This is a genomic window from Flavobacterium alvei (assembly GCF_002920895.1).
Lineage (GTDB): Bacteria > Bacteroidota > Bacteroidia > Flavobacteriales > Flavobacteriaceae > Flavobacterium > Flavobacterium alvei.
Map to the genome: position 1 here is coordinate 346,029 of NZ_PQVG01000004.1, position 57,671 is coordinate 403,699.

At 34.5% G+C, this 57,671-nt stretch carries 52 protein-coding genes (2 of these 52 cut by a window edge); 33 read left to right on the forward strand and 19 right to left on the reverse strand.

Annotated features, from left to right (window positions below; translation table 11 throughout):
* The 21 genes from C3L50_RS08960 to C3L50_RS09065 form a co-directional block, all read left to right on the forward strand.
* Position 1, forward strand: partial view of a GIY-YIG nuclease family protein gene (locus C3L50_RS08960; RefSeq protein ID WP_103805837.1) — a 1-nt sliver only. Its footprint begins 311 nt before the window's first position; a 1-nt sliver of its 312-nt coding sequence is all that appears in the window; its start codon lies beyond the left edge, outside the window; its stop codon straddles the left edge of the window (only 1 of its three bases is visible, at position 1).
* 149 nt (positions 2-150) lie between these two features.
* Positions 151-1,620 carry a DUF5687 family protein gene (locus C3L50_RS08965; protein ID WP_103805838.1) on the forward strand — a complete coding sequence of 490 codons (1,470 nt, stop codon included), beginning with the start codon at positions 151-153 and terminating at the stop codon, positions 1,618-1,620.
* 73 nt (positions 1,621-1,693) lie between these two features.
* On the forward strand, positions 1,694-2,389 hold the full coding sequence (locus C3L50_RS08970; protein ID WP_103805839.1) for an ABC transporter ATP-binding protein: 696 nt from the start codon (positions 1,694-1,696) through the stop codon (positions 2,387-2,389).
* Positions 2,390-2,457: 68 nt separating this feature from the next.
* Positions 2,458-5,286 (forward strand): type IX secretion system periplasmic lipoprotein PorW/SprE, encoded by a 2,829-nt coding sequence (gene porW, locus C3L50_RS08975; RefSeq protein ID WP_108723449.1) that lies wholly within the window; start codon positions 2,458-2,460, stop codon positions 5,284-5,286.
* 3 nt (positions 5,287-5,289) lie between these two features.
* Positions 5,290-5,700, forward strand: coding sequence for a bactofilin family protein (locus C3L50_RS08980; RefSeq protein WP_103805840.1), 411 nt, complete (start codon positions 5,290-5,292; stop codon positions 5,698-5,700).
* Positions 5,663-5,896: an AtpZ/AtpI family protein gene (locus C3L50_RS08985; RefSeq protein WP_103805841.1), complete on the forward strand. Its 234-nt coding sequence runs from the start codon at positions 5,663-5,665 to the stop codon at positions 5,894-5,896. Before C3L50_RS08980 ends, C3L50_RS08985 begins: the two co-directional genes overlap by 38 nt.
* A 522-nt stretch (positions 5,897-6,418) precedes the next feature.
* The gene (atpB, locus tag C3L50_RS08995) at positions 6,419-7,564 is read left to right on the forward strand and encodes a F0F1 ATP synthase subunit A (RefSeq protein WP_103805843.1); all 1,146 of its coding nucleotides are present in this window, start codon (positions 6,419-6,421) and stop codon (positions 7,562-7,564) included.
* Between the two features lie 100 nt (positions 7,565-7,664).
* Positions 7,665-7,859 (forward strand): ATP synthase F0 subunit C, encoded by a 195-nt coding sequence (gene atpE, locus C3L50_RS09000; RefSeq protein WP_103805844.1) that lies wholly within the window; start codon positions 7,665-7,667, stop codon positions 7,857-7,859.
* A gap of 90 nt (positions 7,860-7,949) precedes the next feature.
* Positions 7,950-8,450 carry a F0F1 ATP synthase subunit B gene (locus C3L50_RS09005; protein WP_103805845.1) on the forward strand — a complete coding sequence of 167 codons (501 nt, stop codon included), beginning with the start codon at positions 7,950-7,952 and terminating at the stop codon, positions 8,448-8,450.
* A 1-nt stretch (position 8,451) separates the two neighbouring features.
* Complete coding sequence (atpH, locus tag C3L50_RS09010; RefSeq protein WP_103805846.1) at positions 8,452-8,988, forward strand: ATP synthase F1 subunit delta; 537 nt, start codon at positions 8,452-8,454, stop codon at positions 8,986-8,988.
* A gap of 16 nt (positions 8,989-9,004) precedes the next feature.
* Positions 9,005-10,582: a F0F1 ATP synthase subunit alpha gene (gene atpA, locus C3L50_RS09015; RefSeq protein ID WP_103805847.1), complete on the forward strand. Its 1,578-nt coding sequence runs from the start codon at positions 9,005-9,007 to the stop codon at positions 10,580-10,582.
* A gap of 85 nt (positions 10,583-10,667) precedes the next feature.
* Complete coding sequence (atpG, locus tag C3L50_RS09020) at positions 10,668-11,528, forward strand: ATP synthase F1 subunit gamma (protein WP_103805848.1); 861 nt, start codon at positions 10,668-10,670, stop codon at positions 11,526-11,528.
* Positions 11,529-11,772: 244 nt separating this feature from the next.
* Positions 11,773-14,778, forward strand: coding sequence for a TonB-dependent receptor (locus C3L50_RS09025; protein WP_103805849.1), 3,006 nt, complete (start codon positions 11,773-11,775; stop codon positions 14,776-14,778).
* A gap of 152 nt (positions 14,779-14,930) precedes the next feature.
* Positions 14,931-16,559: a T9SS type A sorting domain-containing protein gene (locus C3L50_RS09030; protein WP_103805850.1), complete on the forward strand. Its 1,629-nt coding sequence runs from the start codon at positions 14,931-14,933 to the stop codon at positions 16,557-16,559.
* Between the two features lie 191 nt (positions 16,560-16,750).
* Positions 16,751-18,214: a lipopolysaccharide biosynthesis protein gene (locus C3L50_RS09035; protein WP_103805851.1), complete on the forward strand. Its 1,464-nt coding sequence runs from the start codon at positions 16,751-16,753 to the stop codon at positions 18,212-18,214.
* Positions 18,215-18,222: 8 nt separating this feature from the next.
* Complete coding sequence (dut, locus tag C3L50_RS09040) at positions 18,223-18,657, forward strand: dUTP diphosphatase (protein ID WP_103805852.1); 435 nt, start codon at positions 18,223-18,225, stop codon at positions 18,655-18,657.
* A gap of 107 nt (positions 18,658-18,764) precedes the next feature.
* Positions 18,765-19,775 (forward strand): sugar nucleotidyltransferase, encoded by a 1,011-nt coding sequence (locus C3L50_RS09045; protein ID WP_103805853.1) that lies wholly within the window; start codon positions 18,765-18,767, stop codon positions 19,773-19,775.
* Between the two features lie 60 nt (positions 19,776-19,835).
* The gene (locus tag C3L50_RS09050) at positions 19,836-20,339 is read left to right on the forward strand and encodes an SseB family protein (protein ID WP_103805854.1); all 504 of its coding nucleotides are present in this window, start codon (positions 19,836-19,838) and stop codon (positions 20,337-20,339) included.
* A gap of 36 nt (positions 20,340-20,375) precedes the next feature.
* Positions 20,376-21,725 carry a tetratricopeptide repeat protein gene (locus C3L50_RS09055; protein ID WP_103805855.1) on the forward strand — a complete coding sequence of 450 codons (1,350 nt, stop codon included), beginning with the start codon at positions 20,376-20,378 and terminating at the stop codon, positions 21,723-21,725.
* An 8-nt stretch (positions 21,726-21,733) separates the two neighbouring features.
* Positions 21,734-22,531 carry a DUF4292 domain-containing protein gene (locus C3L50_RS09060; RefSeq protein ID WP_103805856.1) on the forward strand — a complete coding sequence of 266 codons (798 nt, stop codon included), beginning with the start codon at positions 21,734-21,736 and terminating at the stop codon, positions 22,529-22,531.
* A 23-nt stretch (positions 22,532-22,554) separates the two neighbouring features.
* Complete coding sequence (locus C3L50_RS09065; protein ID WP_103805857.1) at positions 22,555-23,886, forward strand: murein hydrolase activator EnvC family protein; 1,332 nt, start codon at positions 22,555-22,557, stop codon at positions 23,884-23,886.
* Positions 23,887-23,956: 70 nt separating this feature from the next.
* Here C3L50_RS09065 and C3L50_RS09070 read toward each other — a convergent pair whose 3' ends face one another.
* The 3 genes from C3L50_RS09070 to C3L50_RS09080 all read right to left on the reverse strand — a co-directional run bounded on the left by C3L50_RS09070 (position 23,957) and on the right by C3L50_RS09080 (position 27,432).
* Positions 23,957-24,925 carry a transglutaminase family protein gene (locus tag C3L50_RS09070; RefSeq protein WP_103805858.1) on the reverse strand — a complete coding sequence of 323 codons (969 nt, stop codon included), beginning with the start codon at positions 24,923-24,925 and terminating at the stop codon, positions 23,957-23,959.
* A 5-nt stretch (positions 24,926-24,930) separates the two neighbouring features.
* Positions 24,931-25,884, reverse strand: coding sequence for an alpha-E domain-containing protein (locus C3L50_RS09075; protein WP_103805859.1), 954 nt, complete (start codon positions 25,882-25,884; stop codon positions 24,931-24,933).
* A gap of 111 nt (positions 25,885-25,995) precedes the next feature.
* Entirely contained in the window at positions 25,996-27,432 is a 1,437-nt protein-coding gene (locus tag C3L50_RS09080) for a circularly permuted type 2 ATP-grasp protein (RefSeq protein WP_103805860.1), read from the reverse strand.
* A 598-nt stretch (positions 27,433-28,030) separates the two neighbouring features.
* Between C3L50_RS09080 and C3L50_RS09085 the strand changes: the two genes are divergently transcribed.
* Positions 28,031-28,747 (forward strand): (Fe-S)-binding protein, encoded by a 717-nt coding sequence (locus C3L50_RS09085; RefSeq protein WP_108723450.1) that lies wholly within the window; start codon positions 28,031-28,033, stop codon positions 28,745-28,747.
* A gap of 106 nt (positions 28,748-28,853) precedes the next feature.
* Complete coding sequence (locus tag C3L50_RS09090) at positions 28,854-29,912, forward strand: hypothetical protein (protein ID WP_103805862.1); 1,059 nt, start codon at positions 28,854-28,856, stop codon at positions 29,910-29,912.
* Here C3L50_RS09090 and C3L50_RS09095 read toward each other — a convergent pair.
* The 6 genes from C3L50_RS09095 to C3L50_RS09120 all read right to left on the reverse strand — a co-directional run bounded on the left by C3L50_RS09095 (position 29,896) and on the right by C3L50_RS09120 (position 34,024).
* On the reverse strand, positions 29,896-30,828 hold the full coding sequence (locus tag C3L50_RS09095; protein WP_103805946.1) for a DUF3078 domain-containing protein: 933 nt from the start codon (positions 30,826-30,828) through the stop codon (positions 29,896-29,898). The genes C3L50_RS09090 and C3L50_RS09095 overlap by 17 nt on opposite strands.
* A gap of 74 nt (positions 30,829-30,902) precedes the next feature.
* Positions 30,903-31,412, reverse strand: a complete 510-nt coding sequence (locus tag C3L50_RS09100; protein WP_103805863.1) for a DUF2480 family protein — start codon at positions 31,410-31,412, stop codon at positions 30,903-30,905.
* A 93-nt stretch (positions 31,413-31,505) separates the two neighbouring features.
* Entirely contained in the window at positions 31,506-31,829 is a 324-nt protein-coding gene (locus C3L50_RS09105; protein WP_103805864.1) for a DUF59 domain-containing protein, read from the reverse strand.
* 115 nt (positions 31,830-31,944) lie between these two features.
* Entirely contained in the window at positions 31,945-32,364 is a 420-nt protein-coding gene (locus C3L50_RS09110) for a SufE family protein (protein ID WP_103805865.1), read from the reverse strand.
* Positions 32,364-32,798: a hypothetical protein gene (locus tag C3L50_RS09115; RefSeq protein ID WP_103805866.1), complete on the reverse strand. Its 435-nt coding sequence runs from the start codon at positions 32,796-32,798 to the stop codon at positions 32,364-32,366. Before C3L50_RS09115 ends, C3L50_RS09110 begins: the two co-directional genes overlap by 1 nt.
* A gap of 11 nt (positions 32,799-32,809) precedes the next feature.
* The gene (locus C3L50_RS09120; RefSeq protein ID WP_103805867.1) at positions 32,810-34,024 is read right to left on the reverse strand and encodes an aminotransferase class V-fold PLP-dependent enzyme; all 1,215 of its coding nucleotides are present in this window, start codon (positions 34,022-34,024) and stop codon (positions 32,810-32,812) included.
* A 150-nt stretch (positions 34,025-34,174) separates the two neighbouring features.
* Here C3L50_RS09120 and C3L50_RS09125 point away from each other — a divergent pair, with 150 nt between their 5' ends.
* On the forward strand, positions 34,175-35,521 hold the full coding sequence (locus C3L50_RS09125) for a serine hydrolase domain-containing protein (RefSeq protein ID WP_103805947.1): 1,347 nt from the start codon (positions 34,175-34,177) through the stop codon (positions 35,519-35,521).
* A 102-nt stretch (positions 35,522-35,623) separates the two neighbouring features.
* Here C3L50_RS09125 and sufD read toward each other — a convergent pair whose 3' ends face one another.
* The 6 genes from sufD to C3L50_RS09155 form a co-directional block, all read right to left on the reverse strand.
* Positions 35,624-36,940 carry a Fe-S cluster assembly protein SufD gene (gene sufD, locus C3L50_RS09130; RefSeq protein WP_103805868.1) on the reverse strand — a complete coding sequence of 439 codons (1,317 nt, stop codon included), beginning with the start codon at positions 36,938-36,940 and terminating at the stop codon, positions 35,624-35,626.
* A 69-nt stretch (positions 36,941-37,009) separates the two neighbouring features.
* On the reverse strand, positions 37,010-37,762 hold the full coding sequence (gene sufC / locus C3L50_RS09135) for a Fe-S cluster assembly ATPase SufC (RefSeq protein WP_103805869.1): 753 nt from the start codon (positions 37,760-37,762) through the stop codon (positions 37,010-37,012).
* A 12-nt stretch (positions 37,763-37,774) separates the two neighbouring features.
* Positions 37,775-38,047, reverse strand: a complete 273-nt coding sequence (locus tag C3L50_RS09140) for a Txe/YoeB family addiction module toxin (RefSeq protein WP_103805870.1) — start codon at positions 38,045-38,047, stop codon at positions 37,775-37,777.
* Positions 38,038-38,241 (reverse strand): DUF2683 family protein, encoded by a 204-nt coding sequence (locus tag C3L50_RS09145; RefSeq protein ID WP_103805871.1) that lies wholly within the window; start codon positions 38,239-38,241, stop codon positions 38,038-38,040. Before C3L50_RS09145 ends, C3L50_RS09140 begins: the two co-directional genes overlap by 10 nt.
* A gap of 42 nt (positions 38,242-38,283) precedes the next feature.
* Entirely contained in the window at positions 38,284-39,732 is a 1,449-nt protein-coding gene (gene sufB, locus C3L50_RS09150) for a Fe-S cluster assembly protein SufB (RefSeq protein WP_103805872.1), read from the reverse strand.
* A gap of 18 nt (positions 39,733-39,750) precedes the next feature.
* Entirely contained in the window at positions 39,751-40,080 is a 330-nt protein-coding gene (locus C3L50_RS09155) for a HesB/IscA family protein (RefSeq protein WP_103805873.1), read from the reverse strand.
* 169 nt (positions 40,081-40,249) lie between these two features.
* Here C3L50_RS09155 and C3L50_RS09160 point away from each other — a divergent pair, with 169 nt between their 5' ends.
* The 4 genes from C3L50_RS09160 to C3L50_RS09175 all read left to right on the forward strand — a co-directional run bounded on the left by C3L50_RS09160 (position 40,250) and on the right by C3L50_RS09175 (position 45,982).
* The gene (locus tag C3L50_RS09160) at positions 40,250-41,110 is read left to right on the forward strand and encodes an MBL fold metallo-hydrolase (protein WP_103805874.1); all 861 of its coding nucleotides are present in this window, start codon (positions 40,250-40,252) and stop codon (positions 41,108-41,110) included.
* A gap of 75 nt (positions 41,111-41,185) precedes the next feature.
* Positions 41,186-42,805: a S8 family peptidase gene (locus C3L50_RS09165; protein ID WP_103805875.1), complete on the forward strand. Its 1,620-nt coding sequence runs from the start codon at positions 41,186-41,188 to the stop codon at positions 42,803-42,805.
* Positions 42,806-42,869: 64 nt separating this feature from the next.
* Positions 42,870-44,756 (forward strand): M1 family metallopeptidase, encoded by a 1,887-nt coding sequence (locus C3L50_RS09170; RefSeq protein ID WP_103805876.1) that lies wholly within the window; start codon positions 42,870-42,872, stop codon positions 44,754-44,756.
* 83 nt (positions 44,757-44,839) lie between these two features.
* On the forward strand, positions 44,840-45,982 hold the full coding sequence (locus C3L50_RS09175; RefSeq protein WP_103805948.1) for a geranylgeranyl reductase family protein: 1,143 nt from the start codon (positions 44,840-44,842) through the stop codon (positions 45,980-45,982).
* Here C3L50_RS09175 and C3L50_RS09180 read toward each other — a convergent pair.
* Complete coding sequence (locus C3L50_RS09180) at positions 45,979-46,932, reverse strand: L-threonine 3-dehydrogenase (protein ID WP_103805877.1); 954 nt, start codon at positions 46,930-46,932, stop codon at positions 45,979-45,981. The genes C3L50_RS09175 and C3L50_RS09180 overlap by 4 nt on opposite strands.
* A gap of 223 nt (positions 46,933-47,155) precedes the next feature.
* Here C3L50_RS09180 and C3L50_RS09185 point away from each other — a divergent pair, with 223 nt between their 5' ends.
* The 3 genes from C3L50_RS09185 (at position 47,156) to C3L50_RS09195 (ending at position 51,521) form a co-directional block, all read left to right on the forward strand.
* The gene (locus C3L50_RS09185) at positions 47,156-47,764 is read left to right on the forward strand and encodes a hypothetical protein (protein ID WP_103805878.1); all 609 of its coding nucleotides are present in this window, start codon (positions 47,156-47,158) and stop codon (positions 47,762-47,764) included.
* The gene (gene mfd, locus C3L50_RS09190; RefSeq protein WP_103805879.1) at positions 47,757-51,122 is read left to right on the forward strand and encodes a transcription-repair coupling factor; all 3,366 of its coding nucleotides are present in this window, start codon (positions 47,757-47,759) and stop codon (positions 51,120-51,122) included. The genes C3L50_RS09185 and mfd overlap by 8 nt, the downstream gene beginning before the upstream one ends.
* Before the next feature lie 153 nt (positions 51,123-51,275).
* Complete coding sequence (locus C3L50_RS09195; protein WP_103805880.1) at positions 51,276-51,521, forward strand: hypothetical protein; 246 nt, start codon at positions 51,276-51,278, stop codon at positions 51,519-51,521.
* A gap of 197 nt (positions 51,522-51,718) precedes the next feature.
* Here C3L50_RS09195 and hflX read toward each other — a convergent pair whose 3' ends face one another.
* Positions 51,719-52,945, reverse strand: a complete 1,227-nt coding sequence (hflX, locus tag C3L50_RS09200; RefSeq protein WP_103805881.1) for a GTPase HflX — start codon at positions 52,943-52,945, stop codon at positions 51,719-51,721.
* 196 nt (positions 52,946-53,141) lie between these two features.
* Here hflX and C3L50_RS09205 point away from each other — a divergent pair, with 196 nt between their 5' ends.
* Positions 53,142-54,590: an MBOAT family O-acyltransferase gene (locus C3L50_RS09205; RefSeq protein ID WP_103805882.1), complete on the forward strand. Its 1,449-nt coding sequence runs from the start codon at positions 53,142-53,144 to the stop codon at positions 54,588-54,590.
* A 3-nt stretch (positions 54,591-54,593) separates the two neighbouring features.
* Complete coding sequence (locus C3L50_RS09210) at positions 54,594-55,586, forward strand: hypothetical protein (RefSeq protein ID WP_103805883.1); 993 nt, start codon at positions 54,594-54,596, stop codon at positions 55,584-55,586.
* A 52-nt stretch (positions 55,587-55,638) separates the two neighbouring features.
* Here C3L50_RS09210 and C3L50_RS09215 read toward each other — a convergent pair whose 3' ends face one another.
* Positions 55,639-56,850: an MFS transporter gene (locus C3L50_RS09215; RefSeq protein ID WP_207764314.1), complete on the reverse strand. Its 1,212-nt coding sequence runs from the start codon at positions 56,848-56,850 to the stop codon at positions 55,639-55,641.
* Positions 56,851-56,946: 96 nt separating this feature from the next.
* Positions 56,947-57,671 carry the 3' portion of a Gfo/Idh/MocA family oxidoreductase gene (locus C3L50_RS09220; RefSeq protein ID WP_103805884.1) on the reverse strand. It continues 319 nt past the right edge of the window, so the window shows 725 of its 1,044 coding nt (coding positions 320-1,044); its start codon lies beyond the right edge, outside the window; its stop codon occupies positions 56,947-56,949.

Consider the following 57,671-nt stretch of genomic DNA (forward strand, 5'->3'; position numbering starts at 1 on the left):
ATAAAATGGAGATGCTTCGTTCCTCAGCAGGACAAATAAATGAGTGAACTTAAAGCTTGTTTATTTGGAGTCATTTTTTATAAATGTCAAATGTTATTTTGTAACAATTATTTACATTTATCTACTCATACAAAATCAAACGATACAATTATGATTCGAAAATTCCTTTATCTCGAATGGAAGGCTTTTACGAGGTCGGCTTCCTTTGGAACCAATTTGGCTGTAAAAATACTGGTGGGTTTTTTAGCGGTCTATTTCACTTTAGTCTTTTTAGCAATAGGTATTGGTGCGTTTTACATTCTCAAGGAATTAAAACTCGACCCGATAGTCACCATCAATAAATTTATGATTTATTATTTGTTGGTTGATTTAATCATTCGATTGTTGTTGCAGAAAATTCCGGTGATGAACATTCGTCCACTTCTGGTTTTACCCATCAAAAAACCGATCATCGTTCATTTTTCATTGGGGAAAACGGTTTTGTCTTTCTTCAATTTTGTTCATGCTTTTTTCTTTCTTCCTTTTAGCATTGTTTTGATATACAACGGATATGATGTTTTGTCCGTGATTCTTTGGCATACGGCAATGGTTTCCTTGATTTACATCAACAATTTTGTCAATATTCTATTGAGCAATAAGGACAATTTGTTGGCTGTTTTTATTGGAATTGTCGCTACTTTGGGTGGTTTGCAATACTATGGGTTTTTTGACATCACGAGTTATACGAGTCCTTTTTTTGATGCACTTTTCAACACCTATTGGGCTTTTGCTATTCCTGAGATTGGTTTGATAGGGTTGTATTATGTTACATTCCATTATTTCAAAAGTAATTTGTATTTGGATGCGGGACTTTCGAGCAAACACGACATTGCCAAAACAGAAGATTTGACTTGGTTGAATCAATTTGGCACCATTGGAACATTCCTGAAAAACGACATCAAATTGATTAAAAGAAACAAACGATCCAAAACTACTGTAGGAATGAGTGTGATGTTCCTTTTTTATGGTTTGCTTTTTTTTACGAACGGAATTGAAGCTTACAACAATCCGACGATGCATATTTTTGCCGGAATATTTGTTTCTGGAGGATTTTTAATCACTTTCGGACAATTTGTACCGAGTTGGGACAGCGCTTATTACCAATTAATGATGACCCAAAACATTCCTTACAAAGGCTATTTGAGTTCTAAATGGTGGTTGATGGTGATTGCTACGATTGTAACAACCATTATTGCCTCGTTCTATCTTTATTTCGGATGGCAGGTTTATATGACCATTGTTGTGGGAGCGATTTACAACATTGGAGTTAATTCTCATTTGGTTTTGCTTGGTGGCGCATTCACCAAAACGCCCATAGATTTAGATTCTGGAAAAGGAGCTTTTGGCGATAAAAAAGCGTTCAATATAAAAACGATGTTGATATCGATTCCGCAATTGGCTTTGCCTGTTTTAGTGTATTGGATAGGTGCTAAATTAGCGAACGCCAATGTTGGATTAGCATTGATAGCTTTGTTAGGAATTATTGGCTTTGCCTTTAAAAACAAAGCTTTCTCTATGATTGAAAAAATATACAAAACAGAAAAATACGCCACCATAGCTTCATACAAACAAAAATCGTAATTCCGTACAGACGTTGCATGGCAACGTCTGTACACATTGCAATGTTTTTACGGACAAAAAAACAAAACAAAAAATGATAAACGTACAAAACCTTTCAAAAACCTACAACGGAACAACCGTATTAAAAATAGACAGTTTAACAATTCCAAAAGGACAAAGTTTTGGTCTTGTGGGCAATAACGGAGCCGGAAAAACGACTTTTTTCAGTCTAATATTGGATTTAATCCAACCGTCAACGGGACATATTATAAACAATGATGTTCAAGTAAATACTAGTGAAAACTGGAAACCCTTCACCGCTTCTTTTCTTGACGAAAGCTTCTTGATTGGCTATCTCACGCCCGAAGAATATTTCTATTTTATTGGCGATTTACGAGGTCAAAACAAAGCCGATGTGGATGCTTTATTAACTAAACACGAAGAATTTTTTAATGGTGAAATCTTGAAAAACAAAAAATATTTAAGAGATTTATCTAAAGGAAATCAGAAGAAAGTGGGAATTATTGCTACACTAATTGGCAATCCCGAAGTTGTGATTCTCGATGAACCTTTCGCCAATTTAGATCCTACAACGGTTATCCGATTGAAAAAAATAATCAAAGAATTGGCTGAAAATCCAGATGTTACCGTATTGGTTTCGAGTCACGATTTGCTTCACACGGTTGAGGTTTGCGACAGAATTGTTGCACTAAACAAAGGCGAAGTAGTAAAAGACATTCAAACATCGGCAGAAACCTTGCAAGAATTGGAAACGTTTTTTGCGGTTTAAATTTCCATATTTCAAAAAGAAACGTATTTTTACCAGTCATTATACTAAAATGCGCTTTTAAAAGTTAAATGATAAACTGTTTCCCATTGAAAACCAAGATATTTAAACCCATTTTCTTTCTATTATTTCTAATTTTTCTGGTAGCTTGTTCTACCAAGAAAGACACTTTTTTAGCCAGAAACTCCCACGCTTTAAGTACCAGAGACAACATTTTGTATAACGGTCAAATAGCTTTGAATAAAGGAGTTGAAGGTATAAAAAGTAGTAATCAAGATAATTTTTGGAAGCGATTGCCCATCGAAAGAATGCAATTAAAGGATGAAGGTGCTCCACAAGGAAGTTCCAAAAACGCCGATTTCGAAGCTGCAGAAGCCAAAGCTACAAAAGCCATTCAAAAACATTCGATGGTCATTGATGGTCAAGAAAAAAACTACCAAATAGATGAAGCTTATTTGCTTTTAGGAAAAGCACGTTATTATGACCAACGTTTTTTTCCTGCATTGGAAGCCTTCAATTTTATACTTTATAAATATCCTACAAGTAGTAATATCAATCAGGCCAAAATCTGGCGTGAAAAAACCAATATGCGTTTAGGAAACGATGCTCAGGTTATAAAAAATATCTCAAAACTTTTAAAAGAGAAGAAGCTAAAATCACAAGTTGTAGCCGATGCTAATGCGCTTTTGTCTGAATCGTTTTTGAATTTAGAAGAGAAAGACAGTGCCATCGCTAAACTAAAAATTGCCGAAAAAAACACCAAAATTAACGCCGAAAAAGCACGCTATCGCTTTATTCTTGGACAATTGTATCAAGAATTGGGAGTTCGCGACACAGCCTTGATTTATTATCAAGCTGTTATCGATATGAATAGAAAAGTAGATAGAGAATATCTTATTCAGGCTTATGCCAAAAGAGCACAGTTATTCGATTTTGAAAATGGTGACAAAGAATCTTTTGTAAAAACCTATAACAAACTCGTTGCCGACAGAGAGAATCGTCCGTTTTTAGGAACTATTTATTATGAAATGGGCGTTTTTTATGACAAAAAAAACGATCAGGATTTGGCCAAAGAATTTTATAATGCATCCTTAAAAACAAAGTCGCCAGACAATTATTTATTGGCTTCCAATTATAGGAATATCGGGGATATGCACTTTAAAAACACCGATTATTACACAGCAGCTAAGTATTATGACAGTACTTTAGTAAAATTGGATGTTAAAACAAGAGAATACATTCACATCAAAAAAGTGCGAAAAGATTTAGATGAAGTTATTGAATTTGAATCGATTGCAAAAACAAACGACAGCATTTTGAATGTGGTTGCGATGACCGATGCCAATAGAATTTCATACTATGAAGAGTATATTGGTAAATTAAAAAAAGCAGATGAAGCTAAAAAACTTTTAGAAGAAAAGGAAAAAGAAAGGCAAAAAAATATTGATAGAAATAATATTTCTTCTGAAGATGATCCTGCTACAGGAGTTCTACAAGGCGGAAAAGCGCCTCAAAAAAAATCACTTGTACCACCAACAATGGCTGGTGTTTCATCGAATGATGCTTCCAATGTTTTCTATTTTTATAATCCGTCAACGGTAGCTTTTGGAAAGATAGAATTCAAGAAAAAATGGGGAAATAGACCTCTATCAGGAAATTGGAGAATGCCAACTACTAAAACTGATGCCACTACAGACGATAGTAATAACGGCGGAACAACAACCCCAGAAACCCAAGTTGCCGAAACCGAAATGCCTCAATACGCAACCGCATTTTATATCGGAATGCTTCCTAATTCGCAAAAAGAAATTGACAGCATTGCTAAAGAAAGAAACTTTGCATACTATCAACTGGGTGTGATTTACAAAGAAAAATTCAAGGAATATAAATTGGCTAGCAATAAATTGGAGCAATTGTTAAAGCAAAATCCCGAAGAAAAGTTAGTATTGCCTACAATGTATAATTTATATAAAATATATCAAATTACCGATGCTGCCAAGGCTGAGGATATGAAAAATAGAATTTCTAGCCAATATCCAGATTCTCGATATGCACAAATTATTAATAACAAAAATCCTAATACAGTAACCGAATCAGAAACTGCAGAAGCTGAATATGGAAAATGGTATCAATTATATCAGGAAGAACAATTTGTAGTAATACTCGAAAAAATAGATGGTATTATTATACAATATTATGGCAGTGAAATTGTACCAAAATTTGAATTATTAAAAGCAAACACCATCGGGAAACTTAGAGGTTTAGATGCTTATAAAAAAGCAATGCAGTTCGTAGCTGATAATTATTCAACTAGCGAAGAAGGCAAGAACGCTAAAGAAATTCTAACGACTCAAATTCCGTTGTTAGAAAAAATGAATTTTACTAAAACCGAATCTAAAAACTGGAAAGTGCTTTACAAAGTGGGCAAAATAGAGGATAAAGCAACAAAAGCACTTGAAGACAAAATTAAAAAATTCATAGCAAGCGAAAATTTGACAAGACTTAACTATACGTTTGATATTTATACCGAAAAAGAAAATTTCATAACCCTTCAAGGAATAAAATCAGAAGCATATGCTCATAATATTGCCGATATTATGAAGGTTGACAAAAAATATAAAATTACAGAACCAGCTATAGTAATTTCAAGCGACAATTATCAAGTAGTTCAAATCAAGAAAAATTTAGACGAATATTTGTCTCCACCAAAAACGACTGTTGTTCCTACTCAGTCAGTTGCTCCAACACCAGCAGCTCAACAACCACCAGTAAATAATTCTAAAACACCTGATCAAGCAGCGCCACCTGCAAGCAAATCTGCTAGAACAAGACCTCCAGGAGGCGTGCCAAATAGTAGTGGCAATGACAAACCCAATGCAACATCATCGCCTAAACAGTAAATTATGTTTGAAAAAAAATCAAAATCATACACCGAATTTCTGGGGAAAACGAATCGAATTGTTGAAGGAACAATTCTAAAAGGAGATATTATTTCTAATGCCGATTTTAGATTAGATGGAGAACTTACAGGGAATTTTCAAACCAAAGGAAAAATTGTGATAGGCCCAGCAGGAAGTGTAACCGGTGATATTATTTGCAAAAACGCTGATATTGAGGGCAAATTTAAAGGCAAAATTCAAGTGGTAGAAATATTGAACGTGAAAAATAAAGCTAGTATTTACGGCGAAGTAATTTGCGGAAAATTATCAGTAGAACCAGGCGCCGATTTTAGTGCTTCTTGTATCATGAAAACCAATTCCAAAAACACGATTGCAAATGACGGACAACCCCAACCCGAAGAAGCAAACCAATAATAAATGGTTGGCACTCATTAACATTCCTATTCAAATGGGAGCAATCATTTTTTTGTTCGCCTATTTTGGAAATTGGTTGGACGAGAAATACCCCAATTCACATACTATATTTGTCAAAATCCTAACACTAGTTGGGGTTGCCATAGCTTTTTACAACATCAATAGGCAACTGAAAGACATTAATAAATCTTCATAAAATAGTGATGAATTTAAAAAAATACCGCCCCCTAATTGAAGTAGTTTTCCTTTCAATTCTGGTTTATTCAATACACAAATTGGTTTTTTTCTTAAACGAAAACCATCCTAAACTTCAGGGATTTCACTTTCCAATAGAGGTTGTTTATGGGTTTTTCTTTATTTCTTCACTATTAATTATCTTCATACTTATTAAGGTTTATGAAAAAAGTATTGATAACGTAGGATTTACATTTCTTTTGCTAACTTGCTTGAAAATCGGTATTTCATATGTTGTTTTATTACCCATCCTGAATTCGGGAAATCCAAATTTAAGAACCGAAAAAATTGACTTTTTTATCATTTTCGCTCTGTTTTTGACTATAGAAACCATTGTAACTGTCAGAATGTTAAATAATAAGCAATGAATTGACTTTTAAAAGATAAAATTGTTATTTTTTTTATTTAATGTTTTTAACATATTAATTTAAAATGTACCTTTGCACCCAATTTCAGAAAGTACAAATTAAGATAATTAACAGTTATGGTGATTTCAAACAAACCACTTCAATTTATAATAGCGATTTTAATAGCCTGTCTTCCAATAGTTGGTTTAGCCAATAATCCAACGGAACATACGCCAGCACATACTGAAACAACAGCAGTTGCTCACGAAGCTTCGGGTGAACCAAAAGATGAAAAATCAGAAATAAAAGAAAAAATAGACGAGAAAAAAGCACACCACGTTCTTGATGCTCATGAATTTTCTTTATTTGAAGACGAAGAAACTGGAGTTCATTATGGTTTTCCACTACCTATTATATTGTGGGATAATGGAGTTCAAATCTTTTCATCATCAAAATTCAATCACGGAGAATCGGTTGCTGAATCTAACGGAAACTATTATAAATTAGGTCATAACGAAAAAATTTATAAAACCGATGCAGCGGGAACAATGACCGGAGACGAGCATCATCCAACAAATCCACAGGTTTTAGATTTTTCTATAACAAAAAGTGTTTTTTCCATGATGGTTGTTGCACTTTTAATGTTTTTATTGTTTTCAGGATTGGCAAAATCATATGCTAAAAATGGAAGTATTGCTGCTGGAGCAGGTCGTTTCTTCGAGCCAATTGTATTGTATGTTCGTGACGAAATAGCCATTCCAAACATTGGTGAAAAGCACTATAAAAGATATATGAGTTTCTTATTGACTGTGTTTTTCTTTATTTGGTTCCTAAACATTTTTGGATTAACACCACTAGGAATCAATGTTACAGGAAATATTGCCATTACAGCAGGTTTAGCCATTATCACCTTTCTTATTACAACATTTACAGCAAATAAAAATTATTGGGGACACATTTTCTGGATGCCAGGGGTGCCAACACCAATGAAAATAATATTAGCACCAATAGAATTATTGGGGATATTTATTAAACCTTTTGCATTAATGATTCGTTTGTATGCCAATATGATTGCAGGACACATCGTAGTGATGAGTTTGCTTGCTTTGATTTTTATTTTCAATAATATCGGAATGAGTATTTTCTCATTACTGTTAACGTTTATCATTTCAGTAATCGAAATATTAGTTGCCGCATTGCAAGCTTATATTTTCACAATGTTGGCCGCTTTATATTTTGGTTCAGCAGTAGAGGAGCATCATCACGAAGAAGCTCATCATTAAAAAGTGGGAAGTTAGAAGTGGGAAGTTAGAAGTCAATTCTAACCTCAAATTTCTGACCTCTAACCTCAAATTGAATGTTTAATTTTTAATACATATTTTTATGGAAATTCCTAAAATCATTGGAGCAGGATTAGTAGTTATTGGAGCAGGTATTGGTATTGGTAGAATCGGTGGTTCTGCAATGGATGCTATCGCTCGTCAACCAGAAGCTACTGGAAAAATTCAAACAGCTATGCTTATTGCAGCTGCGCTTATTGAAGGTATTGGTTTCGCAGCTTTGTTTGCAGTAAACTAAAAAAGACCAAAAGCTGTAACGGTTGGTTGCAGCTTTTGTTTTAATTTTAAAAACACACATTGTTACAATATAAATTATACTTAAATTAAGATGGAAAAATTGTGGGAAGATTTCGGGTTTGGATTGTTTTTTTGGAACGCCATTATTTTCGTAGGATTAATTTTCTTATTGAAAAAATTTGCTTGGAAACCAATTTTGGATGCTGTTAACGAAAGAGAAGAAGGAATAAAAAATGCCTTGCTTTCTGCCGACAACGCTAGAAAAGAAATGCAAAATCTTCAATCAGACAATCAACGTATTTTGCAAGAAGCAAGATTAGAGCGTGATGCCTTATTGAAAGATGCTCGCGATATGAAAGAAAAAATGGTTGCCGATGCTAAAAATGAAGCTCAAGCTCAAGGTCAAAAAATGATCGAACAAGCAAAAGCTGCTATCGAAAGCGAGAAAAATGCTGCTGTGGCCGAATTGAAACTTCAAGTTTCTACTTTGTCACTTCAAATAGCCGAAAAATTATTAAAAGACGAATTATCTAACAAAGAAGCTCAAGTAAAATTAGTGGAAAAAATGTTAGGCGATGCTAAATTAAACTAATATGGCAAGTACAAGAGCAGCAATTCGTTATGCAAAAGCCATTTTAGAAATAGCAAATTCAAAAAATGCTACTTCTGAGGTAAGCGCCGATATGGCATTGATTGCATCAACAATACAATCGAATTCAGAATTGAATTCTTTTATCCAAAATCCGCTTGTAAGAACGGAGAATAAAAAGGATGTTGTTTCAGAAGTTTTTGCTTCTGTTAATCCAGTTACCCAAAGTATTTTTCAATTGTTATTGGAAAACAAAAGATTCGGAATTTTGGATAGCATTGCAGTAGAATACAACAAATTGTTTGATATTATTAATGGTGTTGAAACAGCAAAAGTTACTACAGCCGTTCCGATGGATGCCGCATTAGAAGCTAAAGTTTTGGCTAAAATTGCAACCATTTCATCAAGCAAAAAAATTACAATTGAAAACATAGTAGATCCTGCTATTATTGGAGGATTTATTTTAAGAATAGGCGATAAGCAATACAATGCTTCTATTGCCGACAGATTACAAGTATTAAAAAGAGAATTAAGTAACTAGTTATTTATAAATAATTATGGCGGAAATTAAACCTGCTGAGATTTCAGCAATATTAAGAAAGCAAGTAGAAGGTTTTGAATCTGGTGCTACATTAGAAGAAGTAGGTTCTGTACTTCAAGTTGGAGATGGTATTGCTCTTGTTTATGGGCTATCAAACGTTCAATACGGTGAATTAGTTGAATTCGAAAACGGATTGGAAGCAATCGTTTTGAATCTTGAAGAAGACAATGTTGGGGTGGTACTTTTAGGACCATCAACAGGAATCAAAGAAGGTTCAACTGTAAAAAGAACACAACGTATCGCCTCTCTTAAAACTGGAGAAGGAATGGTGGGTCGTGTAGTAAACACTTTAGGTCAACCAATTGATGGTAAAGGACCAATCGGTGGTGAATTATTCGAAATGCCATTAGAAAGAAAAGCTCCTGGAGTTATCTTCCGTCAGCCAGTTACCGAACCATTACAAACAGGTATCAAAGCAGTAGATGCAATGATTCCAGTAGGTCGTGGACAACGTGAGTTAGTTATTGGTGACCGTCAAACAGGTAAATCAACTGTTTGTATCGATACTATCTTGAATCAAAAAGAATTTTATGATGCAGGAAAACCTGTATTTTGTATCTATGTTGCCATTGGACAAAAAGCGTCAACGGTAGCAGGAATTGCAAAAATGTTAGAAGAAAAAGGAGCAATGGCTTATACAGTTATTGTTGCTGCTAATGCTTCTGATCCAGCTCCAATGCAAGTATATGCTCCTATGGCAGGTGCTGCAATTGGAGAATATTTCAGAGATTCTGGTCGTCCAGCTTTGATTGTTTATGATGATTTATCTAAACAAGCCGTTGCTTACCGTGAGGTTTCTCTTTTATTAAGAAGACCACCGGGACGTGAGGCATATCCTGGAGACGTTTTCTACTTACACTCTCGTTTATTGGAAAGAGCTTGTAAAGTAATTGCTGATGACAGTATCGCAAAAGATATGAACGATTTACCAGATTCTTTAAAAGGTATCGTAAAAGGTGGTGGTTCATTGACTGCTTTACCAATTATCGAAACTCAGGCTGGTGACGTTTCTGCATACATCCCAACTAACGTAATTTCTATTACTGATGGTCAGATTTTCTTGGATGGAGATTTGTTTAACTCAGGGGTTCGTCCAGCGATTAACGTAGGTATTTCTGTATCTCGTGTTGGAGGTAATGCTCAAATTAAATCAATGAAAAAAGTAGCTGGTACATTAAAATTAGACCAAGCACAATTCCGTGAATTGGAAGCGTTTGCTAAATTTGGTTCTGATTTGGATGCCGTTACTTTGAACGTAATTGAAAAAGGAAAAAGAAACGTAGAGATTTTGAAACAAAATCTAAACGACCCTTATACAGTTGAAAACCAAACTGCCATCATCTATGCAGGTTCTAAAAACTTGTTGAGAAACGTTCCTGTTGATAAAGTAAAAGAATTCGAAAAAGATTACTTAGAATTCTTGAACAACAAAAACAGAGCTACTCTTGATGCATTAAAAGCAGGTAAACTGACTGACGAAATCACAGACGTGTTAGAAGCAGCAGCTAAAGAAGTTTCAGCGAAATATAACTAATTAGGTTCTAGGCTTTAGGTTTTGGGTTATAGTTAATTCTAATAAACCAAGACCTAAAACCAAACAACCCAATACCCATAATAAAATGGCAAATTTAAAGGAAATCCGTAATAGAATTACTTCCATTTCATCGACGATGCAGATTACTGCTGCGATGAAAATGGTTTCTGCAGCAAAGTTGAAGAAGGCTCAAGACGCCATCACAGCCATGCGACCTTATGCCGAAAAACTAACGGAATTATTGCAAAATCTTTCGGCAACTCTTGATGGAGATGCAGGAGGAGAATTCACCAAACAACGTGAACTTAAAAAAATATTGGTTGTAGCGATCACTTCTAATAGAGGTTTGTGTGGCGCTTTTAATACCAATGTAATCAAAGAAGTTAAAAACCGTTCCGATTTTTATGCTGGAAAACAAGTTGATGTTTTTGCCATTGGTAAAAAAGGAAATGATTTATTGAGCAAAACACACACTGTTGTTGACAATCAAAGTCAGGTTTTTGATGCATTAACTTTCGAAAATGTTACCGTTATTGCTGAAGTATTGACTCAAAAATTTGTTTCTGGAGAGTATGACAAAATCGAATTGGTTTACAATCAATTTAAAAATGCAGCGACTCAAATCGTTCAAGTTGAACAATTTTTACCGTTAGCTCCAATACAATCAGATAAGCCAGCTTCAACAGGTGATTATATTTTTGAACCATCAAAAGAAGAAATCGTGTTGACCTTGATTCCAAAATCATTGAAAACACAATTATACAAAGGAGTTAGAGATTCATTTGCATCTGAACACGGAGCGCGTATGACTGCCATGCACAAAGCAACAGACAACGCAACCGAATTGAGAGATCAATTGAAATTGACTTACAACAAAGCCCGTCAAGCGGCGATTACTAACGAAATCTTAGAGATTGTTGGTGGAGCAGAAGCTTTGAAAGGATAATTATTTATTCAATATACATTTAAAAGTCCCGCAATTTGTGGGACTTTTTTTTTGATTTAATGACAGAAAATTTACATAATATTTAATTTAGAAAGAAATCAACACATACTTATCGTTTATCTAACCATAACTTAACGTTGGATGAATTTTAGAGAAATTTGTTAATCTATCAGTAACATTCAAAATTTAGTTTCAAAGTATTTTTGCCGTGAAATTCTAGCAATTTTTAATCAAAAATAGTTCAATGAAATTATCAAAACTTATCGGATTTTTATTTTTAGCCACTTCTGTTTATTCACAAAATGCTATCGTAGCTGAATTATCAGACAATCTTGTAGCAGATGTGACAATTCACACCAATATAGATGATGCTTCTATTATAAAAGGAACCGTAATCGAAGAATCTACAGGAAAACCTTTGCCAGGCGTTCTGGTTGTAATAAAAGACACTAAATTTTCTACTACTACCGATGCTGAAGGTAAATTTTATTTTAGAAAAATGCCAGCTGGTAAATACAATTTAGAGTTTTCGTTTTTCTCATTTTCAACCAAAATTGTTTCCGATGTTGAAGTGATAGATAAAGAAGCCACAGTATTAACGGTTTCTTTGGCTGAAATGAACGGTACATTAGACGAAGTTATTGTAAAAACAACCGTTAAAGCAAAGGCAGAATCAGTACAGTCGCTTTTAACAATGCAAAAAACCAGTGTTCGAGTTTCTGACGGAATTTCGGCCGAAAGCATCAAAAGGACACCAGACAAAACAGCCTCTGATGCATTAAGACGTATTAGTGGGGCCAGTATTCAAAACAATAAATTTATTGTAATACGAGGTTTAAATGACCGATACAACACCACTTATTTGAACGGTTCGCCATTGCCTAGTACAGAACCCGATAGGAAAGCTTTTTCTTTTGATATTTTTCCAACCAATATGCTCGATAATTTAATTATTAATAAAACAGCATCTCCCGATTTGCCTGGAGAGTTTGCAGGAGGAGTTATTGAGATTAACACTAAAATGGCACCAGATAAAGATTTTCAAACTCTGTCTATCGGTGGGGGATACAATACAGTGACCACCGGTAAAACACAAATTAAAGCAAATGATGCCAAAGTGGGATTACCTTCTTATTTTCCGAGTTCAGCAGTTATGTTTGAATTACAAAAACCTCCTAAAACAGAGAACAATATTTTGGCTATTGATGATTTGTCTAAAAAATACCAAACGGATTGGGGAACTAAAGAAGATCAATTCGACCCAAATACTAGTTTTCAGTTAAGTCTTGGTCGTTATTTTAAATTCAATGGAGACCAAAGTCTAGGTTTATTAGCTTCTGTAACGAACAATGTATCTAATGTTTATGCAGATAGAACTCAGAAATTTTATGAAGTTGCAAATGACTTAAGAGAAGATTTTTCAGATAAAAGTTATACTACACAAAGACTTAGTGGTGCTATTTTGAATCTTACTTTAAAAATGAATACTAACAATAAATTTAGTTTCAAAAATTTATACAGTGTCAATACCGAAACTAGATTTACGGATAGATTTGGTACTAAAAACGTAACAGATGTTGAGCCAATAATGTTGATTTCGACCAACCGATTTTTTTCTAGGAACAATATTTATACTGGTCAACTTATAGGAGAGCATTTTTTACCTGACAGCAAAATTAAAATTAACTGGGTAGGTTCCTATAGCAATATAAAAAGGGATATTCCAAGCGAAAGAAGAAATACTTATGAATATATTCAATTTTCAGATGGAACCCAATCAGTACCAACAGCCAACTTTATTATTGGTGTTGTAGGTAAGGATAGTCCAGGTTCTATTTTTACATCATTAAACAAAGAATTTATCTTTAGTACTAAAATTGATGTGAGTAAGAAGATAAATTTTTCAGATGATTTTTCAGCCGATTTTAAAATAGGGGGAATTACTCAATCTCGAAACCGAAAATTTGAAGCTCGCCAATTGGGTTACATTCCTTTTAATGGAACAGTTGGAGGAGTAAGATATGAAACTGTTTCGCCATCAATTACGGTATTGCCAAGTGAAACTATGTTTAATTCTTCGAATATGGGGATTTTGTCAACTTCACCAAAAGTAAGTGGATTGACTCTTTATGACGGTACAAAAGGAAGTGACACTTATGATGCAGAGTCAAATTTGGATGCCGGTTATTTGATGATTGATAATGTGTTTAAAAAACTAAGAGTGGTTTGGGGTGTTCGTGTAGAGAATTATTATCAATTTTTGAATTCTAAAACTATTGAAAACACACCAATAACTGTTGAAGACAAACAATTTGATGTGTTGCCTTCTATAAACTTTATTTATAAACTCACTAAAAATCAAAATATAAGATTAAGTGGTTCAAAAACATTGAATAGACCTGAGTTTAGAGAATTAGCTCCTTTTTTATTCTTTGATAACGAAACCAGATTCAATACATCTGGTAATCCAGAACTGAAAATCACCGAAATATACAATGCCGATTTGAGATACGAGTTTTTTCCAGGAAAAGGGCAGCTGTTTTCAGTGTCTGCGTTTTATAAAGACTTTAAGAATCCAATCGAATTACAAGCCTTGGCCAATAACTCGAATATATATAAAAACGCCAAAAGCGGAACCGATTATGGTGTAGAGTTTGAATTTAGATCCTTATTAAGTACAATGACAGGGATGAAGGAACGCAAATTTTTTGATGATTTGACTCTTTATGCTAATCTTGCTGTAATTCGTTCAAAGGTAGATATTTCTAATTTGTTTGAAACACCATATGCAATTGAAGATACTCCAATGCAAGGCCAGTCACCCTTTGTTCTAAATGCGGGAATACTATACACAAATACTGAGGCTGGCTGGTCGTTTTCAGCCAATTTGAACCGAATAGGAGATAGAATTTCTATTCACGCGAATCAAACATTAGGTAATCCGGTGGCAGGGTTTTGGGAAAAAGCCAGAACTTTATTAGACCTGCAGTTAGCTAAAACATTATTTAATAAAAAGCTTGAATTCAAAATAAACCTTCAAAACGCATTGGCCCAAGATTTGATTTTGTATCAAAACAATTATGAATTATCTTCCACAGCAAATCAGGTCAAAGGATTTAAAGCGTTTACCAACAAAATGATTTTAGGAGATTCACAAAATAAGAATGGCTATGATAGTAGTTATGATGATTTGAATGCAAGAATCAAATTTGGTTCCACCTATTCTTTCACTTTAACGTACTCTTTCTAAGAACTTACATACTTAAAACTCTAAGAGCCTGTTTTTTATAAAACAGGCTCTTAATGTTTACATAACATAATAGTGTCTTTTTTATAACTTTTAGTTTACCCAATATTTACATCACCATCTTAATATTGCTACATAATTTAAACAAACAAAAAATGAAAAAAAATTACTTATTTTCGATGTTATTACTAGTAACATTTACTGGTTTTTCTCAAATTATTACTACTACTTACAGAGGGGCATTTGCACCAGCTCCAGCTGCTATGTGGACAGATATTTGGACAGAATATGACCCTCAAAACAAAGTGTATCCAACACCAACCGTAACTATTTCTACTGATATTACTACCAATACTACTTGGACAGCTGGAAACACTTATTCTTTAGGAGGACAAATTTATGTCAAAAATAATGCTACTTTAACTATTGAGCCAGGAGTAATTATTCGTAGTACTGCACCTGGAGCAGGTTTGTTTATCACTAAAGGAGCAAAACTAATGGCTGAAGGGACCGCTGCCAGCCCAATTGTTTTTACGTCTGGTTATTCTGAAGGGAATAGAAGCAGAGGTGATTGGGGAGGTGTTATTTTGATGGGTAAAGGATCTTACAATATCAATGGCGGAGTAAATAATATTGAAGGTATCGCACCAACAACCGACACACAATATGGTGGAGGTGCTACGCCAGATGATAATGACAATTCAGGTTCTTTGAAATATGTAAGAATAGAGTTTGCTGGTTATACTTATGGAGCTGCAGGAAGTAATACAGAGATTAATGGTTTAACAATGGGAGCTGTTGGTAAAGGAACAACAATTGATTATGTTCAAGTTTCTTATGCCAATGATGATTCTTTCGAATGGTTTGGTGGAGCTGTAAATTGTTCTCACTTAGTTGCTTATAGAGGCTTAGACGATGATTTTGATACCGATAATGGTTTTAGCGGAAGCGTACAATTTTGTTTGGCTATCAAAGAACCAGCTATTGCAGATTCTTCAGACTCTAACTGTTTTGAGTCGGATAACAATTCAACAAGCACGGCTGGAACTAGTTTTACAAGAGCCATTTTCTCTAACTGTACTTTGATAGGACCTTCATATAGAGCCACTTTGCCAGGAGGAGGAGCTTTGGCCATTAGACATAGAAGAGGAGCACACTTAAGAAGAAATACACAACTTCAAGTTTACAATTCTATTTTTATGGATTTTGTTGATGGACTTGTTGTGGATGGAACTACTACCATAACAAATGCTACGAACAATACTTTAAAATTTAAAAGCAATATTATTGCAGGTACAGCAGCAGCAAAAGTAGCTGTAAAAGTAGAATCTCCAGCAACTACTTTCGACGTGGCTACTTGGTTTACAAATAACAACAACACAAGTCAAACGGCTAGCGCTGGATTATTGACATTGCCATACAACACAACAGACGGAAGTCTTTACACAGGATTAGATTACAGACCAGCAGTAGGTTCTATCGCTTTATCAGGTGCTGATTTTACTAATTTGGGAACAGATAAATTTGTTTCGAACGCTGAATTTTCTTTGGAAGTTTATCCAAATCCAGTAGTAAACAGTTTCAAACTAAATTACAGTTCTTCAAGCAACGAAGATGTAAAAGTAGCTACTTATGACATTACAGGGAAATTAGTAGAATCTATTAATGTTAAATATGCAGACATTAATGACCAAGAAATGGGTAACAATTATAATGCAGGTGTTTACATCCTGGTTTTGAAACAAGGAGACATCAATAAATCAGTTAAGGTTATCAAAAAATAATTCAAACCGTTTTATAAATCTAAAAAGTCTCGCATTTGCGAGACTTTTTTAGTTAAGCAAAGAAACTCAATTTCAAAACTTGGGCATTTGACGACAAGTTCAAAATAATTCCTAAATATATTGAAGAAACAAAATCAGCATTAAACCAAAGAAATGGTTATTTTTGTCTCATAAAAATTAAAAGCCACACCTTGGGATTATATAAAAACCTTTTCAAACAAACAGCCATTTACGGACTTGCCACAGTATTGCCGCGAATGCTCAGCTTTCTGTTAGTTCGATTATATACTGGCATTTTACCCACAACCGATTATGGTGAAGTTTCCATTCTTTTGTCTTGGATGGTATTCTTCAACGTGATTTTGTCCTACGGAATGGAAACCGGATTTTTTCGTTTTTATAATTCCGAAACCGATAAGCAAAATGTAATTGCAACTTCTACCATTTCTATATTTTGGTCCACTATTTTCTTCCTTTTTGGAGCCTTGATTTTTAGGAATTCCTTGGCTTCATTTGCCAATGTCGATGTACAATACATTACCTATTCCATTTGGATTTTGGCATTGGATGCCTTGGTGATTATTCCGTTTTCAAAATTGCGAGCCAATCAACGTCCGATAATGTATGCTGTTATTAAGATAGGAAACGTGATAGTCAACTTGATTCTCAACATTTTCTTTTTAGTGTTTTTGCCACAATTAGCAGCAGACAATCCTCATTCTTTTTTCGATAATTTATATGTAGAGCATTCCGAAATAGGGTATATATTCATTGCTAATTTATTAGCTAGTTTGCTAACATTGGTGGTGCTTTCGCCCAATTATTTTTCGTTGAACCGAAAATTCGACAAGGAACTTTGGAAAAAAATGATGAAATACGGACTGCCCATTCTTGTAGCAGGAATCGCTTTTGCGGTCAACGAACATTTCGATAAAATTCTATTGGGATATTTACTCCCCGAAAATATTGCAAAATCCGAAGTTGGGGCTTATTCGGCCTGTTACAAACTCGGATTGTTTATGGTTTTGTTTGCCACCGCTTTCCGTTTAGGAATCGAACCCTTCTTTTTTAGTCATTCGTCAAGCGAAAATGCCCCACAAACGTATGCCGTGATTACCAAATATTTTGTCATTTTAGGCTCATTAATTCTATTAGGAGTTATCGTTTTTGCCGATGTTTTAAAATATCTATTGCTCGACAACAAATCCTATTGGGAAGCCATGAAAGTCGTGCCGTTAATTATTTTAGCTAACTTTTGTCTAGGCATTTACAACAACCTTTCTGTTTGGTATAAACTGACTGATAAAACGCATATTGGTGCTTATATTTCTATAGTTGGAGCGATATTAACTTTAGTTTTAAACTATCTTTTAATTCCAAAATACAGCTATTATGGTTCGGCAATTGCCACCATTGCGGCCTACGGAAGTATGATGATTATCTCCTACGTTCTAGGGAATAAATATTATCCCATTCCGTATGATATGGAAAAAATTGGTGGTTATCTGGGCTTGTCCATCTTGTTTTCTGTGATTTATTTCTACGGATTTCGTGAAAATTATTTCGTTGGAATTCCGTTATTACTAGCGTTTATGTATTTTGTGTATCACAACGAGAAAGCAACAATTTTGGGTATCCTAAAACGAAAAAAATAAAAATTAGAATGAAAATCAACATCATCAACAAATCGCAACACGATTTACCTAATTACGAAACCATAGCCTCGGCAGGAATGGATTTGCGTGCTAATCTAACCGAATCCATAACCTTGAAACCGTTGGAAAGAACTATCGTAAAAACAGGTCTTTTCATCGAATTGTCTATTGGTTACGAAGCGCAAGTGAGACCAAGAAGCGGCTTGGCAGCCAAAAAAGGAATTACCGTTCTCAATTCACCAGGAACTGTCGATGCCGATTATCGTGGCGAAATTGGCGTGATTTTGGTGAATTTATCCAATGAAGTTTTCGTTGTCGAAAACGGAGAGCGCATCGCCCAACTCATCATCGCGAAACACGAAAGAGCCGATTGGATTGAAGTTCAGGAATTATCCGAAACCTCAAGAGGAGAAGGCGGTTTTGGTAGTACGGGAGTGAAGTAAGTGTTTAGTGTTCAGTCGCAGTTAGCAGTTTTAAACATAAAATTAATAGTTGAAAGTATTTAGTTTAGTCTTAATACTTGATACTAAAATCTTAATACAATTAAAAAATGAAAATAATAGTACCAATGGCTGGACGTGGTTCCAGATTAAGACCTCACACATTAACCATTCCCAAACCCTTAATTCCCATTGCTGGAAAACCAATCGTGCATCGATTAGTAGAAGACATTGCTGGAGTTTTGAATCAAGATATAGAAGAAATTGCCTTTATCATTCACGAAAGTTTTGGCAAAAAAGTAGAGGAAGACTTAATCGCCATTGCCGAAAAACTGGGTTCAAAAGGGACAATTTATTACCAAAACGAAGCCTTGGGAACGGGTCACGCCATTATGTGTGCCAAAGAGTCGCTGAGCGGACCGGCCGTAATTGCTTATGCTGATACTTTAATTCGTGCCGATTTTGATTTAGATCAAAATGCCGACAGCGTGATTTGGGTAAAAAAAGTAGATCAACCCGAAGCTTTTGGTGTGGTCAATTTGAACGAAAAAAATCAAATCGTTGAATTGGTCGAAAAACCGAAGGAATTTGTATCTGACCTTGCTGTTATCGGGATTTATTATTTCAAAGATGTTGCGGTTTTGAAAAACGAATTGCAATTGGTTTTGGACAACAATATCATCAACGGTGGCGAATACCAAATTAACGACGGAATCAAGCAAATGATGGCAAAAGGTATGATTTTTGTACCCGGAGAAGTGGCCGAGTGGATGGATTGCGGCAACAAAGATGTTACTGTTGAAACCAATTCTAGAATGTTAGGATTTTTGAATCAAGATGGCGAAGAATTAGTGGCCAAAAACGTAAAACTAGACAACTCAACTATCATTCCGCCTTGTTATATTGGTGAAAATGTGATTTTAATCAATGCTACCGTTGGACCAAATGTATCTTTAGGGAATGCATGTCACGTGAGCAACAGTTCTATAAAAAACAGTTTGGTACAAACGCATTCGCATGTAAAAAATGCTAATTTAGACAACGCAATGATAGGAAGCCACGCTAGTTTTGATGGTAATTTTACCAGCATTAGCATTGGCGATTATTCGGTGTTGGAGTAATTGGTTATTAGTTGTGTACAAGTTTTGAAAGAATATCAAGTAAATCAACAATGATAATAAATGAGCTTTTTTAAAAAAATATTTGGCAAAAAAAACATTATATCTGAAGACGAAAAATTTGATATTAATATACCAGTAGAAAACCCAGAACTTATTGATGGAATGAATTTATTTATTCAAGATAAGTCTGAAAATAATCTAACAAAATTTATTAATGGATTATTGAAAGCCAAGTTCCTTGTGCTTTCTTATAATGATGAAATGGAAGTTGAGCAAGATGGTAAAAATACTGTTATTAAGCAAAACAGTAAACTCAAGTTTTTAAATTGCTTTAATGAAGATGGTGAAGCATTCTTACCACTTTTTACGGATTGGAAAGAAGTTAATGTTTGGCTTAAAGAACCAGACAAAAACATTGGAGGTTTTGTAATGGATACTTTTGAAGCTTTTGAATTTGTTAAATTAGGGGAGGATTACAATGGAATTGTTATTAATCCAGGCTCAAAGCCTTGGACAATGAATAATGAACAAGTCAACAATTTTCTTGAAGATTTTAAAAAATAAATGCATAAAAGACACAAGAAATTTGGCTAATGTAATATGAAAAAATCGGTTTCCATCTTTTTGTTCTTGGTTTTGCTTTGCAATTCGGCATCGTTATTGGCACAAACTGAACCCGAGGAAATCAAGACTGAAACCGACCAATTCGAGGAACATTTTTATGAATCTTTGAAACAAAAGGGTATCGAGAATTACGACAAAGCTATTACAGAATTGGGATATTGCTTGAAATTGAAACCCAATGAAGCCAGTGTTCATTCTGAGATGGGAAGAAATTATTTAGCTTCAAAACAATATGAAAACGCCTATTCCTCATTCGATAAGGCAACTCAAATTGATCCTAAAAACAAATGGTTTTGGGTTGGAATGTATGATGTTTGTTATCAAACCAAGAATTACAATCAGTGCATTGTTGTTGTCAATAAGTTAATTGAGTTTGACCCAATTTACAAAGACGATTTGGTTTCGCTTTATATGAACACGCAACAATTTGACAAAGCACTCGTTTTAATCAATGAGTTGAATGAGAAAGTTGGAAAATCGGACATGCGCGACTTGTATAAAGCTCAAATTTTATCACAAGGAAAATTTCAAAATGCTGAAATAGATAATTTATTGACTCAAATTAAGTTGAATCCAAAGGTGGAGTCCAATTATGTGGCTTTAATTAAGTTATATTCAGAGAAGAATGAAGCTCAAAAAGCAGTAGAAATCACTAAAAAATTGGAAGCTGAAATTCCAGAATCGGAGTGGACACAAGTGGGTTTGTTTAAATTTTATTTAGATAAAAAGGAAGGCCCAAATGCGATTAAGGCAATGAATATAGTTTTGGCTAGTTCCAAGATAGATTCTAAAATAAAACATCGAGTTTTGAATGAATTTTTGAATTTTGTCAACACAAATCCTCAATATTCGCCAGATTTAGAGAAAGCAATTTCCTATTTTGATAAAGATTCAGATGTAAAAGTTGCCAAAGAAATTGGGAAATATTATCACGCTAAAAAGCAATCGGACAAAGCCATAACCTATTATGAATTGTCTTTAAAAAACAGCTCTAATGAAGATGTTGAAACCAATTTACTTTTGCTTCAGGCCTATGTCGAAACGAAACAATTTGAGATTGTAAAAAAGAAAGCATCTTCTTTGGTCGAAAGTTATCCAACGCAACCCCAATTTTATTATTTTTCGGGTTTGGCAAACAACCAATTAAAAGAATACAAAAAAGCCGCAACAATGCTTGAAGTAGGAATAGATTTTGTGGTAGAAGATGTAATTTTGGAAGCTAATTTCAATTTACAATTAGGCGAGGCCTACAACGGATTAGGAGATTTTAAGAAAAAAGAAATGTATTTTTCTAAAGCCAATCAATTATTAAAAGCCAAAAAATAAGATAGAGAATGAATAGATTTTTTAAAAATTGTAAAACCTTTTTTTGGGTTAGCTTCATCAGCTCATTAACATTGGTGTCGTGTAAATCAAAAACAGCAGCTGTTGATGTGTCCAAAACTGAAAACAAAAAAAGCATCAATAAAATCATAGAAAACTATTACAACAATAAAACTGATTTTTCGACATTATATATAAAAGCGAGTGTACAATATGCTAGTGAGAAACAAAATCAGAATGTAACCGCCGAAATTAAACTCAAAAAAGACGAGCAAATTCTAATTAGCATACGGTTTTTGGGAATTACAATGGCAAAAGCTTCGATTACGCCAACCAAAGTGAGCTATTACGAAAAAGTGAAAAGCACGTATTATGAAGGTGATTTCAGCGCTTTGAGCCAATTGTTGGGCACCGATTTAGACTTTAGTAAGGTTCAAAATATGTTGTTGGGAAGAGCAATCGATAATTTGAAAGAAGGAAAATTTACAGAATCATTAGAAAATCAAGTCTATCGATTAGACGAAACGGCCGATGATAACCTTAAGAAATCTTTTTATATTGACGCCAATAGTTTCTTGATGAACAAACAAGAAATCACGCAAACCAAAGAAGAAAGAATGATTCAGGTTGTGTATTCCAATCCAAAAGAATTCAAAGAAATGACTTTGCCGTTGAACATAAATATTGATACTTATCAAAAGAAAGGAAAAGCCGAAATCAATTTAGAATACAACACCGTAAGTTTCAATGAAGAACTTTCTTTTCCTTATAGCGTTCCAAATGATTATAAAAGAATTATAATTAAGTAAATTTGCACAAACATATTTGTACTATGCCAAAATTTCTCCTAAGCCTGATTTTAATTTGTGTGACTTCATTATTGTGGAGTCAAGAATCGCAGCAAGAAAAATTAGAACAACGAAAAGCCCAAATACAACAAGAAATTAGAGATAATGAAAAGTTGTTGCAATCGGTAAAGAAAAAAGAAAAATCAGCTGTAAATGTTGTTATTATTCAAGCCAATAAAATAAAGCTGAAAGAAAAACTGATTAATACTACCGAAAAGCAGGCAAAGTTGCTTAGTAACGACATATACATTAATCAACTTCAAATTAACAAACTGAATCGAGAACTTACTGTTTTGAAGCAAGATTATGCTGAGATGATTGTAAAGTCCTATAAAAGTAGATCGCAACAAAGCAGAGCGATGTTTGTTTTGTCATCGAATAGTTTTCTGCAAGCTTACAAAAGAGCCCAGTATATGAAACAATATACCGGTTATAGGAAAATGCAGGGAGAAGAAATTAAATCAAAATCAAATCAATTAACGATTCATAACGAAAAATTAGGAGTTCAAAAATCGGCCAAGCAAAAACTGATTATAGAAAACGAAAAAGAAAGATTGTCGTTACTAAAAGACAAGCAAGAGCAACAAAAAGTGGTTAATTCTATTAAAAAAGACAAAAATAAAATTGCTGCTGAAATCAAGAAAAAACAACAGGAAGCAAGAACAATCGACCGACAAATTAATCGTTTGATAAAGGAAGCCATAGCCGAAGCTAATAGAAAAGCAGCGATGGAAAAAGCGATGGAAAAAGCTAAAGCCGAAGCTGAGGCCAGAGCCAAAGCTAATAACACTAAAGTAGATACCAAAGAAGAAATAAAAACACGTGCAAAAGCAATTGTTTCCTCATCTGCGCCTGTTTCTTCATCCAAAATAGAATTGACTCCAGAAGCCAAAATACTGTCGGATAATTTCAAAGCCAACAAAGGAAGATTGCCTTGGCCAGTCGAAAAAGGAGTTGTTTCTTCGACTTATGGAGATCACCCACATCCAGTAATCAGTTCATTAATGGTTCACAATAGTGGTGTCGAAATCACAACCGACCAAGGAGCAACAGCAAGAGCCGTATTTGCGGGAGAGGTAACCAGTGTTCAGATTTTTTCACCTGTAAATAAATCGGTTGTGATACAACATGGGGATTATTTCACCGTTTATACAAACCTAAGAGAAGTCTATGTGAGACAGGGAGATAAAGTTAATATTAAGCAAAATTTAGGAAAAATAAGAACCAATGGAGATAGCGGAAAAACGGTTCTAAAGTTTTCTATTTCACAAAACACAACCTATAACAATCCAGCCAGTTGGTTGTTTAATATGTAATACATAGATTTAGACATAAAAAAAGCGCCATTTTAATCGAAATTAAAATGGCGCTTTGTTATATTTAAAATTATTGTTGCTGCTGCTGTTGGCGTTGTTGCACCATAATTTGATATTCTATAAGATCAAGTTGTCTTTGTACTTCTTCCGAAAGTTTTTTGAGTTTTACATCGGTTACCTCTTCAAATTGTCTTCCATCTTCATATCCTATCGAAACGCTAACCGAAAGGGTTTGTTTTGCATATCCTTTGAATGTTCCTTTTACGGGACTACAATCATTAAAATCACGACCAACCGAAAGTTTAACGTGATTGTCCATCGCCCATATATTATTGGTTGGATCAATTCCGAGCCAGCCTTGTTTTGGAGTATAAAATTCGACCCAAGCATGAGTTGCTCCTTCTCCTCTAAGACCGGTTGAGTTTGGACAAACATACCCACTCACATATCTTGAAGGAATTCCAGCAGTGCGCAAAAACTGTAGTAATAGGTGTGCAAAATCTTGACAAACGCCTTTTTTATGCACTAGTATTTCGTCTAGAGTCGTTTCGATATTGGTAATTCCTTTGGTATAGGTATAGTTTTTATAGATGTATTCGCTACATTTTTGAGCAATTTCTATAATAGGTATTTCGGTGGCATTTATTTTTTTTAGATAAGAGGTGATTTTCTTTTGTTGCAAAATGTTTTCTGGATAACAAAGCCGAAGCAAATAACTGTTCTTTTCTTTCTCTACATCCAAATCCTGAACTTTAATCGTGTCAATTTCGGGTATTTTGAGCGAATGATTGACTTTTACTATCATTCGAGATTCGATAATCATCTCTTTGTGTGGTTCCAAAATGTTAAAATTACCAACATTATTACCATAAAAATCTTTTGTGACTTCAACGATAGGATTGCTTGTAATTAGAAGCTGATGTTGCAATACCTCTTGGTTTTCAAAATTGTGAGGAAACAAACGAATTTCGTTGATGCTCTCTTTTATCGGCCAATTGTATTGGTATTTTGTGGTATGAATTATTTTGAATACAGCCATTTTTTTTAGGTATAGGAGAAAAATAATTTAGAAAAATCATTCGAAAACTGATTCAATAGTTTTTTGGTATCCTTCAAAACTTCGTCTAATTGTTCGTCGTTCAAGTGGTGATAGTCGGTAAATTTGATTAAACTTTTTAGTCTTCCAAATTGGTTTTGAAGAGTTCTGGCCTCGCTTGAAGTATTGTCAATAGATAAGGAAACCAAATATTTGTCAATTAAATCTAACGTATAAATAACCGAATGTGAAAAATCTTTATTAAATATCACATGTTGTATTACTTTTCTATTGTGAGAAATGTTGCTATAGCTTTTTAGATATTGTTCGTATCCTGAAAGAGATAAAAGCAAACGTCTCCAGTACAATAAATCTTCTTCTCCTTCAAGGTTGTAATTAATGGGTTTGTAATAAGCTTGAGTTAAGGAAATGGTGTGTAAGCAACGTTCAATGTTTTTTCCAACGCTAGAAAAACACCAGCCCAAACCTCGTGGCATTGTTACGTGAAGAATTCCGTTGTAGAGCAAAAGATCTTTTTTGAGACTTGTAATAATATCAAGAGCTTCATAGGTTTCTAATCTTCTTGGCAAATCGGGCGAATTCATAAAATGATACAAAGAGTTGATGTGTTCCCAAAGTTCTTTGGTTATTTTATCTTGAGCTCCTCTAGCATTTTCGCGGGCTTTTCTAACTAGGTTTTTAACCGAATTCACATTTTGATTGTCGCAAATAATGTATTTCAACACAAAATTTGAATCATATTGCGATTGAATTATTTGTTCTTTTGTCAAATCGGTATAGTATTCCAATAAAGGTTTGTATCCTTGAGAATCATTCATTTCTTTGTCAAATGACAAGATATAGAAAGTGTGAAGTGTGAGTAACATTCCATCGGCTCTTTCCATATATCTGTTAAACCAAAACATTCCGTCGGCAACTCGACTTAGCATATTTGTTTTCATCTGTATGTTTTATTTATGTATCGTATAATGTAAGCGCTTGAACTTTATTTTCGATTCTGAAAAACTATTCTTGGGCGTTTCATTTTGATAATGGTTATTAAAAAAACTTTTTTATTCTATAATCCAAGTGTCTTTACTACCGCCACCTTGCGAAGAATTTACTACCAATGAGCCTTCTGTTAGTGCTACACGAGTTAGTCCTCCTGGAACTATTTTTACCCCATCTGGACCAAATAATGCGTAAGGTCTTAAATCAACATGTCTCAATTTCAACTCACCATCAATAAGACAAGGTACAGTACTAAGCTGAATGATGGGTTGTGCAATGAAATTTCTAGGATTGGCAAGAATCGCTTTTTTTCCGTTTTCAAGTTCTTCATCGCTAGCTTTATTCCCCATAATCATTCCATAACCACCACTCTGATTGGTTTCTTTGATTACCATATTTCCCATATCGGCAAAGACTAGTTCGCGTTCCTCTTTGTTTTCCATTTGATAGGTTGGAACATTTTTCAAAATAGGCTCTTCGTTCAGATAGTATTTAATCATATCCGGAACATAAGCATAAACAGCTTTGTCATCGGCAACTCCATTTCCAACAGCATTTACTAAGGCTACATTCCCCATTTTATAGGCGCTAATCAGTCCTGGAACACCTAATGCACTTTCAGGTTTAAATACTAAGGGATCAAGATAATCGTCATCCAATCGTCTGTAAATCACATCCACTTGTTGAAGGCCAGAAGTGGTTTTCATATACACATTGTTGTTGTTCACAACCAAATCTCTTCCTTCTACCAATGGAACTCCCATTTGTCTGGCCAAAAAAGTATGCTCATAATAAGCAGAATTATATACCCCAGGAGTTAGTAAAACTACATTTGGATTTGAAATGTGTCTTGGCGACATCGAAACCAGTATGTTGTGCAGAATCATCGGATAGTTTCCTACCATGCTCACGTGATTTGAAGTAAGCATTTCAGGAAAAATACGTTTGGTGATTTCTCTGTTTTCAAGCATATAACTCACACCACTCGGACATCTAAGATTGTCTTCTAGTACATAGAATTCTCCTTTTGCACCTCGAATCAAATCGATTCCCGCAATGTGAATATGAATATTATGGGGTAATTTTATACCATGAACTTCCTGAATATAATGAGGACATGACGAAATCAATGAGGCGGGAATAACACCTTCTTTTATGATAAGTTGTTCGTTGTAAACATCTTCTAAAAACAGATTTAAGGCTTTTAATCGCTGTACAATACCCAATTCTACTTCGTTCCAATCCTTTTGAGTAATTATTCTGGGGATGATATCAAACGGAAATATTCTTTCTATACCTTGATTATCGTCGCTATATACAGTGAACGTAATCCCTTGATTCATAAAGAAATCTGCTGCTTGTTTTTGTTTTTGTTCTAAGTTTTCTGGGCTTAGATTTTGCAAGGTATGCAAAACATTGCGATAGGAACTTCTCACTCCTTTACTCGAAAACATCTCATCCCATCCATTAGGGTTCAATTTGGGTATCAACTTCATCATAGTATTGCATTGTTAAATAGTCAAACTTTTCAGGTTGTTATTTATAAAATAAATAGTTTTAGACAAATTTATTGTTTTATTTTAATCAAAATGTTTGTTATGATGAATAATTAATAATTTATGTGATATTCTTCTTTTTAACTTTCTATTTTGACAAATTTATTATTTTTTAGCTTCATTTTTTTAATTCGTTAAACCAAAAGACAATAAAAATTGAATTTTACCCCTTTTATTATAGGGTATGATTGTTAAATAGACACTATTTCAGTGCATACTAATGTAAAAATATAGGGGTAATGTAAACTTAATGTAAATTTAACTTCAATATAAAAAGAGTCAAATATTAAATTAATTCTAAATAACTACAGAATGTCTTTATCTCTTTTTTAAATTTGTAGTTGTAAAACAAAGACTTCATAATTATAAATGCTATTGTGTTCTTAGGTTGAATTTAGTAACTTCCCTTTTTAAACGCAAAAATTAATATAACTATCCGTTTTGTAAATCCAGTTTTTCAAGCTTTAATACACGAAAAGTAAAATGATTTAGTTGCTACGATTGATGCACTAATTCGAAGCCTAAACCCAACGAGAAAAAAATGAACACAACCCCTGATTTAAAAGTAGTGTACTTCCCTTCCTGTATCAACAGAAGTATGGGCAAAAATAGTTTTCAAGCCGAAGACGACCTGCAATTGACCGAACTAACGCATCAATTATTGGTTCGTGCCGGATTTACCATCATTTATCCCGAAGTTTTGGATAGCCAATGTTGCGGAATGCCTTTTTCAAGCAAAGGTTTTGCCGAAGCCAATCATACCCAATCTGAAGCATTAGAAAATTCACTTTTAAAAGCCTCTGAAAACGGAAAATATCCTGTTTTATATGATATGAGTCCGTGTTTTTACCATTCGAAAGAAGAATTTTCGAAAGCCTTAAAAATTGTCGATCCCATCGAATTTATGCTGGATTATGTAATGCCAAATTTAACGGTAAAAAACAAAAAAGAAACTGTTGCGGTTTTTCCAGTTTGTTCGGTTAAAAAAATTGGAAAAATGAATCAGTTACTTGCCTTATCACAACTTTGCGCAGAAAATGTTACTATGATTGACAGTAATTGTTGTGGTTTTGCCGGCGATAGAGGCTTCCTGATTCCTGAACTCAACGAACACGGATTGCGTGATTTGAAAGCCCAAATTCCCGCCAATTGCAATCAAGGTTATTCCACCAGCAGAACTTGCGAAATTGGACTGGAAAGCATAAGCGGAATTGATTTTAAATCAATCTTTTATTTGATTGAGGAAGTGACGAGGTAATATATTTTTCTAATCCCTAGATATTACTTTCTCCTAACACAGAAGATCATTTTTAAATACAATTTCGAAAGAAAAACCGTATATTGTAAGCTCTAAATAATCTAAAATGAAAAGATATTTTTTATTGTTTTTACTAATATTTCAAATGGTGTTTTCACAAGAAATAGTAGTAAAAGGAAAAGCCTTTAATTCAGGAAAATTCAATGACAAAGTTGTTTATATTGTTAAAAATGACACCATTAATAAACTAAGAAAACGTAGCAATTCTTTAGTTGAAGACTGGAAAAAGAAATCAAAATTTGAAGACAGAAAAGATGAATCTTACCAAGAAGTTACTAAAAATAATCGAATTCTTACTCAATTACTTTATGACAAAAATTACAGAACACATACAGACAGCTTGGGTAATTTTGAAATAAAAGCTAAATTATCTGATTCTCTTTTTTTTGAATCTCATTGGCATACAACTAAAAAATTCTTGGTTGCTGATTTAATAAAGAAGAAAAAAGCAACTATTAAGTTAAAATTAGAACCTTGTGAAGTTTGGCCTTCACATCCTGAAAAACCAACAAAACTATACGTTTTCATTGGCAAGAAAATTAAAATTTGGGAATCTCCTTCAAGTTATTGCAATGTGGGCGCTTTAAGTTCTAGAATTTTGTCAAAATATTTAGTAGTTAAAAATATTTATGGCGATTTTAAAAAAGACACTATTCAATTTACAACTTATCCACCACATTCAGAAGTAATCCACCAAAATTACAATCCATTCAGGACAAGCTTTTCGGAATATGACTATTGCTTATTGTATGTAGCGCAATACAAAGATGAATTACTTCAAGCAACATATATTTTTGATGATGTATATCTGACAAAAGAAGGCAAATGGGCAACTCCTTTGAAACCAAAAGGATTACGCAACACAATAGCTCCTGATTTATTTAAACCTGAGAAAATAAATTTCATAACTCCAATTGAGTTTGAGTATGAAGATAGATTTTACAAAGAAATATATCAAATTTTTCCATCAGCTTACAACACGGTAAGCGATGGAAAAATCATAGTTAATTATGGCTATTATGTTGAAGATTTACTTGAAATCAGAAAAGCAGGAAGATTGAAAGAGTTTGATTATTTGATTACTGGTTTTAAAAATTATAATTAACTCCTACCCCAAAAACTTCTTTGGTTTGAAATCCAGCAAAAGCATCATCATCATAAATGGCTTGGAAATTCAAATTAGCCGACAATACTTTGTTGATTTTCATTACGATGTTTAGGTTGTAATTGATATCAATGTTTTGTGGTTTTTCTAAATAATTAGAATATAAACTCAAATAATTTTCGGCCGTTACATTCTCCATAATATTGAATTTATAGTAAGCTGAGGCATTAAATCCTAATTGAAACAATACACTTTTATTGGCATCAACTCCAAAATAACTATTGTCAACATAACCCGGAATCGAAGTATAGAAACTATCTACAAAAGTAAATTTGGCTGTTAATGGTGCCAAATTAAGTTTGAAATTGTCGGTTTTTTTCCAGTACATCCCTGGTCCAAAAAGCAAATAACCTGGCGACATAAAGTTAGTGTTTTGGGTTCTAATTTCTGCACCATTGCTGTCTTTAGAATACACATATCCTTTAGTGAATTGTGTTCTGAAATTGACTAAAAATGAATAATACCAATATCCCTTTGTCTTTTTAGCTACAATAGAATTGATTTCGATTTGGTCATCGGTTTTCTTTTCAAAATCAGTATTTTGAGTTTGAAGTATTCCATAAGAAGCCAAGAATCTATTTTCCCAACTAAAATTATCTTTTTTATAGTCGATTTTGTAGTCTATACCCAAGTTCCCCGAGAAACTATTTTCTCCTCCTGCTACCCAATTGTTGAAGTTGGCTTGATTAAAAAGAAAAGTGATTTTCCCTTTAGTTTTCCAGCCATTTTTTATGGTGTCATCAAGGACTTTGGCTGCCTCTTCTGTCTTTTTGATTAAATTCTTTTCGGCCTCTATTTGAGCGTTAATTTTAGCTGAAATACATAACAAAACAGCTAATAAAAGTACTTTTTTTATCATAAGAGTAGTATTAGTTATACTACAAATATAAAATAAATAAAATACTAAAAGCAATTCTTTAAAAAAGTGATTTATTTTCTGGGTGATTTATACAAAGGCACGGCCGAACAAGCTTCGCCATACATTATGCTTCTAGCGAATGGCTGTAGATAATTTGCCGCCAAAATGTAAGCACGCATAGGAACAGGTTTTTTAGAACACCCTTTGACAATCACAGGCTTATTCTCGTAAGTTGAATAGTCGATTTTAGAAAGGATTTCTTCATATAAAGACGAATCTAAATCTTCAATAGTACCATTAACAATTTTCTTGGCAAAAGGTGCCAATTGAACGGCAACTAAAATAGATGCCCAAGCTGGAAAAATGGCATCGGTGCTGCAATTAATTGCCACATATTGATCTTGGTATTGTGACCAATCATGATTGTGTAGCTGTTCTCTAAAGTCTTTTTCTTTCAACAAAAAACCTTCCAAAAACCATTGCGAAATATCAATTTGCACACGAATTCCCTTTGGATAGTAATCTTCGAGATCGAAAACGTCCAATGCGCTATTGGCTACTTTATTTACTATTTCTTCCATTTTTGAAAAGTTTAAAAGGTAAATGTTTAAAAGTTTAAAAGTTTAAATGTTGCTAAACCTTAAACTTTTAAACCCTGAAACTTTAAACAAATTTTACAACATTCCCAATTCTAATTTGGCCTCTTCGCTCATCAAATCTTTATTCCAAGGCGGGTCAAAAGTAATTTCTACTTCGGCTCCTTTGATGTGTTCGATTGATTTTATTTTTTCTTCTACTTCTCTTGGTAAGCTTTCTGCCACAGGGCAGTTAGGCGAAGTTAAGGTCATTAGGATTTTTACTTCATAATCCGTACTGATCATCACATCATAAATCAATCCTAATTCATAAATATCAACAGGAATTTCCGGATCGTAGATGGTTTTTAGTTTGGCTACGATATCTATTCCTAATTGGTCGGTGTTTATTGTTTGTTCCATTTTTTTGTTTCAGGTTTAAAGTTTCAGGTTTAAAGTTTCATTGATATAACAAATTCGACTTTACTTTTTTGAAACTTAAAAGGTTAATAAAAAATTCTAATTAAAATAAGTGTTATTATTTTTTTGCATCGAATGCTAATGCGTACATTTTTATATTTTTTATCATCGAAACCAATCCGTTGGCTCGGGTTGGAGATAAATGTTCTTTGAGTCCGATTTGGTCAATAAAATCCATATCGGCATTCAAAATATCAGCCGCTTTTTGGTTCGAGAAAACCCGAATTAAAATCGCTATGATTCCTTTTGTTAAAATGGCATCGCTATCGGCTGTGAAAACAATTTTGTCGTCATTTTGTTCTCCTTTCAACCACACTTTCGATTGACAACCTTTGATAATATTATCGTCAGTTTTGAATTCCTCTTGGATTAGTGGTAAATTTTTACCCAAATCAATAATGTATTCGTAGCGCTGCATCCAATCATCAAACATGGAGAACTCGTCAACTATTTCTTCTTGTATATCTTTTATGCTCATTATTCTTTTTTTGCAAATGAATTTATTTTTGTAACCAATTTTTGAATCGCTTCAGGCGGATAACCGTGATCAAAAGACGTGGTTTTGTATTTTTTATCTTTATGTATAACTTCTAAAGTAGCAATGGCGGCTCCATCGTGAAATCGTTTTTCACTGGGTGCTTTTAAAGTCGCTAAACTATCCAAATTAATCGTTTCGAAATAACTAATCAATTCTTTCCAATCGGCATCCGAAATTTTGGTTTCTACTGCTTTTTCGGTTCCACTTCTGTCTTTCGAAACAGCAACCATTTGGTTTTGAATCGTAATCTTTTGATAGAAACCTCTGGTGTTTGCTGTATATTCTAAAATAGCTGTTTTTAAATCGTTTTTGGTTTGGCTAGTACAGCTTTTACCAAGAAACAGACTAAGAAAAATCATTGCATATAGTTTCATTTTTTATGTTTTTAGGATAACATCATTTGAGCTTTTTTCACGGCTTCGACCATAACGTCAATTTCTTCTTTGGTATTATAAAACGAAAACGAAGCACGAATGGTTCCCGGAATATTGAAAAAATTCATAATCGGTTGAGCACAATGATGTCCTGTTCGAACTGCAATTCCTAATTTGTCCACTATCGTTCCAATATCATAAGGGTGAATACCTTCAATATTAAACGAAACTACCGAAGTTTTTTCCTTGGCAGTACCATAAATTTTCAAGCCTTCGATTTCTAATAATTGTTTTGTGGCATATTCTAACAGTTCTAATTCCTGTTTTTGAATGTTGTCAAAACCTATTGAATTCATATAGTCAACTGCTGTTCCTAAAACAATTCCGCCTGCAATATCAGGCGTTCCCGCTTCAAATTTGTGTGGCAAATCGGCATAAGTCGTTTTCTCGAAAGTCACTTCCTTAATCATTTCGCCACCCCCTTGATAGGGTGGTAATTTATTCAGCCAAGCTTCTTTTCCGTATAAAATTCCAACGCCTGTGGGCCCACACATTTTATGACCTGAAAAAACATAAAAATCACAATCCAAAGCCTGAACATCGGGTTTCAAATGCGGCACGGCTTGGGCTCCGTCAATCAAAATGGCTGCTCCAAATTCGTGGGCTTTGTCAATCATATATTTCACCGGATTGACCGTTCCCAATGCGTTTGAAATATGATTTACGGTAACGATTTTGGTATTATTCGACAATAATTTATCGTATTCTTCCATTATCAATTCGCCGTTGTCATCCATTGGAATCACTTTTAAAGTCGCTCCTGTTTTTTCGCATAACATTTGCCAAGGCACAATATTGCTATGATGCTCCAATGCCGAAACCAAAACTTCATCGCCTGGTTTTAATATTGAAGCAAAACCATTGGCTACGGCATTGATTCCGTGAGTTGTTCCCGAAGTAAAAATCACTTCGTGGGCAAATTTTGCATTGATATGATTTTGGATTTTACTACGCGAAATTTCGTAAGCATCAGTTGCCAATTGACTCAAAGTATGCACACCACGATGAATGTTGGCATTGATTTCTTGATAATATTTAGCAATCGCATCGATCACAATTTGTGGTTTTTGCGAAGTGGCTCCGTTATCGAAATACACCAATGGTTTTCCGTTGACTGTTCTGGAAAGTATAGGAAAATCGGCTCTAACTTTATTGATATCTAACATTGCTTTATTTAGAAAAATTCTAAATACAAAAGTAATGAATATAGGTGGGTTTCAACAGCAAGATTTTACAATTTTTAACAGTATTAATTTATAGCAAAATATGTTTTCTCTATGCTATTTTTGTTAAATTGCTTCAAAATTTCGCTACAAATGAAAAAAATCTTTAAGTTTCTCGGTCTTGCCTTTTTACTATTCCTGATTTATTTTGGTTACACCACTTATCCTAAACTGGACTTAATTTCAGGATTTTCGGCTAAAAGTATAGCTTCAGGCCATTTTATTGACCATCGTTCGCAAGAAATGATTGAAAAAGGCGACAACGATATCAAAATGATTACTTTATCCAAAAACCAAATTGATGAAACTGGAAAATTTGCAACCGCTTCGGTTTATGGATTAAAAGAACGAAAAGCCATTTATCGTGAAGGTTTGGGAGCGACTTTAATCAACGATAATTTTGATATTTCAAAACCATATGAAGTTCCTAAAAGAACCAAAATCAACAACAATTTACCTTTTCCGTATGGAAATAACGAACCCAAAGACACCATTTTTGACAATATCGATTATGACAAATTGAATGCGGCTGTAGCCAATGCTTTTGATGCAAAAGGGCAGAAAATGAAACGAACTCGCTCGGTTATCGTGATTTATAAAGACAAAATCATTGTTGAGAAATATGATACTGGTTTTGATAAAAACTCCAAGATTTTGGGTTGGTCTATGACTAAAAGTATTACGGCCACGATGTTCGGAATTTTACAAAAACAAGGAAAACTAACTATTAATAAACTGGCTCCAATTGAAGAATGGGCAGATGATGAACGAAAAAATATCACCATCAACGATTTGCTTCATATGAACTCAGGATTAGAATGGGAAGAAGATTATACCAAAATTTGCGATGCCACAAATATGCTTTTTCTGGCAGAAGATATGACTCGAGTACAATTAGAAAAACCAGCAAGATTCAAACCGAACACACATTGGAATTATTCCTCGGGAACATCAAATTTGCTTTCTGGAATTTTGCGAAAACAATTCAAAACGCATCAGGAATATTTAGATTTTTGGTATTCAGCTTTGATTGATAAAATTGGGATGAATTCGATGATAGTAGAAACTGATATGGCTGGGAATTATGTGGGTTCGTCCTACAGTTGGGCAACGACAAGGGATTGGGCAAAATTTGGATTGTTGTATTTGCACAAAGGCAATTGGAACGGTGAGCAATTATTTGACGAAAGTTGGGCAAAATATGTTTCAACTCCTACTCAAGGTTCGAAAGGCGATTATGGTGGACATTTTTGGTTGAATGCTGGTGGATATTATCCTGATGCGCCAAGAGATTTGTATTCCGCTAATGGGTATCAAGGGCAAAGGGTATTTATTATTCCGTCACAAGATTTGGTTATTGTTAGAATGGGTTTGAGCGAAGAAGTCAAATTTGATTTTAATGGAATGTTGAAAGGTATTGTGGGGAGTTTGAAGAAATAAACTAAACACAAAGCACTCAGAGTAAAAATTACAAAGGGCACAAAGTTCAATTATAAACTTTGTGCCCTTTGAGTAAACCTTAGTGAACTTTGTGGTAAATATCTACAAATCAAATCCAATTTTCACTCCTAATTTCAAGGCGATAATTTTGGTAATTCTTTGTTTCAATTCTGGAATTTTGATGTTTTCGATTACGGCATTCGAGAAAGCGTACATCAATAATGCTTTGGCTTCTTTTTTTGGAATTCCACGTTGTTGCATATAGAACATTGCGGTTTCGTCAAGTTGACCCACCGTGCAACCGTGGGAACATTTTACGTCGTCGGCAAAAATTTCCAATTGCGGCTTGGCATTAATGGTGGCTTTTTCTCCCAACAAAATGTTGTTGCTTTTCTGGAAAGCGTTGGTTTTTTGGGCTTCTTTTTCCACATAAACCTTCCCGTTGAAAACTCCTGTAGAATTGTCTGAAAAAATTCCTTTGTAATCTTGGAAGCTTTCGCAATTTGGCGCAGCGTGATGCACCAAAGTATAATGATCTACGTGTTGCTTGTCGCCAATAATGGTGATTCCGTTGAGCGTGCTAGTCAATCGTTCGCCAAAATGATAGAAATTCAAATTATTTCTGGTCAAATTGCCTCCGAATGAGAAAGTTTGAACCGAAACGTGACTTTCTTGTTTTTGAGAAACATAAGTATTGTCGATTAAATTAGCTCCGAGGTGATCATTCTGAATTTTATAGAAATCTACAATAGCGCGTTTTTGGGCAAAAATTTCAGTAACCGAATTGGTCAAAACTGGATTTTCGTTCAAACTTTGGTGTCTTTCAATAATTTGAACGTGTGAATTTTCTCCAACAATCACTAAATTTCGGGGCTGAACCAAAAGTGCTGCTTCGTTGCCAGTCGAGAAATACATAATCTCAATAGGTTTTTGCACCACCGTCTTTTTCGGAATGTTGATGTAAGCTCCTTCATTGGCGAAAGCCGTATTCAAAGAGGTTAAACTTTCGTCTTTGCTAGCAATTTGGTTAAAATAAGCATCAATAACCATTTTGTATTTGGGCTTGTTTAATGCCGATGACATCAAGCAAACATCCAATCCTTGGTGGGTTGTAGATGACAAATTAGAACTAAACACACCATCAATAAATACGATTTTGTAGGTGTCTATTTCGTGGATGAAATATTTTTTTACATCCTTGAATTCTATCGAAGTTTCGCTTTTTGGAAAAACGGTAAAGTCATTTTTTAGGATGGCGTTTAGCGAAGTATATTTCCAAGATTCTTCTTTTTTGGTTGGGAAGCCTTTATTTTCAAAGTTTTTTATGGCGGCAGTTCTCAAATCGTGTAGTTCTGAATGAACATCGATTTGCTCTTCAAAAGCCATAAAAGACGATATTAATTTTTCTTTTAATTCCATAATTTAGTTGATGGTTGATAGTTGGTGGTTGATGGTTACCAATAACTGACAACCGACAACCGACAACTCTTATGCTTCTTGCTCTTGTTTGATCCAATCGTATCCTTTTTCTTCCAACTCGTAGGCCAATTCTTTAGTGCCCGATTTCACGATTTTTCCGTTATATAGAACGTGAACAAAATCTGGAACGATATAATCCAACAATCTTTGGTAGTGCGTGATTACAACGATAGCGTTTTTGTCGCTTTTCAATTTGTTTACTCCATTGGCAACAATTCTCAAAGCATCAATGTCTAATCCAGAATCGGTTTCGTCAAGGATGGCGAGTTTTGGCTCCAACATGGCCATTTGGAAAATTTCGTTACGTTTTTTCTCTCCACCCGAAAATCCTTCGTTTAAAGATCGAGACAAAAATTTACGGTCAATTTCCAATAATTCCGATTTTTCGCGAATCACTTTCAACATCTCGTTGGCCGGCATTTCTTCTTGGCCGTTGGCTTTTCGGGTTTCGTTGATGGCCGTTCTCATAAAATTGGTCACTGAAACTCCTGGTATCTCAACAGGATATTGAAACGAAAGGAATACGCCTTTATGTGCTCTTTCTTCGGGAGCTAATTCAGAGATATCTTCGTTGTCCAAAAGGATTTCACCTTCAGTTACTTCGTAGTTTTCATTTCCAGCAATAATAGCCGAAAGCGTACTTTTTCCAGCACCATTTGGACCCATTATGGCATGAACTTCTCCTGCTTTCACTTCAAGGTTGATGCCTTTAAGAATTTCTTTGTCGCCGATAGAGGCGTGTAGATTTTTTATTGATAACATTGTTTGTTTTGTTTATTCGTAATGACCTTTTAATGATATAATACTCAGAATATTTACAGTGTTTTCGTCTATAATTTCGTAAATAATTCGATGTTCCTGATTGATTCTCCTTGACCAATAACCTGATAAATTATGTTTTAAAGGTTCTGGTTTACCAATTCCTTCAAAAGGATGCAATTGAATATCTTCAATTAAAGAATATATTTTATTCAGTACCGATTTATTGCCTGATTTTATCCAAAAATTTAAATCTGCTTTGGCTTTACTTGAAAAATCTATTTGCATAATTCTTTCAATTCTTCCATTGTCATTCTAGTTCCTTTTCCTTCTCTGACTTCTTTTGCTGCCTCCAAAATTTCTTTTACAAACTCAGGATTATAGGGTTTCTCTTCTTTTTCGATTTCAAAACCCAAGGATTTTGCCAATGATTTCAATACAGGGAAATCTTTTTTCTTGACGTTTTTTAAAATGATGTCCATAACAATTTGAATTTAGGATAGTTATTTCAAATTTACAAAAAATTATCCAACACTTCCTTCCAACGAAATTTCCAATAATTTCTGTGCTTCCACGGCAAATTCCATTGGCAATTTGTTCAAAACATCTTTACTGAAACCGTTCACGATCAAGGCAATGGCTTTCTCGGTTGGAATTCCGCGTTGGTTGCAATAGAAAACTTGGTCTTCACCAATCTTGCTCGTTGTGGCTTCGTGTTCAATTTTGGCCGAGGTGTTTTTGCTTTCGATGTATGGAAAAGTATGTGCCCCGCAATTGTTCCCCATCAACAAGGAATCGCATTGCGAAAAGTTTCTGGCATTGTCGGCATTTGGACCAATTTTCACCAAACCTCTATAACTGTTTTGCGATTTCCCGGCCGAAATTCCTTTGGAAATAATGGTCGATTTGGTGTTTTTTCCCAGGTGAATCATCTTGGTTCCCGTGTCGGCTTGCTGGAAGTTGTTGGTTACGGCAATTGAATAAAATTCGCCCACCGAATTGTCGCCTTTCAACACGCAAGAAGGATATTTCCAAGTAACAGCAGAACCTGTTTCGACTTGTGTCCAAGAAATTTTTGCATCTTTCTCACACAATCCTCTTTTAGTTACGAAGTTGAAAACTCCGCCTTTACCTTCTTTATTTCCTGGATACCAGTTTTGAACGGTCGAATATTTAATTTCGGCTCCGTCTAAAGCTATTAGTTCAACAACAGCTGCGTGCAATTGATTTTCATCACGTGTGGGAGCTGTACAGCCCTCTAGATAAGACACATAACTACCTTCGTCGGCAATTAGCAAGGTTCTTTCGAATTGACCTGTTCCCGCTTGATTGATACGGAAATAAGTTGATAACTCCATCGGGCAATGCACCCCTTTTGGGATATAGCAAAAACTTCCGTCAGAGAATACAGCCGAGTTCAAGGCGGCATAAAAATTATCTTTTTGAGGAACAACGGTGCCTATATATTTTTTTACTAATTCGGGATGTTCTTTGATAGCTTCGGAAATACTCATAAAGATAATTCCTTTTTCGCCCAAAGTTTTCTTGAAAGTTGTTGCTACAGAAACAGAATCAACTACAATATCCATAGCGACATTGTTCATCTTTTTTTGCTCATCAATTGAGATGCCTAACTTTTTATACATTTCTAAAAGCTCAGGATCTACATCGTCTAATGTTTTATTAGGATCAACTGCTTTTGGTGCTGAGTAATAAGAAATCGCTTGAAAATTGGGTTTGTTGTAATGCACATTGGCCCATTCTGGTTCAATCATTTTTTCCCAAGCACGAAAAGCCTCGATGCGCCAATCGGTCATCCATTCTGGTTCTTCTTTTCTTTGTGAAATGGCACGAACAATATCTTCGTTCAAGCCAATAGGAAAGGTATCCGATTCTAAATCAGTATAAAATCCGTACTCGTATTCTTTGGTTTCGAGTTCGACTCTTAAATGGTCTTCGGTGTATTTTGACATAATTTTTGTTTAAATGTTTTACAAAGAGAAACTCTCTCCGCAACCACAAGTTCTACTCGCATTTGGATTATTAAAAACAAAGCCTTTTCCGTTTAATCCGCCTGAAAATTCAAGGATTGTTCCAGCTAAATAAAGGAAAGATTTTTTTTCGACAGCAATAGTTATATCATTATCCACGAATATCTTGTCGTCATCGCCTTTGTTTTTGTCAAATTTTAAATCATAAGACAAACCCGAGCATCCGCCGCTTTTTACACCGACTCTCACATAATCGACTGCGGCATCAAAACCATCCTCTTTCATTAAATCGATGATTTTCTTTTTGGCTGTATCAGAAACTTTTATCATAGCTTATTTTGATTTTGTCTAAATAAAAGGCAAAGGTATTACAAATTAGGCTTTAAGTCAAATAAGATACCATTTTTATAACTATAATTGGATAGAAAAAGTCTATTTAACAATACTAAAACAAATGTATTACTTAAATTTGGTTCTTCTAAAAAAAAGCAATCATTTTATGAAATTATACCCTATAGAAACAGGCAATTTTAAGCTTGACGGTGGAGCAATGTTTGGCGTCGTACCCAAAACCATTTGGAACAAAACCAATCCTGCCGATGCTAACAATTTAATAGATCTTGCCGCAAGATGTTTACTAATTGAAGATGGAAATCGACTTATTTTAATTGATAATGGAATGGGAAACAAACAATCTGAGAAGTTTTTTGGATACTATTTCCTTTGGGGAAACCATTCTTTAGATAATTCTTTGGCAAAATATGGTTTTCATCGTGATGACATTACCGACGTTTTTTTGACGCATTTGCATTTTGATCATTGTGGTGGAAGCGTCAATAGGAACAAAGACAAAACAGGCTATGAAGTGGCGTTTAAAAATGCCAAATTTTGGACTAATGAAAATCATTGGAAATGGGCTACAAAACCCAATCTTCGAGAAAAAGCTTCTTTCCTTTCGGAAAATATTTTGCCTATTCAAGAAAGCGGTCAATTGCATTTTTTGGAACTACCTGAAAATGATTTTGGATTTTCTGAAGAATTGAATTTCGGAATTCATTATGTAAATGGTCATACCGAAAAACAAATGATACCTCAAATAAAATATCAAGACAAAACCATTTGTTTTATGGCCGATTTAATTCCAACCGTAGGCCATTTGCCTCTGCCATATGTTATGGGGTATGACACCAGACCTTTGTTAACCATGCCAGAAAAATCAAAATTCTTGAATGCCGCTGCCGAAAATAATTATTATCTATTTTTAGAACACGATGCACACAACGAAATCATAACTGTAGAACAAACAGAAAGAGGAATTCGCTTAAAAGAGACCTATAGTTGTGATAAAATCTTTAAATAATGTTAATATTAGCTTAATATATAACAAAACCGCATACTTTTACCTGAAATTTAAAATTCTTAAAAAAAACAATCTATGATCAATTTTAAAAATAGTTTACTAGCCTCTTTTGCAGTATTGATGTTAGCAGGTTGTGGAGCCTCAAAAAACACTTCCTATAGCAACTTGACAATGATTCAAGCTCCTTTAAATGTTCAGAGAAAGACAGCTCTTAAAGAAGCTGATTTAAACCGTTGGAGCCATTTAGATATTATTAAAGATACCATTCCTGGAATGAGTGTTGACCGAGCTTATGCCGAATTATTAAAAGATAAAAAAGGCAAAAAAGTAATCGTAGGAATTGTAGATTCAGGAGTTGATATCGATCACGAAGATTTAAAAGCAGTGGTTTGGACCAATAAAAAAGAGATTGCTGGAAACGGAATTGACGATGATAAAAATGGCTATATCGATGATATTCACGGTTGGAATTTTCTTGGAGATATTACCAAAGAAAACATAGAATACGAAAGAATTGTGGCTAACAAAAACCTTGTGGATGAAGCAACTTATCAAGAAGCAAAAGCCGTAAATGATAAAAACATTGCAAAATCTACTACAGGCAAAGCACGTCTTGAAGAAATGATAGCAGACGCAACAAATGCCGATGCTGTTTTGACCAAATATTTTGGAAAATCAACTTACACTAAAGAAGAAGTAAATGCCATTAGTTCGCAAGATGCTGAAATCAATAAAAGCAAAATGATGATTCAGCGTGTAAATTCTTTCGAAATGACTGTGCCAGAATTTAAAACAGCCGTTCAAAAAGAACTTGATGGATATATCAAAGTAGTAAACGGAGACAATCTTAAAACCAATTACCGAAAAGTTTTGGGTGATAATCCAGAAGATATTACCGACACAAAATACGGTAACAACAATGTAATGGGACCAGACAAAGAAGAAATTCTTCACGGAACTCACGTAGCAGGAATTGTAGCTCAAGTAAGAAACAACGGAATTGGCGGAGATGGAATTGCTAACAATGTCGAAATTCTTACTGTTCGCGCTGTGCCAGATGGCGATGAGTATGACAAAGATATTGCGCTTGGTATTCGCTATGCTGTAGATAATGGTGCAAAAGTAATTAACGGAAGCTTTGGAAAAAGTTTTTCACCACACAAACAATGGGTTTATGATGCCATAAAATATGCCGAAAGCAAAGACGTATTAATCGTTCATGCTGCCGGAAATGATGCAAAAGATATTGATGTTGCCAATAATTATCCAAACGATTCTGATGATAAAATAAACGAATTTGCCGATAATATGATTACGATTGGTGCTTTGAATTATGAATATGGAAATAAAATAGTAGCCCGATTTTCTAACTTCGGAAAAATTAATGTGGATGTATTTGCTCCAGGTGTAAAAATTTATGCCTCAACACCCAATAACACCTATAAATTATTGCAAGGAACATCAATGGCTTCTCCAAACGTAGCTGGAGTTGCTGCACTAATTCGTTCGTATTATCCAAAATTAACAGCCAAACAAGTGAAACACATTTTGATGGATTCTGGTGTAGCAATAACTACTGATGTTATTGTTGGCGGAAAACCAAACGATGTTCGTCCGTTTTCAACTTTGTCTAAATCAGGGAAAATGGTCAATGCTTACAACGCACTATTGATGGCTGATAAAATGTCAAAATAACAATAATTTAGGTCTAATTTTAAAATGGAGGGAGTTAAATCCTTCCATTTTCTGTTTTATTATTATGAAAAAAATTCTTTTAATTTCTGTGTTTTTATTGAGTTTTGCAAATGGTTTTGCCCAAAGTTCAGAATATTGGCAACAACATGTCGATTATAAAATGGACGTGGTGATGAATGTGAAAAACTATCAATACAAAGGCAAACAGAAGTTGGTTTACACCAATAATTCGCCCGATACTTTAAAACGTGTTTATTATCATTTGTTCAACAATGCTTTTCAACCTGGAAGCGAAATGGACGCTAGACTTCAAAGCATCAAAGATCCCGATGCTAGAATGGTAAATAAAGTAAAACGCGGTGATACCGAAATTAAAGAAAGCCGAATTAAAACCTTGAAACCCGATGAAATTGGCTATTTAAACATTTCAAATTTTAAACAAGACGGAATTACTGCCTCTGCAAAAACCGTTGGAACCATTCTTGAAGTAACTTTGGCTAAACCCATTCTACCTCATTCGAAAACTACATTCACACTCGATTTTGATGGTCAAGTTCCAGTTCAAATTCGTCGTTCTGGCAGAAATAATGCCGAAGGAGTCGAATTATCGATGGCACAATGGTATCCAAAAATAGCCGAATTTGATTTCGAAGGTTGGCACGCCGATCCCTACATTGGAAGAGAATTTCACGGAGTTTGGGGAGATTTTGACGTAAAAATTTCTATTGACAAAGAATATGTTCTAGGAGGTTCGGGTTATTTGCAAAACAAAAACGAAATAGGTCACGGTTATCAAGATGCAGGAATATCGGTTGTATATCCAAAGAACTCTAAAACCTTGACTTGGCATTTTTATGCTCCAATGGTTCACGACTTTACTTGGGCTGCCGATAAAAATTACCTTCACGATATTGTCAAAGGTCCCAACAATGTCGATTTGCATTTTCTTTATAAAAACAATCCAGAAATTATCGAAAACTGGAAAGCTTTGCAACCCAAAATGGTTCAAATAATGAAGTTTTACAACAACTTTGTTGGTAATTATCCTTATAAACAATATTCCTTTATTCAAGGTGGCGATGGCGGAATGGAATATGCCATGTGTACATTAATGCTTGGAAACGGAAAATTTGAAGGGATTTTAGGAACGGCAACTCACGAATTAGGACATTCATGGTTTCAGCACATTTTAGCCTCAAATGAAAGCAAACACCCGTGGATGGACGAAGGATTTACTTCCTATATTGAAGATTTAGCATTAAATGAAATTGCTGAAAAAAAGACAGAAAACCCATTCCTGCCAACCTATAAAGCCTATTATAAATTAGTTGAATCGGGAAAAGAACAACCGCAAACCACTCACGGCGACCGATATGACGAGAACAGACCCTATAGTATTTCTTCATACTACAAAGGCGAAATTTTCTTGGCACAATTAGAATATCTTATTGGAAAAGAGAATGTTGCCAAAACATTGAAAAAATATTTTCAAGACTTCAAATTCAAACATCCAACACCTAATGATATCAAAAGAACTGCCGAGCGTGTTTCGGGAGCCAACCTCGATTGGTATTTAACCGATTGGACTCAAACCACCAACACGATAGATTATGGAATTAAAGATGTTAGAATTGACCTAGGTTATACAGGGAAAAACACGGTAATTACTTTAGAAAGAATAGGTAGAATGCCAATGCCAATTGATATTTTGGTTGAATATACCGATGGCACAAAAGAGAGTTTTTATATTCCGCTACGTATGATGAGTTTTGAGAAAGAAAACCCGAATCCAGCAATAAAAAGAACAGTTTTAAGTGATTGGACTTGGGCAAATCCGACTTACACATTTTGGGTAGATTCAAATACCAAAACCATCAAAAAAATAACAATCGACCCAAGTGGATTAATGGCCGACGTGAAGCAAGCTGATAATACCTATGAGATAAAATAAAATTTTCTTTTACTATAAAACAGCTATTTGAAACTAAAAATTTGTTTTTCACAACTATTCCTTTAGTTTTGAAAAAAAAACGTATGAAATCATTTGATGTAGCCATAATTGGGAGTGGTCCTTCTGGAGCTTCGGCAGCGTTCGAATTAGCCAAAAGTGGTCTTTCGACCGTGATAATTGAAAAGGAAATTTTACCCAGATATAAAACTTGCGGTGGTGGATTGGTCTTTCGTGGCAGAAAAAATATGCCTTTTGATATTTCTTCGGTAGTAGAAAAAGAATTCTTTGAAGTAGATACTTATTTTGCCAATACAAATTTAAAATTTACCACCAACAGAGACCAGCCAATTGTAAGTATGATTATGCGCGATGCTTTTGACCATTTGATAGTCGAAAAAGCAAAAGAAAACGGCGTTACTCTTCTTCAAAACCATAAAGTTTTAGCCATTTCGTTTGGCGAAATTCAAACCATTCATACGAGTGAAGGCGATGTACAGGCAAAATTCATCATCGCTGGAGACGGAGCCTTAAGTCCTGTTGCCAAAATAGCAGGATGGCAAGAAACCCGAAATATTATTCCCGCTTTAGAATATGAAGTAGAAGTTCCTGTTGCCGATTTTGAACGATTATCAAAAAATGTTCGTTTCGATGTTGATGTTATTCCATTGGGCTACGGCTGGTGTTTTCCTAAAAAAAATCATTTATCCATTGGAGTTGGTGTTTTTGTTAAAACCAAGCAGAAAATAGATTTAAAAAAATACTATGCCGACTATCTAAAAACCCTTGGTATCACCGAAATTATAAATGAAGAAGCTCACGGATTTGTAATTCCTGTTTCTCCTAGAACCGATACTTTTGTTCAAAAGAATGTGTTTTTAATTGGCGATGCTGCTGGATTTGCTGATCCAATCGTTGCCGAAGGAATTTCGAATGCTATTTTAAGCGGCGTTTTGGCAGCACAATCCATTATTGAAAGTAAACTAGACGGGGTTTTAGCATCGAAATTGTATCACGAAAAATTGGAAAACAGCATTTTGCCAGAGATTCGAACTGGGGTTGTTTTATCTAAATTTTTCTACGAAAAAAGAGCCTTACGCAACCTTTTTCTTAAAAAATACGGTCAGCTTTTGGCCAATGCAATGACCGAAGTTTTTATGGGAGAAAGAACCTATCCCAAAGATTATAAAGCTACCATCCGCAGAAAAATCAAGGAAGTTATTTTTTAGTGATAATCAATCTGCTTTAAATGTTCTAACATATCGACGGTCATACTTTCTAAATCAAATTCGTGATGCCAGTTCCAGTCTGCTCTAGCTCGAGAATCATCAATACTAGCTGGCCAACTATCAGCAATTATTTGACGAAAATCAGGCTCATACGAAATGGTAAAATCAGGAATATGTTTTTTTATTTCAGCCGCAATTTCGGTTGGAGTAAAACTCATGGCCGACAAATTATAAGAAGAACGAATTTTAATATTTTCGGCTGGAGCTTGCATAATTCTGATGGTGGCGTCAATAGCATCGTCCATATACATCATGGGCATTTTGGTTTCTGAAGACAAAAAACACTCATATTTTCCATCACTCAAAGCTTTGTGATAAATATCCACCGCATAATCTGTGGTTCCGCCACCAGGAGGAGTTGACCAACTGATTAAACCCGGATAACGCACACTTCGAACATCAACTCCAAAATGAGTATGATAATATTCGCACCATCTTTCGCCAGATTGTTTGCTAATTCCGTAAACGGTCGAAGGTTCCATAATGGTGTATTGTGGTGTGTTTTCTCTTGGCGTCGTTGGTCCAAAAACAGCAATACTCGATGGCCAGAATACTTTTTTTATTTTTTTGGCTTTGGCCAAATTCAAAACATGAAACAATGAATTCATATTCAAATCCCAAGCAAAAGCAGGGTTTTTTTCGGCTGTTGCCGATAATAATGCTGCCATCAAATAAATATCAGTAATGTGATGCACCTCAACCAAATGCTCAATTTGATTAAAATCAAGTGCATTTATCACTTCAAAAATTCCAGAGTTCACAATATCATTATTCAATTTTCGAATATCTGATGCGACCACATTTTCAATTCCATATAATTCCCGAAGTCGATGTGTTAACTCGGTTCCTATTTGCCCGCAAGCACCTATAATCAGTATTTTAGGATTCATCTGGTTGGTTTTTCTTATACAAATATACTGTTTTATTGAACATCAAAATTTCTAATAAAAAGCATGATTTTCTGAAAATTAGCCTTATTAATCTTGTATAATTTCTTAATTTATATTCTGTAAATGCAAGAAACAGGAATCAAAGATATTAGATTGTTATTGTAAATGTTCGAATGCATATTTGTAAATTTACTTCGTAACTTTGCGACTCAAATTGTATCTAATGAAATTAAAGTATATAGTTCTCTTTTTATTCATTTTTGCCTTATTTTCTTGTAAAAATGAGGACGAAAAACGTCAAGTAGAATCCCTAAAAGACATCAAAAAGAAAGAATTAATTTTTTCGATTATCGAAAAAGCTTGGGTTTTTAATGCTAAGCCTATTAATACTACTGCCCAAATTAACACCAATACTTGGAAAGAATGGCGTTCGTTTTTGGAAGAATTAGACCAAAAGCCGAAGAAAACTATTGGTGCTTTCCAGAAAAAAGCAGCTGAACTTTCTAAGAAAGTAATGGCATTGAATGATTTTACTCCTGTAGAATATAACAATCCCCAGATGAAAAGTCGCATTGCCATCTTAATTACCAAGGTGCGAATGCTAGATTTATACATCCATTTGACCGACATTCCCGAACAAAAAGTGATTGCTTTAATTCCTGAAATCAACACTCAATTATTGGCTTTGCAAAACCAAATGGATAAAATTTCCCAAAAAAGCAAAATTCCGCTCGAAGAAGGAGAGTCTGAATTATTGCAAATGATTAAGGACACCGCAAGAGCCATTCCAAATTCACCACAGTTTGACCCAAATACGCCTCGAGTTGAGTAAAAAAAATCTATATTCAATTTACGACAATTCGCCAAAAGTCAAGCAAATTGTCGATAGTTTGCAACAAGCCAACACTAAAATTCAGCTCAATGGATTGCTGGGTTCGTCACTTTCGTTTGTGGTGCAATCGCTTTTTAAAAAAGCAGAAAAGCCGTTTTTATTGATCCTGAATGACAAAGAAGAAGCCGCTTATTATCTGAACGATTTAGAACAGATGATTGGTGAAGAAGACGTACTTTTTTATCCAGGTTCCTATCGTCGTCCGTACCAAATTGAAGACACCGATAATGCCAATGTTTTATTGCGTGCCGAAGTCTTGAACCGCATCAATTCTCGCAAAAAACCAGCTATTATTGTCACTTATCCCGAAGCGCTTTTCGAGAAAGTCGTCACTAGAAAAGAACTGGATAAAAATACTTTGAAAGTGGCCGTCGGCGACCAGATTTCCATTGATTTCATCAACGAAGTGTTGTTTGAATATGAATTCAAAAGGGTTGATTTTATTACAGAACCCGGCGAATTTTCCGTTCGTGGGGGAATTGTGGACGTGTTTTCTTTTTCGAATGACAATCCGTATCGAATAGAATTTTTTGGCAACGAAGTCGATAGCATTCGAAGCTTTGACGTGGAAACTCAGCTTTCAATCGAAAAGCAAAAGAAAATCACGATTATTCCCAATGTGGAGAACAAGTTTTTTCAGGAAAACCGTGAAAGTTTCCTGGAATACATTAATAATCAAACGGTTCTATTTATCCAAGACACAGATTCTCTTTTCTCTAAATTGGATAAGCTTTTTGCTAAAGCTACCGAGATTTTCGAAAATCTGAACGCTACCGTAAATCACGTGGCACCAAATCAATTGTTTCTGAATCAGGCAGAATTCATCAAGAAAAGTTTGGATTTTTCGGTTGTTGAATTGAGTTCGAAGCCCATTTATAAAACCAAGAAAGCATTCGATTTTTATATCAAACCGCAGCCATCGTTCAACAAACAATTTGATTTGTTGCTGAATAACTTGAACGACAACCATTTCAACGGCTACAAAAATTATTTGTTTTGTTCCAATGATGCCCAAGCCAAACGTTTTCACGATATTTTCGAAACTTTGGATGAAGAAAACTCCGAGAACATCAGAAAGCAATACAACACGATTGTTTTGCCTATTTATCAAGGATTTATCGACGAAGAAAATCAATTGGCTTGTTATACCGATCACCAAATTTTTGAGCGGTATCATAAATTCAGCATCAAAAGCAATGTTTCGAAGAAGCAAAATATTACTTTAAAAGAACTCACGACTTTGTCCGTTGGCGATTATGTAACCCATATCGATCACGGAATTGGACGATTTGGTGGTTTGCAAAAAATTCAAGTAGAAGGCAAAACCCAGGAAGCCATAAAACTGGTTTATGCGGATAATGATATTGTGTATGTAAGTATTCACTCTCTGTACAAAATTTCGAAATACAACGGAAAGGATGGGACGCCACCCAAAATTTACAAATTAGGTTCGAATGCTTGGAAGATTCTAAAGCAGAAAACCAAGGCGAGAGTCAAACATATAGCTTTCAATTTGATTCAATTGTACGCCAAAAGAAAATTGGAAAAAGGATTCCGTTTTGCACCCGACAGTTATTTGCAAAACGAATTGGAAAGTTCCTTCATTTACGAAGACACTCCGGACCAAACCAAATCAACCGCCGAAGTCAAAGCCGATATGGAAAGCGACCGACCAATGGATCGATTGGTTTGTGGCGACGTAGGTTTCGGAAAAACAGAGGTTGCTATTCGTGCCGCTTTCAAAGCTGTGGATAATTCGAAACAAGTCGCGGTTTTGGTTCCTACGACGATTTTGGCTTACCAACATTATAGGACTTTTATCGAAAGGTTGAAGGAAATGCCCGTTTCTGTTGGTTATTTGAACCGTTTTAGAACTGCCAAACAAAAGGCCGAAACCCTCAAACAATTGGCTGAAGGTAAATTGGATATAGTTATTGGAACGCATCAATTGGTCAACAAGAATGTGGTTTTCAAAGACCTCGGATTGCTGATTGTGGACGAGGAACAAAAATTTGGAGTCAACGTAAAAGACAAACTCAAAACCATCGCAGCCAATGTGGATACGTTGACCTTGACGGCAACGCCAATTCCGAGGACTTTGCAGTTTTCGTTGATGGCGGCGCGAGATTTGTCCGTAATTACAACGCCTCCGCCCAATCGTTATCCCATTGAAACGAATGTGGTTGGTTTTAGCGAAGAGTTGATTCGGGATGCGATTTCGTATGAAATTCAGCGTAACGGACAGGTTTTCTTTATCAATAATCGAATCGAAAACATCAAGGAAGTGGCCGGAATGATTCAGCGTTTGGTTCCCGATGCGCGAGTGGGAATTGGTCACGGTCAAATGGACGGAGCCAAATTAGAGGAATTGATGTTGGCTTTTATGAACGGAGAATTCGATGTTTTGGTTGCAACCACCATTATCGAAAGCGGATTGGACGTTCCAAATGCTAATACGATTTTCATTAATAATGCCAATAATTTTGGCTTGTCCGATTTACATCAAATGCGTGGTCGGGTAGGGCGTAGCAACAAAAAAGCCTTTTGTTATTTCATTTGTCCGCCGTATTCGGCGATGACGGATGATGCCCGAAAACGAATTCAAGCCTTGGAACAATTCTCGGAACTGGGAAGCGGTTTCAATATTGCGATGAAGGATTTGGAAATTCGTGGTGCGGGAGATTTATTGGGAGGCGAACAAAGTGGTTTCATCAACGAAATTGGCTTTGACACCTACCAAAAAATTATGAACGAAGCCATCGAAGAATTGAAGGAAAATGAATTCAAGGAATTGTATGAAAACGAAGATAGCGGCGTCGAAAAAGAATATGTAAAAGACCTGCAAATTGACACGGATTTTGAGTTGTTGTTTTCGGATGAATACATCAATAATGTTACGGAGCGTTTGAGTTTGTACAACGAATTAGGCGATGTGAAAAACGAAGAAGAGTTGGTTGTTTTCCAAAATAAACTCATTGACCGTTTTGGACCAATGCCACCAAGAGCGCTGGCTTTAATGAACAGCATCCGCATTAAATGGATTGCATCGAAAGTAGGAATCGAAAAACTCGTAATGAAAAAAGGAAAGATGATTGGGTATTTTGTGTCCGACCAACAATCGGATTATTATACTTCGAACCGTTTTCATAAAGTGATTCAGTTTGTGCAAAAAAACAGCAATATTTGTGTAATGAAAGAAAAACAAACACCTGCTGGTTTAAGATTATTACTGACTTTTGATAATGCCAAAACCACAAGAAGATGTCTGGAATTGATGGAGATGCTGGGCGGGGAATAATTTTTAGCTTCGCAAAGTTTCCAACTTTGTGAATGTGTTCGTCAGTCTGTGACTGACATAAAAATTAAATATGAGGTCGGTTAAAAACCGAGAATCACTACCTCAAAGTCGGAGACTTTGAGGAGCATTGGAGTAAATTAATAGAATAAATTTATGGATGTAGTTAAATTTAAAATCACGCCTAAAACGATTAAAGTAGAAGTTCGTAATTCTAATAATTATGTATTTGATTTTAATACTGCGGTCGAGATGCAGAAAGAAGATAGAGATGTATTATTAAAATTATACAACGCTTTAGATTTACTGTTTAGAAAGGAAAATGTGATTGAAGTAAAAAATTATATTTCACCCAATCAAACGAATATTTTAGACCAAATTAATGAGGTTGGAGAGTTGTAAAACCTTGTTCGGTTCCGCAAAGTCTCCGACTTTACGAAAGTGTTTTTCTGTCAATGATTGACTAAAAATTAATTATAACCTTGGTTAAAAACCAAAAATCATTACCTTAAAGTAGGAGATTTTGCGGAAAAGGGAATGATATTTTTTTGATTTTATGAAAAAAATGCCTTTTGAAAATTAAATCAAAAGGCATTTTTTTATTCTTCTTTCTCAGTAGCATCTTTGTAATCAGGATACAAAAACTTGTTGTAAGGAAAACGTGTGATGTGAATTTGTCTCACGGCTTCATAAACTCGTTCTCGGAATTCCTCAAAATTTTCCTTATTGGCAGCCGAAATAAACAAAGCGTTTTCTTCGCCTACACGGTGCATCCAAGTGGTTTTCCATTCCTCAAGCGTATAATGTCTTGGCGTTTTTTCAGTCATCAAATCATCTTTGTCAATGGTCAAATGTTTGTAGGCATCAATCTTGTTGAAAACCATCAGCACGGGTTTATCTTTCGCCTTGATGTCGGCCAAAGTTTGGTTGACAGACTCTATATGATCCTCAAAATCAGGATGCGAAATATCAACAACATGCAATAATAAATCGGCTTCGCGAACTTCATCCAGTGTACTTTTGAAAGAATCTACTAACTGTGTAGGCAGTTTTCGAATAAACCCAACGGTGTCTGAAAGCAGGAAAGGTAAATTCTTAATCACCACTTTTCGGACGGTGGTGTCCAAGGTGGCAAACAATTTGTTCTCTACAAAAACATCGCTTTTCCCAACAGCATTCATCAGGGTCGATTTTCCAACATTGGTATAACCTACTAAAGCTACTCGAACCATAGCACCACGATTGCTTCTTTGGGTTCCCATTTGTTTGTCAATGGCTTTTATTTTTTCTTTCAACAACGAAATTCGATCACGAACGATACGACGGTCGGTTTCAATCTCTGTTTCTCCCGGTCCACGCATCCCGATTCCCCCTTTTTGACGTTCTAAGTGCGTCCACAAACCAGATAATCTTGGCAATAAATAAATACATTGTGCCAATTCTACTTGGGTTCTAGCATAAGAAGTTTCGGCTCTTTGAGCAAAAATATCTAGGATAAGATTAGTTCTGTCGAGGATTTTGCAATCTATGATTTTGGAAATATTTTTTTGCTGTGAAGGTGTTAATTCATCATCAAAAATAAGTGTCGAAATGCCATTTTCTTTTACAAAAAGATTGATTTCGTCTATTTTTCCGGTTCCCAAAAATGTTTTTGGATTGGGTTTGTCCATTTTTTGCCAAAAACGTTTCACCACTTCACCGCCGGCCGTAAAAGTCAAAAACTCCAATTCGTCCAGATATTCGTTGAGTTTATCTTCGCTTTGGTTTTGGGTAACGATACCAACAATGGCCGTTTTTTCAAAATTTATTATTTCTTTTTCTAACATAACTTTTAATAAGCCACAAATTTAATGATTTACGAGGGACTTATTGGAATAAGGATTTATAAAATTTATTATCTGTTAAAATACAAAAATTTGTAAGTATGTTTGTAAGGTAAAGTTTTTTAGTTTTTTTGAATTTTTAAATCTTATACTGAAAACTAGCCAAGGTTATTAAATCAAACAAAATAGACATAAAAAAATGCTTTTTAACTCCATAAACTTTGCGATTTTTTTACCAATTGTTTTTATACTCTATTGGTTTGTAACAAACAAAAGTTTAAAATATCAAAATATCTTGCTTTTAGTTTCAAGCTATTTCTTTTATGCATGCTGGGATTGGCGATTTTTATTTTTATTGGTTTTTTCTACTGTGCTTGACTACTGTGCTGGTATTAAAATTTCAGATTCTAAAAACCAAAAAGTAAAAAATTTTTGGTTTTGGCTCAGCATATCTATTAATCTTGGTTTTTTAGGATTTTTTAAATACTACAATTTTTTTGTAGAATCTTTTGCAGAAGCAATTTCAAATTTAGGTCTACAAGTAAATCCTTGGACTTTGAAAGTAATTCTCCCAGTAGGTATTTCATTTTATACTTTTCACGGTTTATCTTATGTGATAGACATTTACAAAGACAGAATTAAAGCAGAAAAGGATTTTATTGACTATTCGGTTTTTGTTAGTTTTTTTCCATTGTTAGTAGCTGGTCCTATTGAACGAGCCACCCATCTTCTTCCACAAATTAAGAAAAAGAGAGAATTTAATTATATAAATGCAGTTGATGGTCTACGACAAATTTTGTGGGGATTATTTAAAAAAATTGTCATTGCAGATAACTGTGCACAATTTGCAAATACAATTTTCAATAATTCAGGGGACTATTCAGGAAGTACACTTATGTTGGGAGCAATCTTTTTTGCTTTCCAGATTTATGGTGATTTCTCTGGATATTCAGATATTGCCATAGGCACGGCTAGACTATTTGGAATAGATTTATTACGAAACTTTGCTTTTCCTTATTTCTCTAGAGACATTGCTGAGTTTTGGAGACGATGGCATATTTCTTTGTCATCTTGGTTTAGAGATTATCTGTATTTCCCTTTAGGAGGGAGCAAAGGTGGGACTTGGATGAAAATCAGGAATATATTGATAATCTTCTTGGTAAGTGGTTTTTGGCACGGAGCAAACTGGACATTTATATTTTGGGGTTTCTTAAATGCACTCTATATTATGCCTTCAATTATATTCAAAACCAATAGGAATAACCTAGACATTGTGGCTAAAGGAAAGGTTTTGCCTTCATTAAAAGAGTTGTTTTCAATGGGGTTTACTTTTGGATTGACAGTATTTGCTTGGATTTTCTTTAGGTCCAATAATCTAACACAGGCTTGGATTACCATTACTAAAATATTTTCAACAAATTTTTTAATATATCCAGAATTTGATGGAGATGATTCAATGAAACCAAAAATTCTGCTAATTCTTATATTTATAGTCATTGAATGGTTAGGTCGAGAAAATCAACATGCGATTGCAAATTTGGAATTGAAATTTCCCAAATTTATACGATGGATAATTTACTATGTGATAATTTTGGGTCTTTTCTATTATGGAGGTAAAGAACAACAATTTATTTATTTTCAATTTTAGACTATGAAAAAATTTATAAAACAAATTTTACTCTTTTTATTGCCTATTGTTTTAATTTCTTTTTATGCAGATAATTATATATCGACAAATTTAAAAAAATCAAATTCTTTTGCTGTAAAAGAATACTCAACGTGGAATGCGATTATTGATGGACAAATAAATTCAAAAATTGTAATATATGGTAGTTCAAGAGCTTGGGTACATATTAATCCTAAAATGATAGGTGATGCTCTAAATGTATCAACATATAATTTAGGTATTGATGGACATAATTTTTGGTTGCAATATTTGAGACATTCTCTATTATTGGAAAATAACACTAACCCACAAATTATAATTTTTTCTTTGGATGTTTTCACCTTACAAAAAGTGAAAGATTTATATAATTCTGATCAATTTTTGCCTTATATGCTTTGGAATGATAAAATAAGAAATGCCACAATAAGCTATAACGGATTTAAATCTATTGATTATGAAATTCCTTTAATCAGATATTTCGGCAGACAAAATGCTATCCAAACCGCTTTTTTAGTAAAAAAAACAAATAATGAAGTTGAAAGAATAAAAGGTTATCAAGGACAAGATAGACAATGGAATTTAGATTTTGATAAAGCGAAAAAAACAATGAAAAATTATGAGAGAGAATTAGACTCATCATCAATAGTCTTATTTGAACATTTTTTAAATGAATGTAAATCTAAAAAAATTAAGCTATTATTCGTTTATTCTCCAGAATATATTGAGGGACAAAAATTTGTAAAAAACAGAGGTGTAATAATATCGCTTTATGAAAAATACAGCAAAAAATATGACATCCCTTTTTATAATTATTCAAATGACCCTTTATCGTATCAAAAAAAATATTTTTATAATGCATCTCATTTAAATAAAACAGGCGCTGAACTTTTTACAAAAAAACTTATAGATAGTTTAAAAAAATACTATTACCCTATGCCAATTTCGGAAAAGAATAAACATATTGTTCAAAGGAAATAATTTTAGAATTTAATTTCTAAAAATTCCTTTTAAACCATAAACAAAGAGAAATTTACTCCATTGCTTTCACTCTTTTGACCAAAAAGGCAATCAAAATGCCGAACATACCAATAAAAGCGAATGAAAATTGCAAACCAAATTGTTCTGAAATATGACCAATAACAGGAGGTCCCATCAAAAAACCTAAGAAACTCACACTGGAAACAGCTGTCAAAGCTTCGCCAGTTGGGATGGTTGGATGTTTTCCCGCAATACTATAAAGTGTTGGAATAACGGTCGAAACTCCCAAACCAACAATCATAAAAGCAAGAGTACACGGAATAATATACGGAAGAAATACCGCAATGTATAAGCCTGAGGAAATCATTACACCGCTAATTTGCATCACAGTTTTTCGTCCAAATTTATCGATTAAATAACCTCCAAAAAACCGTCCACCCGCCATCATTATCATAAAAGAGGTATAACCCACAACAATTAATGAACCTGGAGCTTTGACGATATCTTTGAAATAAACGCCACTCCAGTCAAACATAATTCCTTCACTTGCCATACTACAAAAACCAATTACACCCAACAAAATCAATGACTTATCGGGTTTGCTAAATATTTTTTTCTTGGCAGGTCGAACTTTTTCTTTGGCTTTTATCAAATATTTGAAATTGATGGCTACCAATACTACTACTACAAAAGCTACAATAACAAAATGCATATAAGTTGTAATTTTTAGTGCCAACATTCCCAATCCGACTAAGGCTCCTGTAAATCCTGCTAAACTCCACATTCCATGAAAAGAGGACATAATAGTTCTTCTGAAAATTCCTTCCGTATAAACGCCTTGTGTATTTACTGAAATATTGGTCAAATTGCCAAAGATTCCAAAAGAAACCAATCCGAGTGCCAATTGCCAAGCATTTTGTGCCAAACCGATATTGGTTAAACTAAAAGCATACATCAAAATGGCGAAAGGAAGTGTACGTTCACTACCAAAACGGGTAACAAGTTTACCCGAAAAAAACATCATTGTCAATTGTCCAATTGGTAAGGCAAATAGAATCGTACCCAACTCGCCATCGCTTAAATTTAAAGCAGCTTTGATGGTTGGAATTCGGCTTGCCCAACTCGAAAAACACAAACCCATTCCAAAATAGAACATAGAAACACCCCAACGAATTCGATTCAAATACGATTGTTTGGCATCACGATAGGTTTTTTTGTATTTCCCTTTTGCTTTGTAAGCTCCAATAAAATTAAAATACTGCAAATCGTTTCTTTTTTAGAATTGAATCTGCAAAAATACAAAATCAATCTGTTTCTAATAGGCATTTTCCTTTCAAACAGAACATTACAACGTTATTGTTTATAAGTTGATGGCTTTCTTTTGAGAGTTACTTTGAACCGCTGCATCAATAATTCGCATCACATTCACGCCGTCTTGGGCGGTTACTGGTTCCAATTTTTCATTGGCAATCGCTTGATAAACTCCATCAAAAAAGTCGTAATAATTACCCTGAAGTGTTGGCACTTTTTCTTTGATAATTTTACCATCTATTTCGGTGTGCAAAAGACCTTCTTGGCCTTCTTTTTCGGTTCCCCAAGTGGTTAAATTAGGTTTTTTACCTAGTTTCAACTCGTCTTCCTGCACATCGCCACGCGATTTCAAAAAAGAACCTTTCTTGCCGTGAACCACATAGGAAGGGTTGGGTTCTCTCACAAAAAATCCGGCTTTCAATCGCACTCTCACATCTGAATAATACAGTAAAATATCTAAATAATCATCGACTAACGAATGTTCTCTCGTGATTCGAATATCGGCAAAAACGGCATTGGGCAAACCAAACAAATACAAGGCTTGGTCAATAATGTGAGGGCCTAAATCTTTCAAAATTCCAGAACCAGAATTGACGGTTTCCTTGTGTACTTTTGGACTCAAAACGGGGTTGTAGCGGTCAAAATGAAACTCGGCTTCGACGATTTCGCCCAACAAATTAGCGTCTAGAACTTTCTTGACGGTTTTGAGCTCGCTGTCCCATCTTCGATTTTGGAAAACAGACAATTTTAAACCTTTTTCTCCGGCCAAAGCTG

What these genes read in the sequence shown, in the direction of transcription:
- C3L50_RS09165 (WP_103805875.1), top strand. Translation starts at nt 41,186, where the DNA reads ATGATCAATTTTAAAAATAGTTTACTAGCCTCTTTTGCAGTATTGATG.
- C3L50_RS09145 (WP_103805871.1), bottom strand. Translation starts at nt 38,241, where the DNA reads ATGGACATCATTTTAAAAAACGTCAAGAAAAAAGATTTCCCTGTATTG.
- dut (WP_103805852.1), top strand. Translation starts at nt 18,223, where the DNA reads ATGAAAATCAACATCATCAACAAATCGCAACACGATTTACCTAATTAC.
- C3L50_RS09005 (WP_103805845.1), top strand. Translation starts at nt 7,950, where the DNA reads ATGGAAAAATTGTGGGAAGATTTCGGGTTTGGATTGTTTTTTTGGAAC.
- porW (WP_108723449.1), top strand. Translation starts at nt 2,458, where the DNA reads ATGATAAACTGTTTCCCATTGAAAACCAAGATATTTAAACCCATTTTC.
- C3L50_RS09205 (WP_103805882.1), top strand. Translation starts at nt 53,142, where the DNA reads ATGCTTTTTAACTCCATAAACTTTGCGATTTTTTTACCAATTGTTTTT.
- C3L50_RS08970 (WP_103805839.1), top strand. Translation starts at nt 1,694, where the DNA reads ATGATAAACGTACAAAACCTTTCAAAAACCTACAACGGAACAACCGTA.
- atpG (WP_103805848.1), top strand. Translation starts at nt 10,668, where the DNA reads ATGGCAAATTTAAAGGAAATCCGTAATAGAATTACTTCCATTTCATCG.
- C3L50_RS09065 (WP_103805857.1), top strand. Translation starts at nt 22,555, where the DNA reads ATGCCAAAATTTCTCCTAAGCCTGATTTTAATTTGTGTGACTTCATTA.
- atpB (WP_103805843.1), top strand. Translation starts at nt 6,419, where the DNA reads ATGGTGATTTCAAACAAACCACTTCAATTTATAATAGCGATTTTAATA.
- sufD (WP_103805868.1), bottom strand. Translation starts at nt 36,940, where the DNA reads ATGGAATTAAAAGAAAAATTAATATCGTCTTTTATGGCTTTTGAAGAG.
- C3L50_RS09155 (WP_103805873.1), bottom strand. Translation starts at nt 40,080, where the DNA reads ATGATAAAAGTTTCTGATACAGCCAAAAAGAAAATCATCGATTTAATG.
- C3L50_RS09045 (WP_103805853.1), top strand. Translation starts at nt 18,765, where the DNA reads ATGAAAATAATAGTACCAATGGCTGGACGTGGTTCCAGATTAAGACCT.
- C3L50_RS09195 (WP_103805880.1), top strand. Translation starts at nt 51,276, where the DNA reads ATGGATGTAGTTAAATTTAAAATCACGCCTAAAACGATTAAAGTAGAA.
- C3L50_RS08980 (WP_103805840.1), top strand. Translation starts at nt 5,290, where the DNA reads ATGTTTGAAAAAAAATCAAAATCATACACCGAATTTCTGGGGAAAACG.
- C3L50_RS09075 (WP_103805859.1), bottom strand. Translation starts at nt 25,884, where the DNA reads ATGAAAACAAATATGCTAAGTCGAGTTGCCGACGGAATGTTTTGGTTT.
- atpA (WP_103805847.1), top strand. Translation starts at nt 9,005, where the DNA reads ATGGCGGAAATTAAACCTGCTGAGATTTCAGCAATATTAAGAAAGCAA.
- C3L50_RS08965 (WP_103805838.1), top strand. Translation starts at nt 151, where the DNA reads ATGATTCGAAAATTCCTTTATCTCGAATGGAAGGCTTTTACGAGGTCG.
- C3L50_RS09175 (WP_103805948.1), top strand. Translation starts at nt 44,840, where the DNA reads ATGAAATCATTTGATGTAGCCATAATTGGGAGTGGTCCTTCTGGAGCT.
- C3L50_RS09070 (WP_103805858.1), bottom strand. Translation starts at nt 24,925, where the DNA reads ATGGCTGTATTCAAAATAATTCATACCACAAAATACCAATACAATTGG.
- C3L50_RS09120 (WP_103805867.1), bottom strand. Translation starts at nt 34,024, where the DNA reads ATGTTAGATATCAATAAAGTTAGAGCCGATTTTCCTATACTTTCCAGA.
- C3L50_RS08985 (WP_103805841.1), top strand. Translation starts at nt 5,663, where the DNA reads ATGACGGACAACCCCAACCCGAAGAAGCAAACCAATAATAAATGGTTG.
- C3L50_RS09170 (WP_103805876.1), top strand. Translation starts at nt 42,870, where the DNA reads ATGAAAAAAATTCTTTTAATTTCTGTGTTTTTATTGAGTTTTGCAAAT.
- C3L50_RS09060 (WP_103805856.1), top strand. Translation starts at nt 21,734, where the DNA reads ATGAATAGATTTTTTAAAAATTGTAAAACCTTTTTTTGGGTTAGCTTC.
- C3L50_RS09030 (WP_103805850.1), top strand. Translation starts at nt 14,931, where the DNA reads ATGAAAAAAAATTACTTATTTTCGATGTTATTACTAGTAACATTTACT.
- C3L50_RS09210 (WP_103805883.1), top strand. Translation starts at nt 54,594, where the DNA reads ATGAAAAAATTTATAAAACAAATTTTACTCTTTTTATTGCCTATTGTT.
- sufB (WP_103805872.1), bottom strand. Translation starts at nt 39,732, where the DNA reads ATGTCAAAATACACCGAAGACCATTTAAGAGTCGAACTCGAAACCAAA.
- C3L50_RS09100 (WP_103805863.1), bottom strand. Translation starts at nt 31,412, where the DNA reads ATGGAAGAAATAGTAAATAAAGTAGCCAATAGCGCATTGGACGTTTTC.
- atpH (WP_103805846.1), top strand. Translation starts at nt 8,452, where the DNA reads ATGGCAAGTACAAGAGCAGCAATTCGTTATGCAAAAGCCATTTTAGAA.
- C3L50_RS09080 (WP_103805860.1), bottom strand. Translation starts at nt 27,432, where the DNA reads ATGATGAAGTTGATACCCAAATTGAACCCTAATGGATGGGATGAGATG.
- C3L50_RS09125 (WP_103805947.1), top strand. Translation starts at nt 34,175, where the DNA reads ATGAAAAAAATCTTTAAGTTTCTCGGTCTTGCCTTTTTACTATTCCTG.
- C3L50_RS09140 (WP_103805870.1), bottom strand. Translation starts at nt 38,047, where the DNA reads ATGCAAATAGATTTTTCAAGTAAAGCCAAAGCAGATTTAAATTTTTGG.
- C3L50_RS09025 (WP_103805849.1), top strand. Translation starts at nt 11,773, where the DNA reads ATGAAATTATCAAAACTTATCGGATTTTTATTTTTAGCCACTTCTGTT.
- C3L50_RS09110 (WP_103805865.1), bottom strand. Translation starts at nt 32,364, where the DNA reads ATGAGCATAAAAGATATACAAGAAGAAATAGTTGACGAGTTCTCCATG.
- atpE (WP_103805844.1), top strand. Translation starts at nt 7,665, where the DNA reads ATGGAAATTCCTAAAATCATTGGAGCAGGATTAGTAGTTATTGGAGCA.
- hflX (WP_103805881.1), bottom strand. Translation starts at nt 52,945, where the DNA reads ATGTTAGAAAAAGAAATAATAAATTTTGAAAAAACGGCCATTGTTGGT.
- C3L50_RS09050 (WP_103805854.1), top strand. Translation starts at nt 19,836, where the DNA reads ATGAGCTTTTTTAAAAAAATATTTGGCAAAAAAAACATTATATCTGAA.
- C3L50_RS09090 (WP_103805862.1), top strand. Translation starts at nt 28,854, where the DNA reads ATGAAAAGATATTTTTTATTGTTTTTACTAATATTTCAAATGGTGTTT.
- C3L50_RS09055 (WP_103805855.1), top strand. Translation starts at nt 20,376, where the DNA reads ATGAAAAAATCGGTTTCCATCTTTTTGTTCTTGGTTTTGCTTTGCAAT.
- C3L50_RS09185 (WP_103805878.1), top strand. Translation starts at nt 47,156, where the DNA reads ATGAAATTAAAGTATATAGTTCTCTTTTTATTCATTTTTGCCTTATTT.
- C3L50_RS09115 (WP_103805866.1), bottom strand. Translation starts at nt 32,798, where the DNA reads ATGAAACTATATGCAATGATTTTTCTTAGTCTGTTTCTTGGTAAAAGC.
- C3L50_RS09085 (WP_108723450.1), top strand. Translation starts at nt 28,031, where the DNA reads ATGAACACAACCCCTGATTTAAAAGTAGTGTACTTCCCTTCCTGTATC.
- C3L50_RS09180 (WP_103805877.1), bottom strand. Translation starts at nt 46,932, where the DNA reads ATGAATCCTAAAATACTGATTATAGGTGCTTGCGGGCAAATAGGAACC.
- C3L50_RS09105 (WP_103805864.1), bottom strand. Translation starts at nt 31,829, where the DNA reads ATGGAACAAACAATAAACACCGACCAATTAGGAATAGATATCGTAGCC.
- sufC (WP_103805869.1), bottom strand. Translation starts at nt 37,762, where the DNA reads ATGTTATCAATAAAAAATCTACACGCCTCTATCGGCGACAAAGAAATT.
- C3L50_RS09160 (WP_103805874.1), top strand. Translation starts at nt 40,250, where the DNA reads ATGAAATTATACCCTATAGAAACAGGCAATTTTAAGCTTGACGGTGGA.